At 37.8% G+C, this 57,671-nt stretch carries 57 protein-coding genes, 1 other RNA gene and 1 pseudogene (2 of these 59 only partly in view); 31 read left to right on the forward strand and 28 right to left on the reverse strand.

Annotated elements, in window-relative coordinates:
* Positions 1-2,474, reverse strand: partial view of a translocation/assembly module TamB domain-containing protein gene (locus JK629_RS13145; protein WP_202336069.1) — the start only. Its footprint begins 2,629 nt before the window's first position; the window shows 2,474 of its 5,103 coding nt (coding positions 1-2,474); its start codon is at positions 2,472-2,474; its stop codon lies off the left edge, out of view.
* 221 nt (positions 2,475-2,695) lie between these two features.
* Between JK629_RS13145 and JK629_RS13150 the strand changes: the two genes are divergently transcribed.
* The 3 genes from JK629_RS13150 (at position 2,696) to JK629_RS13160 (ending at position 5,228) form a co-directional block, all read left to right on the forward strand.
* Complete coding sequence (locus JK629_RS13150) at positions 2,696-3,220, forward strand: YceI family protein (RefSeq protein WP_202336070.1); 525 nt, start codon at positions 2,696-2,698, stop codon at positions 3,218-3,220.
* A gap of 174 nt (positions 3,221-3,394) precedes the next feature.
* Entirely contained in the window at positions 3,395-4,270 is an 876-nt protein-coding gene (locus tag JK629_RS13155) for a pirin family protein (RefSeq protein WP_202336071.1), read from the forward strand.
* 88 nt (positions 4,271-4,358) lie between these two features.
* On the forward strand, positions 4,359-5,228 hold the full coding sequence (locus JK629_RS13160; RefSeq protein ID WP_202336072.1) for a pirin family protein: 870 nt from the start codon (positions 4,359-4,361) through the stop codon (positions 5,226-5,228).
* Here the strand turns inward: JK629_RS13160 and JK629_RS13165 are convergent.
* Positions 5,225-5,842, reverse strand: a complete 618-nt coding sequence (locus tag JK629_RS13165) for a Crp/Fnr family transcriptional regulator (protein ID WP_202336073.1) — start codon at positions 5,840-5,842, stop codon at positions 5,225-5,227. The two genes, JK629_RS13160 and JK629_RS13165, sit on opposite strands and share 4 nt — an antisense overlap.
* A 102-nt stretch (positions 5,843-5,944) precedes the next feature.
* On the opposite strand from JK629_RS13165, the gene JK629_RS13170 reads away from it, so the two are divergent.
* Both JK629_RS13170 and JK629_RS13175 read left to right on the forward strand, forming a co-directional pair.
* Positions 5,945-6,496, forward strand: coding sequence for an ExbD/TolR family protein (locus JK629_RS13170; RefSeq protein ID WP_202336074.1), 552 nt, complete (start codon positions 5,945-5,947; stop codon positions 6,494-6,496).
* 73 nt (positions 6,497-6,569) lie between these two features.
* On the forward strand, positions 6,570-6,746 hold the full coding sequence (locus JK629_RS13175) for a hypothetical protein (protein WP_202336075.1): 177 nt from the start codon (positions 6,570-6,572) through the stop codon (positions 6,744-6,746).
* 42 nt (positions 6,747-6,788) lie between these two features.
* Here the strand turns inward: JK629_RS13175 and JK629_RS13180 are convergent, their stop codons facing one another.
* The 3 genes from JK629_RS13180 to JK629_RS13190 form a co-directional block, all read right to left on the reverse strand.
* The gene (locus JK629_RS13180; RefSeq protein WP_202336076.1) at positions 6,789-8,057 is read right to left on the reverse strand and encodes an MFS transporter; all 1,269 of its coding nucleotides are present in this window, start codon (positions 8,055-8,057) and stop codon (positions 6,789-6,791) included.
* Between the two features lie 68 nt (positions 8,058-8,125).
* Positions 8,126-8,740, reverse strand: a complete 615-nt coding sequence (locus JK629_RS13185; protein WP_202336077.1) for a YqaA family protein — start codon at positions 8,738-8,740, stop codon at positions 8,126-8,128.
* Positions 8,741-9,434: 694 nt separating this feature from the next.
* On the reverse strand, positions 9,435-9,719 hold the full coding sequence (locus JK629_RS13190) for a DUF1456 family protein (RefSeq protein WP_202336078.1): 285 nt from the start codon (positions 9,717-9,719) through the stop codon (positions 9,435-9,437).
* Between the two features lie 135 nt (positions 9,720-9,854).
* On the opposite strand from JK629_RS13190, the gene JK629_RS13195 reads away from it, so the two are divergent.
* Positions 9,855-10,154 (forward strand): hypothetical protein, encoded by a 300-nt coding sequence (locus JK629_RS13195; RefSeq protein WP_202336079.1) that lies wholly within the window; start codon positions 9,855-9,857, stop codon positions 10,152-10,154.
* A gap of 18 nt (positions 10,155-10,172) precedes the next feature.
* Here JK629_RS13195 and JK629_RS13200 read toward each other — a convergent pair whose 3' ends face one another.
* The gene (locus JK629_RS13200) at positions 10,173-10,628 is read right to left on the reverse strand and encodes a universal stress protein (protein WP_202336080.1); all 456 of its coding nucleotides are present in this window, start codon (positions 10,626-10,628) and stop codon (positions 10,173-10,175) included.
* A 138-nt stretch (positions 10,629-10,766) separates the two neighbouring features.
* Positions 10,767-11,420, reverse strand: a complete 654-nt coding sequence (locus JK629_RS13205) for a hypothetical protein (protein ID WP_202336081.1) — start codon at positions 11,418-11,420, stop codon at positions 10,767-10,769.
* Between the two features lie 416 nt (positions 11,421-11,836).
* Between JK629_RS13205 and JK629_RS13210 the strand changes: the two genes are divergently transcribed.
* The 5 genes from JK629_RS13210 (at position 11,837) to JK629_RS13230 (ending at position 16,637) form a co-directional block, all read left to right on the forward strand.
* Entirely contained in the window at positions 11,837-12,703 is an 867-nt protein-coding gene (locus JK629_RS13210; RefSeq protein ID WP_068760299.1) for a sigma-70 family RNA polymerase sigma factor, read from the forward strand.
* A gap of 101 nt (positions 12,704-12,804) precedes the next feature.
* The gene (locus JK629_RS13215; RefSeq protein WP_202336082.1) at positions 12,805-14,622 is read left to right on the forward strand and encodes an SLC13 family permease; all 1,818 of its coding nucleotides are present in this window, start codon (positions 12,805-12,807) and stop codon (positions 14,620-14,622) included.
* Between the two features lie 11 nt (positions 14,623-14,633).
* Positions 14,634-15,527 carry a mechanosensitive ion channel family protein gene (locus JK629_RS13220; RefSeq protein ID WP_202336083.1) on the forward strand — a complete coding sequence of 298 codons (894 nt, stop codon included), beginning with the start codon at positions 14,634-14,636 and terminating at the stop codon, positions 15,525-15,527.
* A 33-nt stretch (positions 15,528-15,560) separates the two neighbouring features.
* Positions 15,561-15,698 carry a hypothetical protein gene (locus tag JK629_RS13225; protein WP_045080956.1) on the forward strand — a complete coding sequence of 46 codons (138 nt, stop codon included), beginning with the start codon at positions 15,561-15,563 and terminating at the stop codon, positions 15,696-15,698.
* A 96-nt stretch (positions 15,699-15,794) separates the two neighbouring features.
* Complete coding sequence (locus JK629_RS13230; RefSeq protein WP_202336084.1) at positions 15,795-16,637, forward strand: OmpA/MotB family protein; 843 nt, start codon at positions 15,795-15,797, stop codon at positions 16,635-16,637.
* An 85-nt stretch (positions 16,638-16,722) separates the two neighbouring features.
* On the opposite strand, the gene JK629_RS13235 is transcribed toward JK629_RS13230, so the two are convergent.
* The gene (locus tag JK629_RS13235) at positions 16,723-17,445 is read right to left on the reverse strand and encodes an SDR family oxidoreductase (protein WP_202336085.1); all 723 of its coding nucleotides are present in this window, start codon (positions 17,443-17,445) and stop codon (positions 16,723-16,725) included.
* 70 nt (positions 17,446-17,515) lie between these two features.
* Between JK629_RS13235 and JK629_RS13240 the strand changes: the two genes are divergently transcribed.
* Positions 17,516-18,130 carry a M15 family metallopeptidase gene (locus tag JK629_RS13240; protein WP_202336086.1) on the forward strand — a complete coding sequence of 205 codons (615 nt, stop codon included), beginning with the start codon at positions 17,516-17,518 and terminating at the stop codon, positions 18,128-18,130.
* Between the two features lie 6 nt (positions 18,131-18,136).
* Here the strand turns inward: JK629_RS13240 and JK629_RS13245 are convergent, their stop codons facing one another.
* Entirely contained in the window at positions 18,137-19,057 is a 921-nt protein-coding gene (locus JK629_RS13245; RefSeq protein WP_202336087.1) for a mechanosensitive ion channel family protein, read from the reverse strand.
* A gap of 85 nt (positions 19,058-19,142) precedes the next feature.
* On the opposite strand from JK629_RS13245, the gene JK629_RS13250 reads away from it, so the two are divergent.
* From JK629_RS13250 to JK629_RS13260, 3 genes are read left to right on the forward strand one after another with little or no spacing between them, the layout of a single operon-like run.
* Positions 19,143-19,448, forward strand: a complete 306-nt coding sequence (locus JK629_RS13250) for a DUF3817 domain-containing protein (RefSeq protein WP_202338063.1) — start codon at positions 19,143-19,145, stop codon at positions 19,446-19,448.
* A complete protein-coding gene (locus JK629_RS13255; RefSeq protein WP_202336088.1) occupies positions 19,449-20,717 on the forward strand; it encodes a mechanosensitive ion channel family protein in 1,269 nt (422 codons plus the stop codon). It abuts the gene before it with no gap.
* A 50-nt stretch (positions 20,718-20,767) separates the two neighbouring features.
* Positions 20,768-21,829 carry an endonuclease/exonuclease/phosphatase family protein gene (locus tag JK629_RS13260; RefSeq protein ID WP_202336089.1) on the forward strand — a complete coding sequence of 354 codons (1,062 nt, stop codon included), beginning with the start codon at positions 20,768-20,770 and terminating at the stop codon, positions 21,827-21,829.
* Positions 21,830-21,851: 22 nt separating this feature from the next.
* Here JK629_RS13260 and JK629_RS13265 read toward each other — a convergent pair whose 3' ends face one another.
* A complete protein-coding gene (locus JK629_RS13265; protein WP_202336090.1) occupies positions 21,852-22,739 on the reverse strand; it encodes a DUF72 domain-containing protein in 888 nt (295 codons plus the stop codon).
* Positions 22,740-22,854: 115 nt separating this feature from the next.
* Here JK629_RS13265 and JK629_RS13270 point away from each other — a divergent pair, with 115 nt between their 5' ends.
* Positions 22,855-23,613 carry a LolA-like protein gene (locus JK629_RS13270; protein WP_202336091.1) on the forward strand — a complete coding sequence of 253 codons (759 nt, stop codon included), beginning with the start codon at positions 22,855-22,857 and terminating at the stop codon, positions 23,611-23,613.
* 88 nt (positions 23,614-23,701) lie between these two features.
* Positions 23,702-26,794 (forward strand): WD40/YVTN/BNR-like repeat-containing protein, encoded by a 3,093-nt coding sequence (locus JK629_RS13275; protein ID WP_202336092.1) that lies wholly within the window; start codon positions 23,702-23,704, stop codon positions 26,792-26,794.
* Positions 26,795-26,855: 61 nt separating this feature from the next.
* Here JK629_RS13275 and JK629_RS13280 read toward each other — a convergent pair whose 3' ends face one another.
* Positions 26,856-28,217 carry an NAD-dependent succinate-semialdehyde dehydrogenase gene (locus JK629_RS13280; protein ID WP_202336093.1) on the reverse strand — a complete coding sequence of 454 codons (1,362 nt, stop codon included), beginning with the start codon at positions 28,215-28,217 and terminating at the stop codon, positions 26,856-26,858.
* Between the two features lie 182 nt (positions 28,218-28,399).
* Between JK629_RS13280 and gcvT the strand changes: the two genes are divergently transcribed.
* The 5 genes from gcvT (at position 28,400) to JK629_RS13305 (ending at position 32,347) form a co-directional block, all read left to right on the forward strand.
* Positions 28,400-29,482 carry a glycine cleavage system aminomethyltransferase GcvT gene (gene gcvT, locus JK629_RS13285; protein WP_202336094.1) on the forward strand — a complete coding sequence of 361 codons (1,083 nt, stop codon included), beginning with the start codon at positions 28,400-28,402 and terminating at the stop codon, positions 29,480-29,482.
* Complete coding sequence (locus tag JK629_RS13290) at positions 29,482-30,396, forward strand: glutaminase (RefSeq protein ID WP_202336095.1); 915 nt, start codon at positions 29,482-29,484, stop codon at positions 30,394-30,396. The genes gcvT and JK629_RS13290 overlap by 1 nt, the downstream gene beginning before the upstream one ends.
* An 18-nt stretch (positions 30,397-30,414) precedes the next feature.
* On the forward strand, positions 30,415-31,272 hold the full coding sequence (locus JK629_RS13295) for a sugar nucleotide-binding protein (protein WP_202336096.1): 858 nt from the start codon (positions 30,415-30,417) through the stop codon (positions 31,270-31,272).
* Positions 31,273-31,279: 7 nt separating this feature from the next.
* Positions 31,280-31,561 carry a 4a-hydroxytetrahydrobiopterin dehydratase gene (locus tag JK629_RS13300; RefSeq protein WP_202336097.1) on the forward strand — a complete coding sequence of 94 codons (282 nt, stop codon included), beginning with the start codon at positions 31,280-31,282 and terminating at the stop codon, positions 31,559-31,561.
* A gap of 63 nt (positions 31,562-31,624) precedes the next feature.
* Positions 31,625-32,347 carry a YebC/PmpR family DNA-binding transcriptional regulator gene (locus tag JK629_RS13305; protein ID WP_202336098.1) on the forward strand — a complete coding sequence of 241 codons (723 nt, stop codon included), beginning with the start codon at positions 31,625-31,627 and terminating at the stop codon, positions 32,345-32,347.
* 57 nt (positions 32,348-32,404) lie between these two features.
* Here JK629_RS13305 and JK629_RS13310 read toward each other — a convergent pair whose 3' ends face one another.
* The 6 genes and pseudogenes from JK629_RS13310 to JK629_RS13330 form a co-directional block, all read right to left on the reverse strand.
* Positions 32,405-33,436, reverse strand: a complete 1,032-nt coding sequence (locus JK629_RS13310) for a hypothetical protein (RefSeq protein ID WP_202336099.1) — start codon at positions 33,434-33,436, stop codon at positions 32,405-32,407.
* A 175-nt stretch (positions 33,437-33,611) separates the two neighbouring features.
* Positions 33,612-34,148 (reverse strand): 1-acyl-sn-glycerol-3-phosphate acyltransferase, encoded by a 537-nt coding sequence (locus JK629_RS13315; protein ID WP_202336100.1) that lies wholly within the window; start codon positions 34,146-34,148, stop codon positions 33,612-33,614.
* A gap of 16 nt (positions 34,149-34,164) precedes the next feature.
* Positions 34,165-35,223 (reverse strand): iron-containing alcohol dehydrogenase family protein, encoded by a 1,059-nt coding sequence (locus JK629_RS15550; RefSeq protein ID WP_225626203.1) that lies wholly within the window; start codon positions 35,221-35,223, stop codon positions 34,165-34,167.
* A gap of 45 nt (positions 35,224-35,268) precedes the next feature.
* Positions 35,269-35,979, reverse strand: a pseudogene (kdsB, locus tag JK629_RS15555) (3-deoxy-manno-octulosonate cytidylyltransferase); the annotation flags it as partial.
* 52 nt (positions 35,980-36,031) lie between these two features.
* Positions 36,032-36,610, reverse strand: a complete 579-nt coding sequence (locus JK629_RS13325; protein ID WP_202336101.1) for a DUF4126 domain-containing protein — start codon at positions 36,608-36,610, stop codon at positions 36,032-36,034.
* Between the two features lie 6 nt (positions 36,611-36,616).
* Positions 36,617-38,038 (reverse strand): ATP-dependent DNA helicase, encoded by a 1,422-nt coding sequence (locus tag JK629_RS13330; protein ID WP_202338065.1) that lies wholly within the window; start codon positions 38,036-38,038, stop codon positions 36,617-36,619.
* A gap of 128 nt (positions 38,039-38,166) precedes the next feature.
* Here JK629_RS13330 and JK629_RS13335 point away from each other — a divergent pair, with 128 nt between their 5' ends.
* From JK629_RS13335 to JK629_RS13350, 4 genes are read left to right on the forward strand one after another with little or no spacing between them, the layout of a single operon-like run.
* On the forward strand, positions 38,167-38,829 hold the full coding sequence (locus JK629_RS13335; RefSeq protein WP_202336102.1) for a hypothetical protein: 663 nt from the start codon (positions 38,167-38,169) through the stop codon (positions 38,827-38,829).
* On the forward strand, positions 38,810-39,628 hold the full coding sequence (locus JK629_RS13340; protein WP_202336103.1) for a DUF3822 family protein: 819 nt from the start codon (positions 38,810-38,812) through the stop codon (positions 39,626-39,628). The genes JK629_RS13335 and JK629_RS13340 overlap by 20 nt, the downstream gene beginning before the upstream one ends.
* On the forward strand, positions 39,628-40,161 hold the full coding sequence (locus tag JK629_RS13345) for an RsmD family RNA methyltransferase (RefSeq protein WP_202336104.1): 534 nt from the start codon (positions 39,628-39,630) through the stop codon (positions 40,159-40,161). Before JK629_RS13340 ends, JK629_RS13345 begins: the two co-directional genes overlap by 1 nt.
* A gap of 8 nt (positions 40,162-40,169) precedes the next feature.
* Entirely contained in the window at positions 40,170-40,556 is a 387-nt protein-coding gene (locus JK629_RS13350; protein ID WP_202336105.1) for a hypothetical protein, read from the forward strand.
* Here JK629_RS13350 and rnpB read toward each other — a convergent pair.
* Positions 40,556-40,877: RNase P RNA component class A (rnpB, locus tag JK629_RS13355), an RNA gene on the reverse strand. The genes JK629_RS13350 and rnpB overlap by 1 nt on opposite strands.
* Positions 40,878-40,968: 91 nt before the next feature.
* Here rnpB and JK629_RS13360 point away from each other — a divergent pair.
* The 5 genes from JK629_RS13360 (at position 40,969) to JK629_RS13380 (ending at position 46,072) form a co-directional block, all read left to right on the forward strand.
* Complete coding sequence (locus JK629_RS13360) at positions 40,969-42,774, forward strand: DNA polymerase III subunit gamma/tau (RefSeq protein ID WP_202336106.1); 1,806 nt, start codon at positions 40,969-40,971, stop codon at positions 42,772-42,774.
* Positions 42,775-42,825: 51 nt separating this feature from the next.
* A complete protein-coding gene (miaE, locus tag JK629_RS13365) occupies positions 42,826-43,407 on the forward strand; it encodes a tRNA-(ms[2]io[6]A)-hydroxylase (RefSeq protein ID WP_202336107.1) in 582 nt (193 codons plus the stop codon).
* A gap of 237 nt (positions 43,408-43,644) precedes the next feature.
* Entirely contained in the window at positions 43,645-44,427 is a 783-nt protein-coding gene (locus tag JK629_RS13370; protein ID WP_202336108.1) for a CPBP family intramembrane glutamic endopeptidase, read from the forward strand.
* A 117-nt stretch (positions 44,428-44,544) separates the two neighbouring features.
* Complete coding sequence (locus tag JK629_RS13375) at positions 44,545-45,315, forward strand: DUF6090 family protein (RefSeq protein WP_202336109.1); 771 nt, start codon at positions 44,545-44,547, stop codon at positions 45,313-45,315.
* Between the two features lie 175 nt (positions 45,316-45,490).
* The gene (locus JK629_RS13380) at positions 45,491-46,072 is read left to right on the forward strand and encodes a hypothetical protein (RefSeq protein ID WP_202336110.1); all 582 of its coding nucleotides are present in this window, start codon (positions 45,491-45,493) and stop codon (positions 46,070-46,072) included.
* Between the two features lie 136 nt (positions 46,073-46,208).
* On the opposite strand, the gene JK629_RS13385 is transcribed toward JK629_RS13380, so the two are convergent.
* The 10 genes from JK629_RS13385 to JK629_RS13430 form a co-directional block, all read right to left on the reverse strand.
* Positions 46,209-47,123, reverse strand: coding sequence for a Ppx/GppA phosphatase family protein (locus tag JK629_RS13385; RefSeq protein ID WP_202336111.1), 915 nt, complete (start codon positions 47,121-47,123; stop codon positions 46,209-46,211).
* A gap of 1 nt (position 47,124) precedes the next feature.
* A complete protein-coding gene (ppk1, locus tag JK629_RS13390) occupies positions 47,125-49,221 on the reverse strand; it encodes a polyphosphate kinase 1 (protein ID WP_202336112.1) in 2,097 nt (698 codons plus the stop codon).
* Positions 49,221-49,706, reverse strand: a complete 486-nt coding sequence (locus JK629_RS13395; RefSeq protein ID WP_202336113.1) for a SixA phosphatase family protein — start codon at positions 49,704-49,706, stop codon at positions 49,221-49,223. Before JK629_RS13395 ends, ppk1 begins: the two co-directional genes overlap by 1 nt.
* A gap of 33 nt (positions 49,707-49,739) precedes the next feature.
* Positions 49,740-50,384: a pyridoxamine 5'-phosphate oxidase gene (gene pdxH, locus JK629_RS13400; protein WP_202336114.1), complete on the reverse strand. Its 645-nt coding sequence runs from the start codon at positions 50,382-50,384 to the stop codon at positions 49,740-49,742.
* A gap of 123 nt (positions 50,385-50,507) precedes the next feature.
* A complete protein-coding gene (locus tag JK629_RS13405; protein ID WP_202336115.1) occupies positions 50,508-51,413 on the reverse strand; it encodes a ribonuclease Z in 906 nt (301 codons plus the stop codon).
* A 94-nt stretch (positions 51,414-51,507) separates the two neighbouring features.
* Positions 51,508-51,843, reverse strand: a complete 336-nt coding sequence (locus JK629_RS13410; protein WP_202336116.1) for a ribonuclease Z — start codon at positions 51,841-51,843, stop codon at positions 51,508-51,510.
* A complete protein-coding gene (locus tag JK629_RS13415) occupies positions 51,833-52,771 on the reverse strand; it encodes an aspartate carbamoyltransferase catalytic subunit (protein ID WP_202336117.1) in 939 nt (312 codons plus the stop codon). Before JK629_RS13415 ends, JK629_RS13410 begins: the two co-directional genes overlap by 11 nt.
* Positions 52,772-52,835: 64 nt before the next feature.
* Positions 52,836-53,375: a bifunctional pyr operon transcriptional regulator/uracil phosphoribosyltransferase PyrR gene (pyrR, locus tag JK629_RS13420; protein WP_202336118.1), complete on the reverse strand. Its 540-nt coding sequence runs from the start codon at positions 53,373-53,375 to the stop codon at positions 52,836-52,838.
* A 142-nt stretch (positions 53,376-53,517) separates the two neighbouring features.
* Positions 53,518-55,368, reverse strand: a complete 1,851-nt coding sequence (rpsA, locus tag JK629_RS13425) for a 30S ribosomal protein S1 (protein WP_202336119.1) — start codon at positions 55,366-55,368, stop codon at positions 53,518-53,520.
* Positions 55,369-56,041: 673 nt separating this feature from the next.
* Positions 56,042-57,671: the 3' portion of a DNA gyrase/topoisomerase IV subunit A gene (locus tag JK629_RS13430; protein WP_225626031.1), read on the reverse strand. It continues 1,040 nt past the right edge of the window; 1,630 of the gene's 2,670 nt are visible here — the last part of the coding sequence; the start codon falls outside the window, past its right edge — the gene reads right to left on this strand; the stop codon is at positions 56,042-56,044.

The following is a 57,671-nucleotide window of genomic DNA, read 5'->3' on the forward strand; positions in this document are numbered from 1 at the left end:
ATCTTTCCCTTTATATCAAGTTTTACGGGACTGTGTAGGGTATCAGCAAATTTTACCTGCTTAGAAAAATAGCTGGAAATATGCCGTTGAACCGAACGGCTAAAAGTTTCGGGGTCTGTATTGCTTTCCAGACTTAATTCTATCATTTTGTTATCGAGCCAAATGGAAGTAGTGTCACTGCGCACATGAGCCGTAGCCAAAATTTCACCCACCAAATAACTTCTGTTGTCGTACACCACTACCCCATCACCCACCGTTGAAATTACATCAAAACCATCTTCATTTCCTTCAAAATCGGCATCCAGTTTAAAAGCCGTTCTTACATCGCGAGTCATCAAACCAAGCGCCTGTAGATTAGCACCAATAACGTTTAAATGTGCACTTGCCTTTGGAGAGACCGGATCCAGTACAACATCTGCCTTTAAATCTAAATTCAGATTTTCATCTTTGTAATTTGATATTATTTCCCCTTCTCCATTTTTAATTTTCCCATTTAACTTTAAGTCTGTTATTGCATAATTATTGAAACTAAAATTACTAACAGTGGCACCCAAAGTGGCATCCAAAGTATTTAGTGTACTACCCGAACCCTCTGTTTTTAAATTGAGGCTTATTGCTCCCAACTGATCATTTTGAAGTAATTCGTTAAGCTGGTATTCCTCAATTTGCACATCTGCATCAAAAACAATTTGCCCATCATTTTTGAAATGTCCATCAATAATTACAATTCCTTGAGAAGTTTTTAATTGTGCTTTTGCATATATATCCTCTAGATTTCCCTCTGCGCTTCCACTCAGCGAAATATTCTGCGGAAGATTTACCCCAAGCTCTTTTTCATTAATAAATTTAATAAGATCGGCACGCTTGGTTAGGGCGGAAAATCTAGGAATATCAAATTTCAGATTGTCGGGTTTCGTCATATTTTGAATAAAACCGTTGGCAGAAATTCTGGTACTATTTCCCCAGCGGAGATTCATATTTGGAATCTGCATTGAAGAAAGATAACCCGAGGCTACAACCTCTCCCGAAAGATACTTTTTGCTGAGTGTAGCTAAATATTCATTCTTTTTAAGATCGGGTTGAAATTTGAAGATATCTTTTAAGTTTATCTGAAATGATGGAATGTTCAACGCCATTTTAGATTGCTCCGGCGCTTCCATTAAAGCTTGAAGTGAAGGATAATCAAAGTGCAAGTTTCCCTTCACTTTATTGTCGTTCAGGGCAAGATTTAAATTATTTATTTCAATAAAGTTGTCTGTTGCCTCAAATTGCAGTGAAAGCTCTTTTAGGTAATAACCTGAGCCTTCTTCAAAAGCAAGTTCCTCCAGCTGCATTCCAGCTTTTTTCTCTTTAAGGAAAACCTCTTTTGCCTGCAGATTCAGGTTTTTCAATTCTATAGCATTTGGATTGAAAGCATCCTGTTTTACTTGATTGTTGCCAACAAAATAACTGATGTTGTTACCTTCAAAATCAATTGCTGCGATATCGACTTTGAAATCTGGCCATTCAAATTCTTGAGTGTTTTCCGAAACATCGTCCGCTTCCGCTTCTGCATTTTTAGCAATGCCGTTTGTATCTGTACGTACGGTAATTATCGAATTTTTTAAATTGAAAGCTCCAATCGCGATAGCGTTATGGGGCAAATCGGCTTTTTCCAATTCAAGATACATGGTAGAGATTTCCAGATTTGCGGCTATTCTATCGCCATACGATTGATAATCTATAAATACATTCTTAAGCTTCAATTCATCAATGGCTAAATACGGCAAAGGAGGATCTTCACCGGTGGAAGGTATTGGGGACTGAATGTAATTTATCCGGGTATTGGAAAGCGATCCTTCCGAAGCACGAAAATCCATCTTTTCAAAATCGTTTTTTTCTATTTGCAACGCTAGTGCACCAACCTTAAACTTGCTGTCTATTCCAAGTACTGCATCGGTAAAAGTTACGTCAAAATCTGTCAGAAGAATTTCCGCTAAAACAATATCCATTGCCGCCGATGTGGTATCACTGGCCACTGTGGTGGTATCGGCGGGAGCAAATGCATCAATAAGAAACTGGAAGTTATATCCACTCACGGAATCTTTTCTAACAATATGGGCGCGCACCCCATCCCAATCCAGATAATTCACTCCAATACCATTCCCACGGATAATGGGCAGCAAGGGCACATCTGCTTCCAATGATTTTGAATAAATTAAAGTGTCCCCTTTTTTGTCTTCAAGATAAAGCCCCTCCAGTACAATATTTCCGCCAAAAGTGATGAAGAGTCTGTCAATTTCAACGTTTGTATTTGTTTTGCCAGAAACATATTCAACGGCTTCCTGAACAATTATGTTTTGTCCCCACGGACTTCGAATAAAAAGGATAAGAAGTATAAAAAGGATAATTAAAACTGCAAAAATTCTACCGAGGATTCTTAAAAACCGGTAATCTATCTTTGATTTTTTCTTTTTTTTCTTTTTCTCTTCCAAATGCAATTATTGGTGGTATTCAAAAATATAAAAAATACCCGCCAATACTACGTCCGTTCCCCTATAGAATCAGCGTTTCTATATAAAATTTTGTTAAATCTCAAGAAAGCTGGACTGAAAAATCACTCCATCGTTAATTTCTTATCATACATCAATGTGGAAATATATAATGCCAAATACCTTTGTTGTATAAAATAATTAATAACCAAAAGATATTAGCTATGAGTGATAACAAAAAAACAACTTGGAAGATTGACACCGCACATTCAGAAATCAATTTTAAGGTAAAGCATATGATGATTTCGACCGTGACCGGAAGTTTTGAAAAATTTGACGGAAAAATTGAAACGAGTGAAGATGATTTCAAAGATGCCCACTTTACCTTTTATGCTGAAATTGATTCAATAAACACAAATAATAAGGATAGGGATACACATTTAAAAAGTGATGATTTTTTCGGAGCGGAAAATAATCCAGAACTTACATTTAAATCCAAATCTTTTGATGGAGAGAAAATAGTGGGGACAATTACGATAAAAGGCGTTTCACAAGAAATAACGATGGATGCCAATTACAATGGAACTGCGGTGGATCCTTACGGCCAGACCAAAGCCGGCTTTGAATTTGAAGGCAGCCTAAACCGAAAAGACTTTGGGTTAACCTGGAGCGCCGTGACCGAAGCGGGAAATGTAGTAGTTAGCGATAAAGTAAAATTGATTGCTTCGCTACAATATATAAAACAATAAATTTTTAAAAATTACTTTTTCCTTTTTAATCGGGAGTTTTGTTTCCTATAAATAAAGCTCCCGATTTTACATGATAGTTTATGGATTTTATCCCAACCAACTCTTAACATACATCAATGGAATACAGTTATTTGCGATGTAATTTTACAGTAAAACATAAAAATATATACACAAATGAAAACACGAAAATTAGAACGCGTATTAACTCCACCTCCCCCACATATGGTTGGCGATGGGTTTAGGGTTCACCAATATATTCCTGGAGGTCTGGGGGCAGGTTTTGAAAGAATGGATCCGTTTATAATGATGGATTACAACAGCAAGTTTTATTTTTCACCTACTGATAAACCTCGTGGTGTAGATGTGCACCCACATCGCGGATTTGAAACCGTAACCATTGCCTACAAAGGAAGTGTTGCGCACCACGATAGCGCTGGAAATAGCGGGGTAATAGCAGAAGGAGATGTACAATGGATGACGGCTGCCTCGGGGATACTACACAAAGAATATCACGAAAAGAATTTCAGCAAAGCTGGCGGTGATTTTCAAATGGTGCAGTTATGGATAAACCTTCCTGCTAAGTACAAAATGACCGCTCCAAAATACCAAGGACTCACAAATGCAGAAATGAAAAAGGTACAACTTCCCAATAATGCAGGAATTGTAGAAGTAATAGCCGGAGAATTTAATGGTGAAAAAGGGCCAGCCTTTACTTTTACACCCGTGCATATGCTAAATGCAAAGTTGAACAAAAACGGAAATGCAACCTTTAGCTTTCCCGAAACCTTTAACACTGTAATTTTAGTGGTGGAAGGGAATATAAAAGTGAACAATTCAGAAGAAATAAAGACTGACGGCTTGGGCCTTTTTAAAAATGAGGGTGATACTTTTACCATTGAAGCTCTGGATAATGCAGTAGTCTTAGTGCTTAGCGGCCAACCAATAAACGAGCCAATAGCCGCACAAGGCCCATTTGTAATGAATACCCGCGCAGAGCTTATTCAAGCAATCAGTGATTTCAATATGGGAAAATTTGGATATTTGGAATAATAAATTTGAGTAACTTTAAAGGACGCAAATTATTTGGTTGAACGCATTTTAGACCTATTCTTTAGCATCCTTTTCTAATTTTATAACTATGTCTAACCTAAATACAATAATTCCGGAACGCACCGCCAATATTGGTAATTTTATGGTGGGTCGCTTACTCCCATTCCGCGAAAAACGAATGGTTGGTCCTTTTGCATTTATAGATCATATGGGGCCAGTGGAGATGGATGAAAATGAAAATCTGGATGTCCCCCCCCATCCTCATATTGGGCTCTCCACGCTTACCTACCTTTTTGAAGGAAGTATTATGCACCGCGATAGTTTAGGTTCCGCTGTTGAAATTACTCCCGGTGCCGTAAATTGGATGACCGCCGGTAAAGGCGTAGTACACTCCGAAAGAACTCCTGAAAATCTTCGCAAAAGCAAAAAAAGATTACACGGTTTGCAGATATGGGTAGCGCTACCAAAGCATTTGGAAGCTATGGAACCTACATTACACCACACAAATAAACAGGATATTCCGCATTTGGAAATGGACGGAGTTTCAATTAAAGTGATTGCTGGAGAGGTTTTAGGTAAAAAATCACCTGTCCCGGTTCATAGTAAATTGTATTTTATTGAAGTGAAAAGCGGTAAAAAACGTAAAGTGCGTCTTGGCGATTATCTTTTTGGGGAAAGCGGCCTTTACATTTTGGAAGGAAATATTTTTAGTGAAGGAAACTGTTACGATCCCAAACAAATTCTTGTAGCCAATGACAGTAAGCTATGCGAGTTTGAAATTGGCGAGAACACTACAGTTTACATTTTTGGTGGCGAACCTTTTCCCGAAGAACGTCACATTCACTGGAATTTTGTTGCAACAGATAAATCTATTATAGAAAAAGCACGCGAAGACTGGAAGGCACAACTATTTCCAAAAGTATCCGGTGAGACTGAATTTGTGCCGCTACCTGATTAATTTGGTTTAAAATTTTTGTGTGCCAGCTCTTTCCGAACGCGGCTCAAACTTTCAGGGGTGATTCCCAAATAAGAAGCTATCATCCACTGTGGCACTCGCAACAATAAATCGGGATACATTTCAATAAAACTTAAATAGCGAACTTCTGCCGTTGCACCCAGTAACAAATTGATTCTTTTTTGCATATGCCGAATGTGGTTGTGCAATAATTTATCATTGAACCTTCTGAATACCTGGCTGGTTTCATTTGCCTTACAAATAAAATCCTCTCCTATTAAAACAACTTCTGTATCTTCTATGGCTTCAATATAACTTTCCGAGGCATCGTTAAAATACACACTGCTTCTATCTACAATAAACCAATTTTCAGGAGCAAATTGAATTACGTGCTCCTTCCCAGATTCATCAAGCATATAGGAGCGCACCAAACCTTTTTCAACAAAAAAGGAGTGTTTGCAAACCGCACCTTTCTTTAGTAGCAACTCCCCTTTTTGAAATGTTTGCCTTTTCAATTCTGAAGATAAACGCACCACTTCCTCATTCGTCATCCCCGAAATTTTTAATAAATAATTATTGAAGGGCGTCAGTGCTGTATTGTTTTTTTCATTCGTCATGGGAAGGGTTTCTAAACATTTTAAAATTACGGTTTTTTGCTGAATATACTCTTGGCACTTTTTTTGTTTTCTGAAGAAGTGAACACTTAAACCATTTCAATTATGAGAAATTCCACATCACCTTCCGTAAATGCCGGTAGTATGGCCGACATTGCCTTTTTACTTTTAATTTTCTTCTTGGTAACATCAATGATTCCAAACGATAAAGGGATTGCGAGCAATCTTCCGCTAGCATGCCCACCTGGTGCCGAGTGTAATGTGCCAATCAAGAAAAATAACCTTTTCACAATAAATGTAAATGAGAAGGGAGAGATAATGGCCAATGGAGAATTGACAATTGTGGAAGGTTTAAAGGAGAAATTAAAAACCTTTATAGATAATAATGGCGATACCTCTTGTGATCATTGCAAAGGTGAAAAACTTGCCGAAGCATCTGACAATCCTAAAAAAGCTTCTATTTCCTTATCAATCCATCGCGACGTCCCTTACCAAAGTTTTATTTCAATTCAGGATGAAATCGCCAAGGCTTATTTTGAATTGAGAGAATCCTATGTGACTGAAATTTTAAAAAAGGATATAGATAAAATCAGCGATGAAGAATTAAAAAAAGTACAGGAAGCTTACCCTTTCCGGATTATCGAGCTTTCCCAGTAATAGTATTTATATGAATTGCTTTTCATTTCAGTAATTTTTTTTATTTTAAATTTATATTAAAAGATGCATCAAAATGAAATGGACCTTCGAAAACTTTAAACCCAAATTACAAAATCTGGCGCCGGAAGTTCGTGAGAAAGCAATAGAGATAGCTCAAGAATTGATGCAAAAAGGGGGTATTTCAGAAGAAAAAGCAATTTCCAAAGCCATTATAGAAGCAGAAGAATGGTTTTATGATTTAGGAGGTTAAATTATATTAAAACTATTTCCAATTTGCAATATTAAAAATTTATTATTGCTGTTTTTCATGTTCTTCCAAATCCTTCCTCAAATCAAGTTTTCTCAGTTTTGGAAAGAAAAATCCAGTACCTAGTACAGTCAATATTGTCATTCCACCGCCAAAAACCACTGCGGTAACGGTTCCCATCAATTTGGCGGTAAGTCCGCTTTCAAAAGCACCCAATTCATTGGAAGAACCTACAAACATAGAATTTACGGAAGCCACTCGCCCACGCATGGCATCGGGAGTGCGCAATTGAAGGATGGTTTGTCTTATAATCATTGAGATTCCATCAGTCACGCCACTTAAGAAAAGTGCAATTACCGAAACCCAAAACCACGTGGAAAGCCCAAATACAATTATACAGATACCGAAACCGAATATTGCTGCAAGCAATTTCATGCCCGCATTTTTATTTAGGGGAAAATGTGCTGATGTAAACATAATAAGCAATGCGCCCACAGCGGGAGCAGCACGCAAAATACCAAAACCTTCCGGACCCACTTTTAAAATATCCTGAGCATAAATGGGGAGTAGCGCGACGGCACCACCAAACAAAACCGCAAACATGTCTAAAGTTAAGGCACCTAATATCACTCGTGTGTTTCTAACAAATTTAATCCCCTCTTTCAAGCTTTTCATAATAGGCTCACCAATGTTTGGGTTTAAAATCGGTTTCTTCGGAATTTGAAGTAACAGCAATAAAGCCATCAATGAAAATGCAAAAACAAAGCACATAGACCAATGCACACCAATCCAATGTATAAAAAATCCTCCGGCAGCGGGACCTACAACTGCGCCCATCTGCCAAACGGAACTACTCCAAGTAGCGGCATTGGGATATATTTTTTTAGGAACTAATAACGAAAAAAGTGAAAATATAGTAGGCCCAAGAAAGGCACGAACAATACCACCGATAAAAACCAATGCGTACACTAAATAAAGAACCACATTAGTTGAAAGATCGGAAACAATTCGAGGCCATGTCAATAAAAATAAACCAAGACTTACCACAGAAAAACCAAAAATACATTTTATAAGCAACCCTCGTTTTTCACTTTGGTCCACCACATGCCCCGCAAAAAGCGCCATGGAAACAGCGGGAATCACTTCCATTAAACCAATAATACCTAGGGAAAGCGGATTTTTGGTCAAACTGTATACCTCCCATTCAATAACTACAAACTGCATGGTCCAAGCAAACACCATTGCGAAGCGAACCAAAAGAAAAATATTAAATTCCCGAAATCGTAGAGCGGCGTAGGGATCAGTTTTCTTCATTTAAAAGAAATGAATTTTATAAGAATGAAATGCTTTCACGAAGCAACTACTCCGCTATTTCAAAAGTACTACACCAAACTGAATATGGCAATGGCATACAGATAAAAGCGCACAAAACGAAGCAAGCCAAACAAAAGATAGTTTCTGAATTTATAATGAATCATCCCGGCGGCCATACTGGTCATGGAAAAAGGAATGGGTAATAAAGCACCAACCACAATTAAAAAACCACCCCATTTACGAATGTGTTTTAAATGTTTTTTCATCTTTCCCTCCATGTAATCATAAACACGAGGAATGGTAAAAACCCATTTTCCAATAAAGTATGAAATGATACCACCAATATATGACAGTGCTGCCAATAAGGTTAAATACAGCAAAGGCTGTGGCATTTTATCGCTCCACGCTATAAAAATCTCTGGCGGAACAAGGCCTAAAAGTGATTCCGAAGCAAGGAATACAAGCAGAATATTTATGGGTGCATAGGTTTCTGTAATATAGGTAAACAGATTACTGAAATCTATTACATAAAGGTCTACAACAATTAATGCTGCTACCACTAAGAGAATCGGTACTATTGCTTTTTTAAGGCTTTGCCCTACAAAAGAATAAAAGCCAGTGTATTTATAATAAAGATGGGTACGCCTTAATTTATTTGTTTCAGTTTTTTTTACGGTGTTCATTTTCAATTTGGGATAATGCTTTGGAATTTTAATCTAATAAGCATCAATAAAAATTATGCTTACTAAGGTGCAAATATATATTTAAAGCCCCTACCCTGCAAGCATTTGGCAATTGTTTGGCGGTTAATGGAATGTTAAACATCGCGCATTCATTTCCCCAAAAAAATTCGCCTTAAAAGTTAATATTTCGTTAAATCATTACTTTGCATTACATAGTACTGTAACAATACTTTAATAACTGCGTCTTTTAGATATAACCCAATAAAAACTTTTATTATGAGAACTTTAGACAGCAATCAGTTAACAGCAAAGATGAAAACTTCAAGAGCCTATTCTTGGAATTTAAGAAGAAGATTTCACTAAAAATTCAAACAATTAAAAATTTATAATCATGAGAACATTAGACAGTAACGAAAAACAACACAGACCTTTAACTTCCAAATCACATCTTTGGAATTCGAAAAGACGTTTTAAATAACGTATTTCAAAAAAACCAATAAGACAATTAACTATGAAAACCTTACGAAACATTCAAAAGAGGATTAAATGCGGATCACAAAAGCAGCATACGTTGAACTATCTAAACGTCAATAAGCATTTGTTTGAAGATCCTACAATCAGAAAGACATGCAGATATATTTATTGAGACATATAAAATCAAAAACTGACTAAAGCTGGATTAAAGAAATTTGATTCAGCTTTTTTCTTTTCCCCTATTCAAGCTGGGTTTTGGTTTAGAAGGTTTTTTCTTTTTGGGCATTGGGCCTCTTAAGTGAATTACCAACCCATTTAAAAAATTCCGAAGAAACTGATCGCCACATTCCATATATTTAGGATGGTTCTCATTTCTGAAAATGGCGCCCAATTCACTTTTGGTTACAGCAAAATCAACCAACGAGCATATTTTTACAATATCCTCATCTCGCAGTTTGTGGGCTACGCGTAGTTTTTTCATTATATTGTTGTTTGAAAGTGCCATGGTTCTTTAGGTTGAATTATATTGCGAAGTTACCAAACTTAAATGGCAAACCTTAAATAGCTGTTATATTTTATTTAATATGTGTTAAATGGACTGCAGGTTTTCTTCATTTAAAATATCTTTAAAATAAAAAATATGAAAACTTCTGAGAAAAATACAAGTAAGCCCAAAGATGAAAAGCTTCCGTACAATCCAAATGTAACGGAACACGATAAGGATATACTGTCACAAAAAAACATCCATGGGGACGGTGGCGATGACCAGCAGCTAAAAGATCGAAAGGAAAAAGTAGATTTTGCTGGAAATGATCTAGACGTGCCAGGCCGCGAGCAAGCTAAAAAAAATAAAGGCAATGGCCTTCGCGATGAAGAGAACAAGCTATTCAGTCAAGGTAGTGACGATAATGAAAGTTTAGAGCAGGATAAACCGCTATAACACCCTCTTTAAACTTGATTACTTTCCGGTCGGTACCATGTAAACTGGGATTTTTGTATGCTCCAAAACACTGGATGCTACGGTACCGAGGAATATTTTTTCCAATGTTCCATGGCTATGGGTTCCCATAACGATTACATCTACCCTCCATTCTTCGGCATACTCCAAAATTCTTTTTGCAGTATCACCTTCGGCTAGGTGTGTTGTAATATTTTCTTTGCCTATATGTGTTGCTGTTTTATCAAGATAATCCTGTGCCACTTTCACGAATTCTTCCTGAATTCTGAAATCAACCGGAAACGCATAGCCTTCATAGCCCATAAAAGGTTCATATTGCATTCCGTAATAGCGTACATCGGCAAGCACGTGTAAGAGGCAGATTTCAGCATTCATTAATTGTGCAAGTTCTTTTCCTTTATTTACAACTTTTTCAGAATTGGGATTATAGTCCAATGTTATAAGTACTCTCTTCATAACTTTAAATATTTAGTATAAAGTTAAAGCACATTCGTTAAAATCCTTAAGTTTTGAAGAAATATTTATAGATTAAATTTTTATGAAAACCCCTTCATTGTATAACTGGCATTGTGAAGCCTAAAAATTTGATAAAGATTATTGTTTTACAACAATTGCTGTAGCTTTATTGCCGGTTAAAAGATTCCACTCATAAGAAGCTAGCAGATTACCAATTTCATCGTATATATTCAATTGCGCAGTATTGGGCCCAGAGGAACCTTGGTTGAGTGCTTCAAAATCTATTTTGTTAAACCCGTCCTGCAGTGGCAGATCAAAACCACGAAAACTGCCTTCAAGTCTTGCCTGTGGTATGGCGATTTCGCCATTAACATAAATACGGATCATATCACCATCCACAAATTCGTGGTCACGGTACATAAAAGTAGCTTTTTTGGCAGTGGTTTTAAAATCGCCCAAATATTGGTCTTTCCCATATTCAGGCTTTTCCTCTTTATCTTTTGTGAAATATTTTGGAGCTTTATTGGTTCCAGAATATTCCAATAAACCATCACCGTTTTGCATATCAATCTGTTTTTCTTTTTCCTTACCTATTTCAGAATTGTCAGGTGTGTTCGGGTTTTTGGTATTAGAAAGTGACGGCGCTTTGACGGCAGGAATCTCAAAACCTGTTGAGCTGTTCAGATTTGAATCGGTAGCATCAAAACGCACAGAATTATTGGGCAAATCTATTTGGGAGAATGTTACCCAACTGAACAGCACAAAACTGAAGAAAACTATTTGTTTTATCATACTTATAAAGCTTTCTTGATATTAACAACAATTGCACCAAAAATAGTATTCCAATTAAAATATATAATATTAAAACTGAAAATTTATTTTTTTCGATTTTTTCGTTTTCCTCGCCATACGAAAAACAACAACACTACGCATAACGGAAGCACGATATAAATAATAATATCTGCCGGATTTGACAAATCTATCGGTTTTTCACTTGGCTTGGGAACTTCGGTGGGTTTTTGCGCATACAGTATGGCACAAAAAAAATAGAAGGTGGAAAAAAGAATTTTTTTTAATCTCATAGAAATTTTCGTTTAAAGTATGCAAAAAAAATTATATAGTAAAATTTTAACAACTTCTGTTAACTATTTGGAAATTACCATAAAATGTATTACTATGCCGTGTTATTATTAAAAACAAGAGAATATATGAGACAACTTAAGATCACGAAGCAAGTTACCAATCGCGAAACCAAATCTTTAAACAGCTATTTACAGGATGTAAGCAAGATAGATTTAATAACAGCCGAAGAGGAGGTTGAATTGGCACAACGCATTCGTGAAGGAGATCAAGCTGCGCTAAATAAGCTGAGCAGAGCAAACTTAAGATTTGTGATTTCCGTGGCAAAACAATATCAAAATCAGGGATTGAGTCTTCCCGACCTTATAAATGAAGGTAATGTAGGTTTGGTAAAAGCTGCCAAAAGGTTTGATGAAACCCGCGGTTTCAAATTTATATCTTACGCCGTTTGGTGGATCCGTCAAGCCATTTTGCAAGCTATCGCAGAGCAATCTCGTGTTGTACGCTTACCGTTAAACAAAATTGGTGACATAAATAAAATTAAAAAGGCTTCCATACACTTAGAGCAAAAATTTCAGCGTATTCCCACTGCAGCTGAAATAGCCAAAGAACTTGATTTCAGTGAATCAAAAGTGAAAAGTTCACTTAAAAATTCCACGCGAAGTCTCTCAATGGACGCACCTTTCCAGGAAGGTGAAAACGATAATAACTTATACGATGTGCTTAGCTCTGGCGAAAGTCCAAACCCAGATAAAAGTTTACTGCACGAGTCGCTTCGCATTGAGATAAACCGCGCTCTTGATACTTTAGCACCACGAGAGGCTGATGTTGTAAAACTTAATTTTGGTTTGTGTGGGCAGCCGCCAATGACCCTACAGGAAATCGGTGATACTTTTGATTTGAGCCGAGAACGGGTAAGACAAATACGCGAAAAAGCAATCAGAAGACTTCGCCAAACCTCAAAAAGCCATATCTTGAAAAAGTATTTGGGCTAAACCAATATGTTAAAAATATTGGCGGCTTCAATATTTTAAGAAATTCTTAGTAACGGGTTTTATTTCTGCGGTTATCTTTATAAGGCTAACCATCAAAACAAATGACCACAGAAATAATACTCGTTTTTTCTATTCTTTTTGTCACCATTATTCTTTTCGCTTTCGAAATTTTTACGGTTGACAAAATTGCGATGCTAATCATTGCTTCCCTAGCCCTCACAGGGTTAGTGAATCCAGAAGAAGCAATTTCCGGATTTTCAAATACAGCAACAATTACTGTTCTTTCGCTAATGATAATTGCCTTGGCGCTGGAGGACAACGGGGTTATCGCTTCGCTGGCTCGACTTCTTAAAAACCTTCACATTTTACCGCTTTTCTTATTGCTTCCGGTATTAATGTTTATAACGGGTGGTATTTCAGCATTTATTAATACTACTGCAGTAGTAATTGTTTTTATCAAAATTATTTCAGAATTATCAAAACGCTTTAACCTCTCACAGGGCAAGCTGCTCCTGCCTATTTCGTTTGCGGGTATTTTAGGGGGAAGCTGTACCTTGATGGGAACATCCACAAACCTTATCGTAAACTCTGTTGCGAAAGACTTGGGCGCTGAACGGTTCAGTTTTTTTGAATTTACCTTTTTTGGCAGTTTTTTTTTAGTTGTTGGCATTATCGTAATAACAATTGCTTCAAAATGGCTTCCGAAGGATTCCAAAGAAGATTTACAGGACGCATATGATTTGGACAATTATGTAACAACGGTGGTAATTAATGAAGATTCTGACCTCATCGATAAAAAAATTGAGGATACCTTTCTATATACCAACCCAGAAATATCAATTTTAAAATTGAACCGAGGCAAGCAAACCACCAACGCTCCCGGACGGTATATTACCTTAAAGGCAAAAGACAAGTTGGTTTTGATGTGCGATTTGGAAAATCTTGCAAAGCTTAACGAAGCAAAGGATTTAAGCGTCCACAAAACAAAGGAAAATTTTCAAAAAAAGGAAGAAGAGGTCGATGCAGACAGCTCCAAAAAACAGGAAGATATAGGATTGGTAGAGCTTTTGATTCTTCCGGGTTCTATTTTAATAGGAAAAACCTTAAAGCAACTTCGCAAGCAAACTTTGCAAAATGCACTGCCCATTGCAATAAAAAAACGCAGAAACATCCGAAATACTAAAGAAAGGTTGGTCCGTAAAAACATTGAACAGATTACCCTTAAGCCTGGGGACAGATTATTGGTAGAAATTCCAAAAGATGAAATAAACCAACTGAATGAAATGGAAAACGTGGCCATACTACGTGAGCACGAAACCAAGCCTTCGGTAGATAGAAAAAAAAGGAGTATCTCATTTGCCATTCTGATATTGGTAGTTGGATTGGCAGCAAGTGGGGTTTTGAGCATTTTAATAAGCGCCATAACTGGCGTGGGGCTTTTGCTCTTAACACGTTGCTTAGATTTAAATGATGTATACCATCGAATAAATTGGCAGGTCATATTTTTACTTGCAGGGATGATCCCTTTAGGGATTGCAATGAACAATACCGGTGCTGATAAATGGATTTCAGACCACTTGCTTGATATTTTGAGCGGACAATCAAATATTATAATAATTGGGCTTATCTTTTTAATAACGATGCTCATGAGCAGTGTGGTAAGCAATAATGCCACGGCAATTATAATGACGCCTATTGCAATAGCCGTTGCCGTGGGGCTGGATTTAGCGATGAAACCTTTTATTTTGGCAGTACTTTTTGGCGCCAATTTTAGCTTTTTTACCCCAATGGGCTACCAAACAAATACCTTAATCTATGGGATGGGCTTTTATAAGTTCAAACATTTCTTTATAATTGGTGGCATTCTTTCCATAATCCTATGGATTTTGGGTACATTTATGCTTTCAACATTATTTTAAAAAAATGCAAGATGGCCAAAGAAAATTTTTCAATTAACAATTCTATTTCAAATTTGTGGGACAAACTGGATGGCTGGCTAGATGCAATTATCCTAAAGCTTCCCAATTTTGTGGTTGCCATTTTGGTAATGGTGATTTTTTACTTTATAGCCAAAGGCCTCCGAAGGCTATCCAATAGATTGCTTTTTCGTAAAATTTCCGAAGAATCCATAAAACAGATGCTTTCACGCATTGTATATGCTGTAGTACTGCTCATAGGATTTTTTATTGCGCTCGGCGTTATGCAACTTGACAAAGTTCTTACATCCGTACTCGCAGGTGCCGGAGTAGTGGGCTTGGCAATTGGTTTGGCCTTACAAGGTACCTTGAGCAATACCTTCTCTGGGCTAATGCTTTCTTTCTTGCCCAAGGTTCGCATTGGCGATTTTATTGAGACCCAAGGCAAAAATGGTTATGTAGATGAAATAAACCTTCGCAACATAACGATACGGCAAACAGACAATGAATACGTCATAATACCCAATTCCGTTTTTATAGAAAATCCTTTTACCAATTATTCCTTATCAAACCGGTCACGAATAGATGTAAGTTGTGGTGTGGGCTATGAAAGCGATTTACAAAAAGTTGAAGATTTGGTGGTAAAAATAATGTCAGAAAATTTTGAACAAAAGCACAATGAAGGAGTTGAATTCTTTTTTACTGAATTTGGTGACAGTTCCATCAACTTTGTCACCCGCTTTTGGATATCCAGCACAAAACCAAAGCCAAAACTTGAGGCCCGGCACAAAGCAATTAAACTTATCAAGAAAAACTTTGACGAGGCTGGCATAAACATCCCGTTCCCTATCCGCACTTTGGATTTTGGAAAAAACAGGTTGCAAATTGCACCCAATAAGGATGAGTAAAAAATTTATAAAGTTTAAATTAAGATATTGCATATGAAAAAATTGCTTAGAATATTGTTGGCAGGTTGGGGCGCCAAAAAGATTGGCGGCGGCAAATGTGGCTGCATTGGCACAATTGTAGTTTTCCTAATCCTTTATTGGTTGTTGGGTTTCGTATTTGATGTTTTTTGAGAAACTACTTTTAACAAAACAATAGCATCCATTAACTAATTTTTTTGAGAGGTACGCGGTTATATTTGCACTACAAACCTTTAAAAACTTAGTATTATGAAAAAAGCTATTGCACTAACCATGCTGGCGACAGCTATTTTTGCTACCTCATGTGTATCAAAAAAGAAGTATGTAGAATTGGAGAACCAGTACAACGATACCCGTTCTACCCTAGCCAAAACCCAGCTTGAAAAAGAAGAAATTGAAGCCAAATACGCAAAGATTGAAGAACGCGTTGCTAGTTACAATTCAAAAATCCAATCATTGACTGACAGTAACAACAGCCGTCTTCAGCAAATTGAAGGTGTTGTGGTTTCAGAAAATGATAAGGAAAACATGCGAAAAGCCCTTGCCAAGGTAGATCCCCAAGAATTGGCACAGGCAAAAACCCTAAAAGATTCAATGAATCTTATCGTTTCCCACAATCTTAAAAAGAACCTAGATAACAGTTTAGCGGGTGAAGGTGAAGAAGACGATATCAAAATCGATATTGATGAAACGGTAGTAATGATTACTATTTCTGATAAGTTGTTGTTCAATTCAGGAAGTGCACGCGTTAACAAAAAAGCAAATCCACTTTTGGAGCGTCTTGCGAATGTAATCAACAGCGAGCCAGCACTTGAGGTTATGGTTGAAGGACACACAGATAGCCAGACCGTGAAGCCAGGCGCTTATATTAAAGATAACTGGGAATTGAGCGTAGACCGTTCCACTGCCGTGATTCGCATATTGCAGGATGAATATGGTGTTGCTCCAGAAAAATTGATTGCTGCTGGACGTAGTAGTTTTCACCCTCTAACCGAAAATGAAACCAAGGAAGGCCGTGCTACTAACAGAAGAACCCGTATTGTAATTCTCCCAAACCTTGATAAATTCTTGGCGCTTCTTTCTGCCAACTAAATACTTAGACAGTATATATTTAAAAAGGCGGTTCATCGCATGGATGAACCGCCTTTTTAAATATTTATTCTATATAAACTACTCGTTATGATGGAGGCATTGTAGGCCTAACTTCAATCTTGCTTGGCAAGGTGCGCGGATTCATTTTTAGTAAATCTACTACAAGCTTGCCTATATCTTCAATTTGTATCTTCCAAGAATCCTTAGCATCTGGGTTATTTCCATTGAAATGCGTAGAAACCGAACCGGGCATAATGGTACTCACCTTTACCCCGTGATCACGAAGATCCAGCATTGCTGCTTGTGTAAAACCTGTCAATCCAAATTTGCTTGCGTTATAAGCGCTTCCTCCTTTAAAAAAGTTAGTACCCGCCAAACTAGATATACTTATAAAATAACCTTTGTTGTTTTTTAATTGTTCAACGCTTGCTTTCAAGGTGTAAAAGGGTCCTGAAAGATTTGTATCAATTGTCTCCTTCCATTCTTCAATGGAAATATCTTCCACAGAGCCAAAATGTCCAAGTCCTGCATTTGCAATAACAATATCAATACCGCCAAATTTGGCCACGCCGTCACGAACAGCTTTTTGTTGACTCTCGTAGTTTCGAACATCAGCTTCAAGTCCGATGGCCTGTGCCCTATCATTTCCGTTGGAGTTTAATTTTTTTGCGGCTTCTTCTGCAGTTTTCTTTGTTCTTCCTGTTATGGCTACATTGATGCCTTCCTTAAGCAATGCTTCTGCAATTCCGTAACCTATTCCTTTTGTACCGCCAGTAATGAGTGCGGTTTTTTTTTCTAAATCATTCATTGTTTTTCGTTTTCCCCAAAGTTACCAATTGTGAAATGGAATGTTATTAAATTCTGCTTAAATTTGAAAGATGAAGTTTTTGCCTAATGTATTATTTATCTTTCTGTTCTTTGGTTTTTCTTCCAATGGGAAACTCCAGAAACCTTTGGTTAACCTCAAAGACTTTTCAACTGAATTTGTTTACGAAATACGCTATGCTACCCCCCATAATTTTATAGGCGAAGCACTTTACGACTGTGCCGAATGTTTGCTTCGCCCCGAAGTAGTAGAAGCCTTATTACAAGCCAACCAATATTTTTGTGAAAAGGGTTACCGCATAAAAATCTACGATTGCTACCGCCCCTTGGACGTACAGAAAAAGATGTGGGCAAAAGTGCCGCGACCAACCTATGTGGGCAATCCTTATGGCAATGGCTCCATCCACAACCGGGGTGCAGCAGTAGATATTACCCTGGAAACTCTGGAAGGTTGCTATGTTGAAATGGGCAGCGATTACGATTACTTCGGAAAGGAAGCGCACATTGACAATTACAATTTTTCAAAAGAAATACTCGCCAACCGAAAGTTGCTCTTTGAAGGGATGCGAAAATTTGGTTTCAGCACCATCAGAACGGAATGGTGGCATTTCAGTTACAAAAAAAATTGGAGCTACACAACGTTGAACCTTCCCCTACCCTGCGAATAAAATTTATTATTTATGGGGAAGATTTTTTTCTGCATTTCCACTTATTTTAAAGGGGATTTCAGGTGTATTCTTATATAATTTTAACTCGATCACATCAGATGGTAAATTGAAATCGGCATTGGCCAATGCCTCCTTTACCTGTTTTATTATTATACCTCGCAATACACGTGACGCTCTTCTATAGTCGACAGTGTCTACCCAAAAGAATACCTTTAGGTTTACGGTACTTGCGGCAAGTTCATCTTCAATCACAAAATTTTCATGGGTTTCATCACGAATTATTTCTTTGTTATTATCCAAGACCTCCTGAATTACTCTCTTGGCAGCTTCAATATTATCTTCATAACCAATTCCAACCGTAAAATCCACACGGAAAAAACCATCGGCTGTGTAATTTTCAACAGGTTTGGTAAGCACATCGCTATTGGGAATATATATATCGCGGCCATCAAATGTTTTTATATGGGAATACCGAAAGCTTAAGGCCCTCACCTTTCCGAATATATTGTCTATTTTGATAGTATCATTAATATTAAATGGCCTATTAAATGCAAGAATCACCCCCGCCAAAAAATTTTTGCCAATATCCTGAAAGGCAAATCCCAAAATAATGGCGCCCCCGCCCACGGCCGTTAATACTCCAGTGGCTATGCCATCAAGGCCTGCTACGCGCAAGGCAATCATAATGGCAATTATAATTAAAATGATTTTAACCGCTTGGGCCAAAAACTTTGCCATTAGCGGATCTTCAGATTTTTGCTGGAATCGTCTTTTATAGAAATTGGTTAACAATTGGGCAAGTAACACGCCCAATATAATCACCAAAATTGCCAAGGCAATCCGCGGAAGAATCTTTAAGAATTCTTCATAATAGTTCTGTAATGAATTTTGGATTGTTTCGCTTGGCGATTGTAAAAGTGGCAGCATCTATTTTTCTTTTAAAGATAAACATTCTTGATAAATGAAGACATCAAATAAATTATTCTTAAAATTTAGTAGGGCATTGCGCAAGATGTATCTTTGCAAGAAAATAAAAGTTGTGGATCTTTCAGTAAAATCATTTAAATTAATAAGCACATTAGAGGCTATCTCTTTTTTGGTTCTTTTGGGAATTGCAATGCCCCTAAAATACATTTGGCATATGCCTCAAATGGTTCAAGTAGTAGGCATGGCGCACGGAGTGCTATTTGTGCTTTACGTTGGGGGTGCTCTATATATGTATAAAAAGTTGAAATGGTCTATTACAGATTTATTTATTGTGGTAATGTGCTCCGTGTTACCTTTCGGTCCTTTTTATGTGGAACGTAAATATTTATAAATGAATAGGGAAACAATTCAAAATTATAGCTGCGTATTCCAAGATTACCTTGTAAGTGAAGGAATGGTCGTAGAATGGGCTATTTTTTTGAATGTACTGGTAAACTGCGTCATTATATTTACTGCGGTTGTAATTCTTGATGTTGTTTTCAGAAGATTTATTGTGGAAGCATTTAAGGCTTTCAGTGACAAAACCAAAACCACCTTTGATGATTATTTGGTAAAAAGTAATTTTCCCAGATTTATTGCCCATACCTTACCCTTAGGAATCGTTTGGTACCTTATACCCATTATCTTTATTGAATCGCCGTTTATAACAAATTTACTTCAGGTTGCGGCTCAGGTATATTTGGTCATTCTTTGTGTACTTATCTTTAGAAGTATTTTACGCACCACTCGGAATTTTCTTGAGGAAAAGGAACGCTACCGTGACAAACCCATGGAGAGTTACGTGCAGGTAATGATGATCTTTGCTTGGGGTGTTGGCATTTTTTGGATCATACAATTGCTCACGGGCTATTCCGTAATCAGTTTAACAACATTGGGAGCGGCTTCTGCGGTAATCCTTTTGATTTTTAAGGATACAATCCTTGGTTTTGTAGCAAGTATCCAGGTTTCAGTAAATGATATTGTACGCATTGGCGATTGGATTACGTTCAGCAAATTTGGCGCCGACGGTTACGTAACCGAGATAAATCTTGCGACGGTTCGCGTACAGAATTTTGACAATACCTATACTACCATTCCCACCTATAGCCTAATTGCAGATTCCTTCCAAAACTGGCGCGGTATGCAGGAAAGTAAAGGCCGTAGAATAAAACGCTCCATATTCATCAAGCAAACATCCATAAAATTTCTTTCTTCGGAAGATATTGAGAAGCTCAAAAAAATTCAATTGATAAAACCCTATTTGGAACACCGCCAAAGAGATGTGGATAAACACAATAGAATGAACGAAGCTGACAAAAAACTTTTGATAAACGGACGAAACCAGACCAATCTTGGGGTTTTTCGGCATTATGCAGATGCTTTCTTAAATGAAAATTCTGCAATAAACAAAGATCTTTTTATGATGGTTCGTCATTTATCACCCACTGATAAAGGCATTCCCATTGAGATTTTCTGCTTTAGCCGCGACAAGAAGTGGGAAAATTACGAACACATTCAGGCCGATATTTTTGATCATTTATTGGCAGCCATACCCTATTTTGATTTGGAAATATTTGAACTTCCTACCGGTAAGGATTTTTCATCTCTGCACCATGATTAAGTTTTTAAAGAAATAAAAACTATCTTTAAAATATAAACCTGTCCATTTTCATGAAGTTTAAATCGTTTCTTTATATTTTAGGAACAGTTGCGGTTATACTTACAATTTTTCCATTTGTGGCTGTGGATTATTGGTGGATACGTATTTTCGATTTTCCGCATATTCAGCTTACAATATTAACATTTGTAGCGTTTGTGGTATTTTTCATGAGGTTTGAGGTGAAGCGGGTAAACGATTATTTATTTGTAACCATTTTGGCTGCTTGCCTCATTATGCAAGCGTGGAAAATAATACCCTATACACCCCTTGCAGCTAAAGACATTCAAGATAGCCAAGAAAAAAATGCGGGGACTACCATTTCATTGTACGCTGCCAACGTACTTCAATCCAACAAAAAACCTGAACTTTTAATCTCGGATTTCAAAGAGATGAATCCAGATATAATGTTGCTCGTAGAAACCAATGAGAGATGGAGGGATTATGTTGTTAAAAACTTACCCGATGCATACAAATATAGGGTAGAGGTTCCCCAAGACAATACATATGGTATGCTATTGTACTCAAAGTACCAATTAATAAATCCTGAGGTAAAATATTTGGTTGATAAAAAAATTCCTTCCATACACACTAAACTGTTGTTAACAAGCGGTGATACAGTGCAACTATACAGCATTCACCCTACTCCGCCTATGCCACAGCACAATCCCCGTTCTACAGACAGGGATTCAGAAATGATGAAAATTGCCAATTTAAGCAGAACATCTACTTACCCTGTAATTGTTTTGGGAGATTTTAATGATGTAGCCTGGTCAAACACCACATCCTTATTCCAAAATGTAGGTGAATTATTAGACCTCCGAAAAGGCAGGGGAATATATAATACATACAATGCCAATAGCGTTGTTTTTCGATGGCCATTGGACCATATATTCGTGTCAGCGGAGTTTAGACTTATTGCTATAAAACTTGGACAAGATATCAATTCAGATCATTTGCCTACTTATGCAAATCTCAGTTTTGAGCCTGAAAAAGCAGCCGAACAACAACCTGAAAAACCTTCTGAAAAGCAACTCAAAAACGCCAAACAGCAAGCAGAACGTGTGCAATTATAAATCAGCGGCAGCTATTTTTTTCTTAAAAAAGCGTGTCGGGATTATCCATATTTGGAATGTGAAGATTCGTTCCAAATCGCTCATTCGCTTTTTTTATAAAATGTGCCGAAAGCAATGGCGATGCCTTTTCAATATTTTGGTGCACAAAAAAGTAAATGTTTTGCAAACCTTGGTCAATCCATTCTTCCAATCGGTCTATCCAATCATTCAGCCGTGTATAATCACTTGGATGGTTAGCGCCATTATAACGAATAAAAGCAGTGGGCGTGGTAAGCCGCATGTGAAGTAAATCACGCCTTCCGGCTGTATCCACAATAACATTTGTGATACTGTATTTTTCTAAAATATGGTAAAGTTCTTCGGACATTTTTTTATCGTTGAACCAATCGGTATGTCTAAATTCTATCGCGGGTTTTATGTCTTTGGGAAGTATTTTGAAAAACGGTTCCAATCTGTCCATATTCTTCGGCGCGAAATTATCTGGAAGCTGCACAAAGGGCATTTCCAATTTTTCCTGCAGATTTGATGAATTCAAAATGTATTCATTTAAGGTTTCCTCACAATCCTGAAGCCTTTTCCAATGGGAAATTCCTTGAAAAAACTTAGGAAAAAACCTGAAATTTTCAGGTGTTTTTTCATACCAGCCCGAAAAGGTATCTGCAGGAAAAATTCTGTAAAAAGTTGCATTCAGCTCAATGCTATTGAACTGGGTTGCGTAATATGTCAGTTCATCTTTTGTCCCACGCGGATAAAAGCCTTTTAAATCTGCCTTGTTCCATTTTGCACAGCCTACATAGAGCTTTGGTGGAATTGCCTTTTTATACTTCGACAGCAGGACTTTTGTTCCGGGGTGGTCCGGCGGAAGTGAAAAGTCTATATTTCCGGGGTCGTCCACTTTTCCGAATTTCATGATTTTTAGTTTTAAGTAAAGATACTTTTTAAAACATATTCCAGAAAAATATTAACCTGTAACTTTTTATAAAACTGATAGTCTTATATTTACTGAAATTTAAAAAAAACATTTTATGAAAACCATTAAAACACTTGTCATCCTTTTTTTATTTGCTGCTATTATTCCTATGTCTGCGCAAACTGCAGATGAAATCATTAACAACTATTTTGAAAACACAGGCGGAAAAGCTTCGTGGGAAAAATTACAGGCTGTAAAAATGACTGCAACGGCAAATACCCAAGGCATGGAAATACCTGTAGAAGTATTCCAAACTAAAGACGGAAACCAACTGGTAAAGATTAATTTTCAAGGTCAAGAAATTGTACAGCAAGCCTTTGATGGGGAAACAATGTGGAGCACCAATTTTATGACAATGCTGCCAGAAAAAAGCGATGCAGAAGCTACTGAAAATATGAAAAAGCAGATTAATGACTTTCCCTCCCCGTTTTTAAACTATAAAGACAAAGGTTTCACTGTAGAGCTGATGGGTAAAGAAACAAAAGATGGTACTGAAACATACAAAATAAAACTTACCCAGTCCCCTATTACGGTTGATGGTGTAGAGCAGCCTAATGTTTCTTATCATTATTTTGATACAGAAACATTTGTGCCAATTGTTTCAGAACATCCCATTACTCAAGGTCCTATGAAAGGCCAGATGAATGTTAGCACCATGAGCGATTATCAAGAAGTTGAAGGATTATATTTCCCTTTCGCACTTTCTATGGCAGGGCAAGGAATTCAGTTAAAAGAGGTAATTGTTAATCCCGAAATTGACAAAGCTATCTTTGCATTTCCTGTGACTTCCGAAAATTCAGAAAAAAAGGAATAACAATATATTTTGAAAATAAGATCCCTGTATGAACGGGGATTTTTTTTCAATTAATATTCAAAGCGCCCAACCTTAAAAACCAACCGTAATGAAAAAATTGATTCTTATACTTTTTGCAGCCTTTGGCTCACTTCCGCATTTTTACGCTCAAGAAACAGTGCTCAAGGGAAAGGAACTTTTTGGCAATATGGAAGCCCGGCATATTGGACCTGCCCTCATGAGTGGTCGTATAAACGATCTTGAAAACCATCCTACCAACGCACGTATTCTTTACGCTGGTGCCGCAGGTGGCGGGGTTTGGAAATCTAGTGATGGCGGCGCAACGTTTGCCCCAATTTTTGATGAACATGCGCAATCTATAGGGGTTATAACATTAGATCCCAAAAACCCAGACGAAGTTATTTGGGTAGGAACAGGTGAAACTTGGACCCGAAACTCAGTTTCGGTGGGAAATGGTTTATTTAAAAGTACGGACGGCGGAAACAACTGGAAAGAAATTCCAGGTTTTGAAAATTCAGAACGCATTGCTTCCATTGTCATAAATCCAAACAAAACAGATGAAATATATGTGGGCGTTTTGGGTGCACTTTGGAGTGACAGTGAAGACCGTGGTGTGTATAAAACCACCGATGGGGGAAAAACGTGGAAAAAAATTCTATATGTAGGATCCTCCACTGGTGCTTCAGATGTTTTAATGGATCCCAAAAATCCCAACGTCCTCTTTGCTTCTATGTGGCAGTTCCGAAGGACGGGCTGGGGTTTCAATTCTGGTGGCGAAAACAGTGCAATTTATAAATCCATCGATGGAGGGAAAACTTGGAATAAATTAACAAATGATCTTCCATCGGGAAAACTGGGGCGCATTGGGATTGCAATGGCACCAAGCGACAGTAAAATAATTTATGCGGTAATTGAAACTGGTGAAAAAGAAACCAACGGGCTTTGGAGATCAAACGACAGCGGTAATTCTTGGGAACATTTAAATAATGATTTTGGGCTTACCGTGCGCCCTTTTTATTTTTCACGAATAACTATCGATCCTAAAAATCCTGATATCATAGTGAAAGGTGGCTTAACAGGTTCTATAAGTCGCGATGGAGGTAAAACTTTCAAAAATCTAGGGAATATGCATAGCGACATTCACGATGTTGTTTTCGATATAAATAATAGTGATATTATCTATTCGGGAACAGATGGCGGGGTTTACCGATCCTGGAATGGGGGCTCTACTTTTGAAATTGTGGAGAATCTTCCGCTTTCTCAATTTTATCACATAAGTGTTGACGATGCCCAACCTTACAATGTGTACGGAGGATTACAGGACAACGGTTCCTGGTATGGACCCTCATCTGCCCCTGGCGGTGTTTCTGCACGGCACTGGAACAGTGTAGGCTATGGTGATGGTTTTAGAGTCTTAAAGCACCCTACCAAGAACATTATTTATTCAGAAATGCAGGGCGCAGCAAACGTTTGGCGTTATGACGTGGACCTAAACAGAACAACCACTGTGCAACCCCAGCCCAAAAAAGGTGATGCGGAGCTTCGTTTTAATTGGAATGCGCCAATGGCCGTAAGCAATTTCGCTCCGGATAGATTTTATATGGGAAGTCAATTTTTGCACCGTTCCGACGATATGGGCGATAGCTGGACCATAATTTCACCAGATTTAACAACAAATGATAAAGCTAAACAGGATCAAGCCATTTCTGGTGGACTTTCGGTTGATAACAGCGGAGCGGAAAAGCACACCACCATCTTCACAATTGCTGAATCGCCAATGGACGAAAATATTATTTGGGTGGGAACCGATGATGGAAATGTGCAGCTTACTACCGATGGCGGAAAAACTTGGACCAACCTTACCGAAAATCTTGTGGGAATCCCTAAAAATACTTGGGTTTACCACATTGAGGCCAGTGTTCACGGCAAAGGGACTGCATATGCAGTTTTTGAAGGCCATACTACCGGCGATATGAAGCCATACACATTGAAAACCACTGATTATGGCAAAACTTGGAAGTCTATAATTTCAGATGATATAGATTCAAAAGCATTTGTCAGAAATATTCAAGAAGATTACGTAAATGAAGATTTACTGTTCCTGGGCACTGAATTTGGACTTTATGTTACAGTAGATGGTGGAAAAAACTGGTCTCAGTTTACAAACAAGTTGCCTCCTGTGGCTGTTCATTTTATTGATTTACAAAAACGAACAAATGATTTGGTGATGGGTACCCACGGACGCGGTGTTATTATTATTGACGATATAAGTCCCCTGCGTGAATTAAATTCTGAAATATTAAATAAGGACGTTCATTTTTTTAAGACTGAACCATTCACAATGACCGAAGATAGCGGTTTTAGTGGAAGTTTTGGAACTGAAACACAATTTGTAGGTGAAAATAAAACCAACGCTGCACAAATTGCATATTACTTGAAAAAACGCCATACGTTTGGAAAAATGGAGATGGAAGTGCAAGATATGGAAGGCAATAAAATAACGACACTCAATCCTGGAAAATCAAAAGGGATTAATATTGTGAACTGGGATTTTAGTACTGTGGCTCCAAAAATGGCACAAGCCAAAACCCTCGCTTTTAGCGGTTTTACTGCTCCAAGAGTTCCTGCAGGAAAATATAAAATAGTACTGACAAAAGGGAAGGAAACCTATACTCATAACATTGAAGTTAAATATGATGACAAATCGGTCACCACTTTAGAACAGCGAAAAGAACAGGAAACTCTCACCGATGAATTATTCAATATGGTAGAGGATTTGGCGTATATGGTATATCAAATCACCGAAACACAAGCAAAAGCTACTGAAGTAATTGAGAAAAATCCAAAAGGGAAAAAAGAAGCCCAAAAGCTATTTGATGCTTTGGAGAACCTTCGGAAAGACTTGGTAATTACCACTGGCGATAATTATGTTGCCTCTGCAGAACCTGAATTACGTGAAAAAATGGGCGATCTTTACAGCAATGTAGCATCAAATTTCAACAAGGTTTCTGGAGCTTCAAAAGCAAATTACGAACTGATTTCCGATGAGTTTTCAAAAGCAAAGAAACGCTATGAAACTATAATGGAAAAAGAAGGAAAAAAATTCTATTCATTTTTGGAAAAAAACAACATCCCAAAACCAGAAATTCAAAGAAAAGAAGAATTTTTGAAAAAGGGATAATCCCTCTTAGGTCACAAATACACTAATAATAATATGCTATTTGTGCATTCGTGGCTTTTTTTTATTTATTGATAAACACTGTTTTTCGATTCACAAACTCCCGAATACCGTGTTCGCTGAGCTCGCGTCCATAACCACTTTTTTTGATTCCACCAAAGGGCAATCGTGGGTCGCTTTTCACCAATTCATTTATAAAAACCGCGCCTTCATCAAAACGAAAAGCGAGCTTTTCGGCTTCCTCAATATTCTTGGTGAAAATGGAAACGCCCAATCCAAATTTTGAAGAATTTGAAAGCGAAATAGCTTCTTGCGCAGTTTTAAATGTTGTCACGGAAAGTGCCGGCCCAAAGGTTTCTTCATTAAATACGGCCATCTTATTAGCAACGTTTGTTAAAATAGTAGGTTCAAAATAAGCACCCTGCCGCTTTCCTCCTATCCTTATTTTAGCTCCCGCTTTTACGGATGCATTAACCTGTTTTTCCAGATCCTTTGCCAAATCCTCACGTGCTAATGTTCCAATATAAGTTTCCTCGTCCATAGGGTCACCACTTTTCAATTCCCGAACTTTCACAAGCATTTTTTCAACAAATTCTTCCGAAATAGATTCGTCAATCAGCAAGCGTTTTCCTGCTATACAGCTCTGCCCAGTATTTTGGAAACGGGCCTGCACACAAGTGTCTATCGTTTTGTCCATGTCGCAATCTTTCATCACGATCAGCGCATTGCTTCCGCCAAGCTCCAATACCGTTTTTTTAATATTTTTACCCGCAACCGATGCCACGGAAGAACCCGCAGGACCGCTTCCGGTAAGCGTTACTGCTTTTATTTTTTCATTTTCAATAATTCCTTCAACAGCATCACTTCCAACTAATAAAGTGGTAAAACAGTTTTTTGGAAACCCTGCCCTGTTAAATACTTTTTCAATATTTAAAGCACTTCCAAAAACATTTGAAGCGTGTTTCAAAACACCAATATTGCCTGCCATTAAAGCTGGTGCAGCAAATCTAAAAACTTGCCAAAACGGGTAATTCCATGGCATAATTGCGAGCACGACACCAAGTGGTTCGTAGCTTACGTAGCTTTTGTGGGCATCGGTCTTTATTACTTCGTTTTGAAGTTGCTTTTCGGCATTTTCGGCATAATATTCACACACCCATGAACACTTTTCAATCTCCGCAATGGCCTGATAAATAGGCTTTCCCATTTCCAAAGTCATTGTTTCGGCATATTCCCTTTTGTTTTTTTTCAATTCAGAAGCGGCGGCCAACATCAGTTTTTTTCTTTCGGAAAAAGGTGTTTCACGCCAATTGTAAAAACGTTTGTCGGCTTTATCGATAATTTCGGAAATTTCCTTTTTTGTGTGGTTTTTATACGATTTCAATTCCTTTCCGTTATAAGGATTGATGGAAGTGGTTGTGGCCATGGTTTTTCTTTTAAAAGTATTGAAAACATTGAGAACCCTGCATCCGATTAAGATGATTTTAACGCGTCGGTTGTTAAAAATAAACCCGTGAAACCCTCGTTACCTTTTAAGGATTGTGATACATTTGCGTAAATTGAAATTTTAATTAATTACCAAAACCAACCCGCTTTGCGGACAAGATTATGAAAAACACAGCACTTTCACACATACACGAACAATTGGGCGCTAAAATGGTGCCGTTTGCGGGTTATAACATGCCCGTTTCATACGAAGGCGTAAATGCAGAACACGAAACCGTGCGCAAAAGCGTAGGCGTTTTTGACGTTTCGCATATGGGTGAATTTTTAATTACCGGCCCCAATGCGTTACATTTAATCCAAAAAATATGTAGCAACGACATTTCAAAAATTGTGGATGGCCAGGCCCAATACAATTGTATGCCCAACGAAACGGGCGGAATTGTTGACGATTTGATTGTTTACAAATTTGAGGACGGAAAATATTTATTGGTGGTGAACGCATCAAACATTGACAAGGATTGGGATTGGATTACAAAACAAAACACCATGGGCGCCGAAATGCGTAACCTTTCCGATGATTATTCGCTGTTGGCCATCCAAGGGCCAAAAGCTGTTGAAGCTATGCAGTCATTGACATCTGAAGATTTGAGTGCCATAAAATTTTATCATTTTAAGGTAGCCGATTTTGCCGGAATAGCCCACGTAATCATCAGTGCAACGGGCTATACGGGCAGTGGCGGTTTTGAAATTTATTGCAAGAATTCTGAAGTGGAACAAGTTTGGAATAAAGTGATGGAAGCAGGAAAGGATTTCGGAATAAAGCCCATTGGACTGGCCGCACGCGATACGCTTAGACTTGAAATGGGTTTCTGCCTTTACGGAAATGATATAAACGATACCACTTCGCCATTGGAAGCTGGTTTGGACTGGATTACAAAATTTACAAAAGACTTTATCAATTCTGAAAACCTAAAAAAGCAGAAAGAAGAAGGTGTCAAAAGAAAACTAATTGGTTTTGAACTGAACGAACGCGGTATCCCGCGCCACGATTACGAGATTGTTGATAAAGACGGAAAAAAAATCGGCACAGTTACCAGCGGCACGATGGCACCTTCATTAAACAAAGGCATCGGGATGGGTTATGTAACTACTGAAAATAGCGCGCCCGGTACCGAAATTTTTATTCAAATCAGAAATAAGCCAGTTGCAGCAACAATTGTGAAAACACCATTTTATAAAGGTTAATGTTGGATTATCAAGCAATTTTAGAAGAAATACACACATCACTCAAAAAAATTGAAAATACGGGTGAAGTTGCAAGTTATATTCCTGAATTGGCAAATATTTCAAAGAACAAACTGGGAATTCACCTACAATTGATAACGGGTGAAAATTATTCGGTGGGCGATTCCTCGGAAAAATTTTCAATCCAAAGTATTTCAAAAGTGCTTTCACTTGCCAAAGCTTTTCAACTGGTAGGAAATGATTTGTGGGAACGGGTGGATGTAGAGTCTTCCGGTAACCCATTCAACCATCTTTCGCTTTTGGAGCTTGAGGATGGCATCCCTAGAAATCCGTTGATCAATTCGGGAGCTATCGTAATTGCTGACGTGCTGCTTTCACATTTAAAAAACCCAAAGGAAGATTTCCTCAATTTTGTTCGGGAATTGACACACGATGATACCATCATGTATAACGAAAAAGTTGCCGAATCTGAACGCAAAACTGGCTTCAATAACTATGCGGCTGCAAATCTTTTAAAGTCGTACGGAAATTTAAACAACAAGGTTGAGGACGTTTTGGATTTTTATTTCCACCAATGTTCCATAATGATGGATTGCAGGCAACTTACCAATGCTTTTTTCGTTTTCGCTAACAAAGGAAAGTGTTTAAAACACATACAGCACTTAACTTCCAGCCAAGTAAAAAGAATCAATGCCATTATGCTAACCTGCGGATTTTACGATGAAGCGGGAGAGTTTGCCTTTGAGGTGGGCTTGCCAGGTAAAAGTGGCGTGGGCGGTGGAATTGTTGCACTTTTACCGCATTGTTTCACCATTGCAACCTGGGCGCCTGCGCTAAATCCAAAAGGAAATTCATATTTGGGGATGCAGGCTTTGGAACAATTCACCACAAAAACTAAATTGTCCATTTTTTAAAGTGATGAAAAAAATTAAATGAAGAAGAAAGAAGAAAGGCAACGGATTTTAATTTTGGGAGGCAGTGGCTTTATTGGCAATGCGCTGTACAAAGAACTACTCTCCTATTTTGACGTACACTGCACCTACTGTCAGCAACAGGGTACTTTTTCTGAAAATCAAGTTTTCCATAATTTTTGTGTGGAAGAAGATTCTATGCTGGTGCTATTGAATAAAATTCAGCCAACGATTATTATTTCTGCTTTGAGCGGCGATTTTAACAATCTATACGAAGCTCATAAAGAAATTGTGAATTATGCGCTATTGAATAGGAGCTGTTCCGTTTTGTATATTTCTTCCGTGGAAGTTTTTGAAGGTAAATCCACACACCCATCTTATGAAAATGACCCCCCGCTCCCTACCTCTAGCTTAGGAAAGCATACTATTTCGACAGAAAAATTATTATTGGAAAATATTCCTTCACAAACTGCAATATTGAGATTGCCGATGGTACTGGGAATTAATTCTCCAGAAATTCTTCATCTGCGTCAGTGCATTCGCCACCACGCTCCGTTTGAAGTATATCCAAACCTTGTAATATCTACTACTACTGTAAACAAAGTTTGCCAGCAAATACATTATATAATTAACCAGTCGCTTCACGGAATTTTTCATCTAGCCAGCAATGATATGGTGCACCATGAGGATCTTTTTAGGGAAATCGCTTCAAAAATAGGAGATAAAATGCCTATATTTAAAAGTGTTTTTAGCAGTAATGAAGATTTGTACAAAGCACTACTTCCAAAACACAACAAATTGCCAGATTCTCACCAAATCACTGTTTCACAAGTAATCGAAGAGTGCAGTTTAAATGAAGAAATTATATCAATTAAATAAAAAAATTATGAAAGCTTTATCTGAAAAGGAAATTAAAGAAAAATTGAAGGAATTTGAAGGGTGGGATTACCACGAGGGTGCCCTGCACACTATCTTTGAATTTGAGGACTTTAAAGAGGCATTTTCGGCTATGACACGCATTGCCTTTGAAGCTGAAAAATTGCAGCATCATCCCGAATGGAGCAATGTTTACAACTCCTTGGAGATCTACCTTTCTACGCACGATGCAGACGGTGTTACAGAAAAGGACTTTGAGCTTGCAAAGATTATTGACGAACTTATTGGGTAGGTAGAAATAAAATTTGTAATGCCGTTCAAATTTTTAAATTTGCAATCAAAATAGTTTAAAATTATGGGAAGAGCTTTTGAATTCAGAAAAGCAAGAAAAATGAAGCGTTGGTCTGCAATGTCCAAGGCTTTCACACGTATTGGGAAAGATATTGTAATGGCAGTAAAAGAAGGAGGCCCCGATCCGGACGCAAATTCCAGACTTCGCGCTGTTATTCAAAATGCAAAGGCAGTAAACATGCCAAAGGATAACGTGGAACGTGCCATAAAGCGTGCAAGCGACAAAAGTTTGGGAGATTACAAAGAAGTTCTTTTTGAAGGTTACGCTCCCCACGGTATTGCAATTTTAATAGAAACTGCTACCGATAACAATACACGAACCGTTGCCAATATTCGCAGTTATTTTAATAAATGTGATGGCAGTTTGGGCACTTCGGGCTCTGTATCTTTTATGTTTGACCACACCTGTAACTTCCGTATAAACCCAGAAGGGTTGGATATTGAAGAGTTGGAGCTTGAACTAATAGATCACGGCGTGGAGGAAATTTTTGAAGATGAGGACGGTATTATGATTTATGCGCCATTTGAAAGTTTTGGAGCCATTCAATCCTATCTTGAAGAAAATAATATTGAAATACTTTCTTCTGGTTTTGAGCGTATTCCGCAGGTTACCAAAAAATTATCCGAAGCACAGGCTGCAGATGTTGAAAAACTTCTCGAAAAAATAGAAGAAGACGATGATGTACAAAATGTGTATCATACCATGGAAGTGTCTTCTGAGGAATAAAAACTAATAAAAAAGCCACCTAAACGGTGGCTTTTTTATTATTCTAAAACTATAAGTTTATCTATCAATATAGAATAACGAGGATGCTCCGGCAAATGGAGAACTTAAGGTAGGAACTAAATTTCCACCTGCTCCTATTTCATTAAAGAATAGAATTTTTCCGCCATCATTAGCACGTTCTGCAATGAAAACTGTCTGACTTGGACTGTCATATTCTACCGAAACTGGATTACCTAATTCGGTCAACGCGCCAGAAACTCTTACTTGATTTCCTGTTACGGTAAGGGTACCTCCATTTGGAATTGCATCAAATTTAGCTACAAAACCACTTATAAAGTGAAATCCTCCATCGCTTTCATTAGCTGCATCACCAATATCTGTTAGTATTACAAAACCTCCATCTTCGGTAATTCCGTGTGTACGCGTTATACCTTCAATAGTAATCCGCTTATCAGGAGTAGCTGTAACGTCAGTAGTATAGGTTGAAATGAAATTTTTAAGAACCGCTACATCAGCAGTTTTGTCAACTACAGTATATAGATCATTTCCAATAAGCTCAATTCCCCAAACAGCATAATTTACAGTTACCGTATTCCGAAGGGTGTAAACGGAATTATCACGTGTAAAAATAAAAAATCTGCCGTCTGGTGTATCAGGATTTCCATCCACATCTGCGTTATCGGATACAATATAAACATTATCTTTTACAGCAATATCACGCGGACTCTCTAAAACTGAATCGCTTGAAAGAAAAAGGTTTAAGTTACCTCCATCTTCCGTGTTTTCAATATTTGAATAGGAATTTATTACAGACTGGCTTCTGGAATTTACAATTAGTTCATCTTCTTCCTCATCATAATAAATGCCTTCATTATCACTGGAACCAGTTACGAAGGAATTAAGCAATATCCCATTAGGAGTAAAATTATATGCTACAATAGAGCTGTTGGTATTACTAGTAGTAAAAACAGTTGCCAAAATTGGGTTCGGAGTTTCTTCACCTCCTCCGCCACCATCGTCATCATTACTACAAGATATTACAGTAAGTGCCAATGCCATAATTGGAATTAAATATTTCATTTTTTTCATATTTTTTTTTTAAAGTTTAAGATTGAATTGAATAAGATACTGTATCAGTGCATAAATAATACTTAGAATTTATATATGGAAATCTTTTTAGACTGCTTAACTATTTTTTAACAACAATTTACTGATTATCAACATTTTAAAATGATGGAAACTTTATGTTTTTTAACAATTTTTATTAAGAAAAAGCTTTGTTTTTTCCCACAATACCTTTGTAAAAGGCCCGCAATTTTAATGTGTCTTCATCTATATTACCGCTAGGATAGAAAGGTTCTCCAATGATTACTTTCTTTGTAAGATAATCAAAAGCCACCGTAATAATGGGTACATTTGCTGCCAAAGCTATATAATAGTACCCTGTTTTCCATACTGCTACTTTTTTCCGGGTTCCTTCAGGAGATAACGCCAGGCGAAACTCATTCTTTTTTCTGAAAATTTCTGCAATAGCCTCTACTTGGTTTTGTCCCGGGTTCCTATCTAAAGGCGCACCTCCCATCCAACGGAAATACCATCCAAAGGGCCATTTGAACAATTCTTTTTTAGCGATGTAATTTATTTCAATTTTTAAAATTCTTCTGGTAAAAGCCCCAATATAGAAGTCGTGCCAACTAGTGTGCGGCACTACAATCACTACAGATTTTTTAACTGAACGATCAAAAGAACCCTCAATTTTCCATCCCATTAATTTTTCAAAAATGAATTTTGTCAGACCCATTCTAATGTCGGTATTATTACATTTTTAGGTATAATTCTCTAAGTTTTTCAGGGGTGATTATAGTTTCCCAATTTCTTCCCAGAGCGTTCTCCCATAACGGAACCATTCCTAGAGCAACAGTAATCATGGTATCCATCTGTTTTTTAGAAAGATCTTTACAAATTTCTTGTGGTATTTCAACATTATGTTTTTTCACCATTTCTTTAAATAGTGCAACATCTTTTGGGTAAAACTCTTCCAGATGCTGAAAAACAACGCAGTTGCCCACGCCATGTTTTGTACCCAAAACATAGCCAAGCCCATAGCTCATCGCATGGGCAACCCCAACCTGAGAATAGGCAATACTCATGCCGCCATGCCAAGATGCCATCATAAGTTTTGCCCTTGCTTCCTCATCAGAAAGGGAATCTCCCAAGAAAATTTCCAAACAAAGATCGTAGGCCTTTTCGCCATAACTTTGGCTGAAGGCGTTTAAAAAAGTACCATTCAGGGATTCCACACAATGGATAAAGCAATCCATACCGGTATAGAACCATTGGTTTTTAGAAACCCCCTTTGTGAGTTCAGGATCAAGGATTACTTGGTCAAATGGCGTAAAATCACTGTTAATACCCAATTTACGCACAGGGCCCGTGAGTACTGTTGTTCGTGAAACTTCGGCACCAGTTCCTGAAATCGTGGGAACGCCTACATGGTAAATTGCTTTCTGCTTTACCAAATCCCAACCTTGATAATCCGCAGCACTGCCATTATTGGTAAGCATAATGGAAACGGCTTTTGCAAGGTCCATTACTGTTCCACCGCCAATGCCAATTATTCCTGAAGGTGCATGGGTAAATTCGGTTTGTATTTTTTTTACCAGTTCATCTACCTGTGATGTTTTGGGCTCTTCTTCTGCTGAAATGAAAATCAATTTGTCATTAAAACGAAGGTTGATTCTATCCAAAAATTCGGTATTTTTTTCAAAAACATCGTCAACTAAAAATATAAACGGTGCCTTTTCTTTTTTATGGGAAGATAAAATTGACGTAAGTTGATCAAAACAGCCTTCCCCAAAAACGACTTTTGGTACCATTGGAAAATTCCGGAACTTATTGTTAACTGCATCGGGTTTACTTTCCTTCAGTAGTTTATTTGCCCTAATTAGGTCTTCGGGAGTGTCAATTTCAACCCCTGTAGTATTTGAAACGGTCATTTTTATATTTTTTCCGTATTCCAAATAACGTATACATTCTATTTTTTCTACCGCTTCGAGGGAACGCATTGGCAAGCGATAAAAGTCCATAATGGCTTGTTTTCTGAACGCATAAATTCCTTTATGCTTATAATATTGGATTGCCACATTTTTATCGCGGGGGTATGGAATGGGTGAACGTGAAAAATAAAGTGCGAAATTGTCTTTATCTACAATTACTTTTACGGTGTTTGGGTCATTGATTTCTTTCCAATCATGTATTTCGGACATTAATGAAGCCAAATCAATTTTGTCTGCATCGGGTTCATTGAACACTGCCAAAACTTTTTCCAAACCTTCACGGCTAGTAAAAGGTTCATCCCCTTGAACGTTTACCACAATATCCACATCCATATGTTCTACGGCTTCGGCAATACGGTCACTTCCGCAGTCGTGCTCCTTTTGGCTCATGATTGCCCTGCCACCGTTGGCTTCGATTTCTTGAAAGATCACATCGCTATCGGTAACTACATATACATCATCAAAGAGATTGGTTGCTTTTGCAGCTTCATATGTTCTAACGATTACGGGTTTACCCGCCAAATCTTGCATTAATTTTCCAGGAAATCGAGACGCACCATATCGTGCGGGAATCATTGCTATTATTTTCAAGTCGAAGTTTTTAAAAATGATTTCAAAAATAAGAAGTTTAAGTGGGTGGCAATCTTTTTTTGCGAAGCTTTTTATAGAATCGGAATATCACAAAAAACAAAAATACCACAAGTACAAAAGCCAAAATAGGTATAAATATCGAAGCAAAAGCCATAACTACAGCAATTGCTGTTTCCACTGTTGCTAATATAGGGTTAGCCGTACCAGCTGTTGTGGCGGTTGAAGTTAACCGTGCTGCGGAAGCATTTCCTTTAATTAATGCAGCCGTGCCACCTCCGGCTATAATAGCCAAAGACCACGTGACTACTGGGCTCAGATCTGCAATTGTAGCAACCATAACTGCCGTTCCGGCCAAGGTTGCCAAGGGCAATGCTATCGTATCCAGCAAATTGTCGAGCCAAGGAATATAATATCCAAATATTTCTACGACAGTTGCAACACCCATAGTTATCATAGCTGTCAAGCTTCCCATCCATTGCCAGCTTTCATTCAAAGGGATTACTTCGCAATAGCCAGCTAAACTCAAAACCAACAATGGTAAAAAAACACGGAAACCTACGGCAGCGGCCAAACCGATGCCCAGAAAAATACTGATGATGATATCCAAGTTTTCCATGGACTACTAATCTACAAAAAATTCGTCCTTAAAACCTATTAAGTACAGTTTTTCACGAGCTCTGGTAATTGCAGTGTAAAGCCAACGAAGGTATTCTTTATCTATACCATTGGGAAGATACGGTTGCTCTACAAATACAGTATTCCATTGTCCTCCCTGCGATTTGTGACAGGTAATGGCATAACTGAATTTCACTTGTAGTGCATTAAAATATTTATTATTCTTTACAGCTAAAAATTTCTTGTATTTAGATTTTTCAGTTGCGTAATCCTTCATAACTTCCTGATAAAGTTTGTTGGATTCATCATAAGTGAGCGATGGACTTTCAGAAGTAAGCGTATCTAAAAGAAGTACCGTTTCCAAAGGTTTCATATTAGGATAATCCACCATTCTCATTTTTACTTCAGCAAAACGGAAACCATATAACTCTTTGAAAGCGAATATTTCCAAAACTTCTACAATATCACCATTGGCAACAAATCCAGCTTCACTTGCATTGTCCACCCAAAAATAATTGTTCTTTACGACCATTAAATAATCGCCTGCCGAAAGTTCTGATTCCTGAAAAAGGATACGCTCGCGAATGCTTTGATTGTAAAGATTTGCCCGTTTGTTAGAACGTACTATAATAACGGTGTCTTCATTTCCCAAGGTGGTATAACTATCATTAATGGCATCCATTATTTCTTGGCCATCAACGGGACGGATAATATCTGGAAAATTTGTTCCAGAAAACTTAAATGCTTCAAATAATTCATCATCAAGGCGTTCTCTGATTTTTGTGGCATTTTCCAAAATACCACTGTCTTTTTGCTGCCGAACCACTTCGTCCAACTCTAAAATTATTACTTCTCGGTTATATTGGTTTTCAAGCAGTTGTGCATCCAGCGCGGGACTTATGTCCAAGTGGACTGGTGGAAGCTGTGCGGAATCGCCAATCAAAAGCAACTTGCAATTATTGCCACTATATACGTACTGCATTAAATCGTCGAGAAGCGAACCGTTTTCAAATAATTTTGAATCTTGATTGATATCAGGAATCATTGAAGCTTCATCCACAATAAAAATAGTATCGCGATGCTTGTTTTGCTGTAAGGTGAAGGAAACCGAGCCTTTTTCGCTCTTCGGGAAATAAATTTTTTTATGGATGGTAAAAGCCTGTTGGTTAGAATAGTTGCTTATCACTTTTGCCGCTCTTCCCGTTGGCGCCAGTAATACGGAACGCTTTTTAACTTTTGATAAATTTTTTACCAATGAACCTACGATTGTTGTCTTTCCGGTTCCAGCGTATCCTTTCAATAAAAATGTTTCATTCTTATTCGTGCCCAGAACAAATTTTGCCAATAATTGAAGTGCAATATCCTGTTTTGTGGTGGTAGTATGTGGAAAATCATTTTTTAAAAAACTGTAAAATTCTGATACATTCATCATTTGCTGCTATCAATGAGGGTTTAAAGATAGGTATGATTTTTTCGGAATATACTTTTGTGAACAAAAAAAAATTGTAGATTTGCGATAGACCTTTTAGTAAAATCAACACTTAAATAATATCAATAATGAAATTAGTAATTCAGATTGTTCTTTGGATTGTCATCATCTTCTTAGGCTGGAAACTTTACAACTCTGTAATGGGCCCTGTTGAATTCAATAAAGTTAAGGAAGCTCGCTATGCCAAAGTAATTAAGAATTTAAAAGATATTCAGGCCGCAGAGCTTGCACACAAAGAAATAACTGGAAGCTTTACAGGTGATTGGGACAGTTTGATTAGTTTCATTGATACTGCAAAATTTGCAATTACGCAAAGACGCGACACAAGTTATGCCGATGTTGCAAAAAACAAAGCTTTTGGTATAGATGAGGGTTATTTCATTGAAGAATCCTTGATTGATACATTGGGCTTTACTCCTGTTAAAGATTCCCTTTACGGAAATACAGACAGGTATAAAACGATGATGAACGTTCCCGTGGAAGGAGTTGATGCTAAATTTGAACTTAAAGCAGGAAAAATAGTTAAGAATGATGCTACTTACTCAGTATTTGAAGCAAAAGTGGCAAAGAAGGTTATATTGGCAGATTTAAATAAAGACCTTTTAGCGCAGGAAGTTCAAGTACAATCCGTAGATGGTGTTAACGGTCCAGACATTAAAGTAGGCTCTTTGGAAGAGGTAAATACTACCGGAAATTGGCCTAAAATTTACGATGCAGCAAAAGACAACTAAAATACAAAATACTATAAACAATAGACTGTCCGTTCAAGTTTCTTTGAACGGGCTTTCTTTTTTGGTAACAAATCCAGAAAACGAAGAGGCTATTTTTTTCCTGGAGAAAAAACTTGACTATAGTACTACTCCAGAAGAGTTGCTCATGGAGATAGAATCCATTATGTTCACAAATAACATATTGAATAGTACTTTCAGCGAAGTTTCCTTGGTATACTCCACACCCGTCTATAGCCTAGTGCCCGCTACCCTTTTTGATGAAACCAAAGCCAGCGAATATTTAAAGTTCAACTCCAGAATATTGGCCAATGACTACATGGCCCATGATATTCTGGAAAATTTGGAGATTGTTGTGGTGTATGTCCCTTTTATGAATATCAACAATTTTTTCTTTGAAAAGTACGGTTCCTTTAGCTACTACCATTCCGTTACCGTAATGCTGAAAACAATTCTTGAAAAAGAAAAATACTCGCTGCCCAAAATGTATTTGCACTTTCAGAAAAACAGTTTCGATTGTATTGTATTTAAGAATAGCGGATTGCAGCTTTGCAATAGCTACACTTACAAAACTCCCGAAGATTTTATCTATTATACTCTTTTCTGTATGGAACAATTAAGCCTAAGCCCAGAAAATCTTCCAGTAGTACTGTTGGGTGAAATTGAAAAAGAAGACGAAAATTTCAAAATTGCTTATTCCTACATCCGAAATTTAGAATTTTTGGATTCTGATTTTTCGAACAAAATTAATCTCAACCCCGCAAAATCGCACCAACATTTCATATTAAAAAATGTACTTTAATGCGTATCATTTCAGGAACATATAAAGGAAGAAGATTAACGGCGCCCAAAAACCTCCCCGTTCGCCCTACTACCGATTTTGCCAAAGAGGCCCTTTTCAACATATTAAGGGTTCGCTATTATTTTGATGAAATAAAGGTTCTGGATCTTTTTGCCGGAACCGGAAACATTAGCTTTGAATTTGCCTCGCGCGGTGTTCAAAATATTACAGCTGTGGATGCGCATGTAGGATGCGTTCAATATATAAACAAAGTTTCAGAAGAATTTGAATTCCCCATTACTACCATAAAGTCTGATGTAAACAAGTATTTGGAAAAAGCTTCAGGAAAATATGATGTTGTTTTTGCAGACCCTCCGTATGATTTCTCAACGGAAATTTTAAAAGAATTATTAGAAGAAATAATTAGCAAATCTTTGCTGAATACCGAAGGAATTCTTATTATTGAACACGCTAAACAAAATGATCTTTCCAATTTTCCACATTTTATTGAGGCCCGGAAATACGGAAGTTCCATATTTAGTTTTTTTGCTTAGTTATCCTTATGTTTATACTGCCCTTAAAACTCATTGAACTCGAATTTGTAAAAATTGAGTTTTATGAGCACTACATGATTTCCACCTTTATTGAAGGAATGACATTGAATAATGAAGATGTAGGTAAAATTCAGGAACTTTCCGCACAATTTTACCAAAACAAGCCCTTTGGTTACATTTCGAACAGGATAAATGATTACTCCCGAAACCTATCTCCAAACTCATATAACATTCAATTGCCCAACCTGTTTGCATTTGCAATAGTTTATAAATCGGAAACATCCCGTAAAGTTGCAAATTTTGAAAAGTTCTTTATAAAAGCCCCTTTTAAAACTTTCCAATCCCTATCTCAAGCTAAGCAATGGATGGGCGAAATGGCAGAGAACCTTCAATAGAAAAAAGCAGGCCTGTAAGCCGGGTTCTGTTACCGAAACTAGTTCGGCACCTTATCATTTATCTAGGCGTTCCGTTACCGAAACGCTCCATCTGCCTACCCTCCTGCATCGGGCGGGTACCCTCAAGCACAGGTTTACGTGGCATTTCACCGCATAGAGTTTACCTGATTTCACTACAGCATTACCTGTACATCCTTTCTGTTGCACTAGTCCTATCCCGAAACTGGTTCGGGACGACGGCCGTTAGCCGCTATGCTTCCCTATGGTGTCCGGACTTTCCTCTTCCGAAGTAACTTCGGCAGCGATAAGGCGGCCTGCTTTGCAAAAGTACTCCAATGTTAATAAATATAGGAAAATACAAACACCTATTTTTTAAAAACCCGCTCTACATCTTTATATTTGTTACCGAACTATGGAACACTTCATTGTATCAGCCCGAAAGTACCGGCCTGCCGTTTTTAAAGACGTTGTTGGGCAACAAGCTATTACCAATACGCTCGAAAATGCCATAGAAAATAACCATCTTGCTCAGGCATTGCTTTTTACAGGGCCACGTGGTGTGGGGAAAACAACCTGCGCTCGAATTCTCGCCAAAAAAATAAACCAGGACGGCACCGAAAAGGAAGGTGAGGATTTTGCATTCAATATTTTTGAATTGGATGCCGCTTCAAACAACTCTGTAGATGATATTCGCAACTTAATAGATCAAGTTCGAATCCCACCGCAGGTTGGAAAATACAAGGTTTATATAATTGATGAGGTGCATATGCTCTCTTCAGCTGCTTTTAACGCTTTTTTGAAAACGTTGGAAGAACCGCCGAAACACGCCATTTTCATTTTGGCGACTACCGAAAAGCACAAAATAATACCCACCATACTTTCACGCTGCCAGATTTTTGATTTCAGAAGAATTGGGGTTCGTGATATTAAGGATCACTTGGCAGAAGTAGCAAAAGCGGAAAACATTGAAGCCGAAGACGACGCGCTTCACATCATAGCCCAAAAAGCCGATGGTGCTTTGCGTGACGCACTTTCCATTTTTGATCGCGTAGTAAGTTTCGCTGGGAAAAACCTTACTCGCGAAGCAGTTACCGAAAACCTGAACGTACTTGATTACACTTGGTATTTCCAGATTACCGATTTGCTTTTGGAAAACAACATCCCGCAGGTTTTGGTTACTTACAACGAAATACTTTCAAAAGGCTTTGAGGGGCACCATTTTATTATGGGCCTTGCCTCCCACTTCCGCGATTTGCTTGTTTGCAAAAATCAGGAAACCATAAATCTTCTGGAAGTTGGCGAACAGGTAAAAACCATGTATTTTGAGCAATCGCAAAAAACAAGCACACAGTTTTTGATTGATGGAATTGATATTGCAAACACTTGCGACCTAAAATATAAAAACAGCCAAAACCAACGGCTCCTTGTTGAACTTTGCTTGATGCAGCTTGCTTCCCTGACTTTTCAGGGCGAAAAAAAAAACTCCAATAACGGCCGACGTTTCGTAATACCTCCCTCCTATTTTAAGAGCGAAATATATACTTCAGAAAAAATAACTTCTGCAGGAAATGTGTTACCAAAGCCTTTTAAGAAAGTTGGAGCAGAAATAGAGGAAAAAAATAGTGCGGTTCAAGAACCTTCAGAAGAAATTTCTTCTGAAAATGACACGTCTAAAAATACCATTTCCAAAGAAAATCCTGAGAGTGGAGAACCTAAAAAAGTAATTGAACGCCCACAAATCTTAGCAGAAAGAAATGCAAAAAAAGTTTCTGCACTTTCACTAAAAAGCATTCAAAAAAAGCAAGAAATAAAACAGGAACTGGTTGCAAACCAGCCCGATGCTGAAAATCTTCCCACAAACGAATTTTCTGAAGAAGAAATGCAGGCTGCCTGGACCGAATATACTACAAATGTTGAAAGCGATGGGAAATACAATCTGCTTTCACATTTAACGATGGGCGTTCCAAAACTGGACGGTTCCATCATTCACCTTGAATTCCCCAATCAAACCATAAAGACCGAAGTGGAGCGGGCAAAATATGAGCTGTTAGGTTTTTTGCGAGAGAAACTTCAGAATTACGACGTGGATTTAGACATTACCGTAAACGAAACCTCCGAAAAGCGATATGCATACACCACGCGCGAAAAATTTGAAAAAATGAAGGAAAAAAATCCATTAATTGAAAAGTTGCGCAAGGAATTTGATTTGGATATTTAAATAAGCTATAAGCCGAAAGCTTTAAGCTTTTAACCTTAAACTTTAATTAAAATGCTTGGTTTAAAACTTCCCACAGACCCGCGTTGGGTAAACATAGTTGAGAAAAACATAGAAGATATTCTTACCGACCACGCGTGGTGTGAACAGAAGGCAGCCTCCACGGCGGTTTCTTTGATTGTGAGTTTTCCTGAATATACTGAGCTCATTCAGGAAATGATTGCTTTGGTAAAGGAAGAAATAAGCCATTTCAAAATGGTTCACGACAAAATTCTGGAGCGTGGTTGGGTTTTGGGGCGTGACCGAAAGGATGAATATGTATTACAGATTGTACAATTTTTCCCTAAAGGCGGTAGCCGCACCACACAACTAGTCCACAGGTTACTATATGCAGCCTTGATTGAGGCGCGCAGCTGCGAGCGCTTTCGATTGCTCAGCGAAGAGCTGGAAGACAAGGAACTTGCAGAATTCTATAGGAAACTGATGGTAAGTGAAGCAAATCACTATACAATGTTTCTAGGCTTTGCACGCCAATACGGTGATAGAAAAGAGGTAGACCAAAAGTGGAACGAACTACTTTCCTTCGAAGCCGATGTAATGAAAGATTTGGGAAAACACCAATCCATCCACGGGTAATTTTTTTTGTAATTGTTCGAAATGGAACTGAAAAGAAAAAGCCTTGATCCCCACCATCTTTTAGCAACTTTAACGGGGTTTACATATTTTATACCTATACTTTTTGCTAGTTTAACAGGCTATTTTCTTGTACATACAATTCCGTTTATTGGAGCGTAAATAGAGGAAAAGGAACTCAAAAAAGCAAAAGCTTGGGGAAGAGTAAAGATAAAAATCACCTATAATTCAGGAAGAGTTATGGCTAATCTATCAAACAGTGCCAATCAAACTTTAAAAATAGCTTTGGCATTTATCACATTATTTATTTTATACCATCTTGCTGAATACATGATAATGTTCCAAAACAATGTCTTGGGCTTTTTCATTTTTCAAGTTTTATTTATCACAGCTGCGTGGCTGTTCGGAAAATGGTACAATAAACAAGGTTTAAAATGTTGGGGACTTCCCTTTTCAAAAACTATTTTGAGAAATATAGGCTTCGGAATATTACTGGGTGTGCTATTATATTCTATACCCTTTACAATTTCACTTGCCTTAGGTATTGAAATTGTAGTAAGCATTCCAGATGCCACTACGCTTATAAAGAGCAGTTTGCCCTTTGCCTTTGGAGTTATATTTTCTTCTTTTTCTGAAGATATATTGACCCGGGGACTGATTTATAGATATTTTAGAAATAAAGTCTCCACACTTCTACTTATAATTATCTCTGCAACCATCTATTTACTAAACCATATTTATAGGCTTACTGACGCTCCCGATACACTTCTTTATCTGTTTTTATTGGGGATAATTTTCATAATCCCGCTAGTAAATACAAAAAATTTATGGCTTACCGGAAGCATGCATTGGGCCGGAAATACTTTCTTCTTTGTTTCACACAACGTTGTGGAAACAAAAACGGGAAATGATCTTATCTCCTCGAACTATCTATTTTCCCTATGTTTAATCCTTTTTATACCAATAATATGGTATTTAAGTAAATTTACTTATTTAAAAGATTCAAAAAACACCATGGAATAGCGGAAGATTCAGATATAGCAGTTGTTAAACCTTACTATCGTGCTCACTTTCAATAAAAATAAATTGAATTATATTTGATTGATACTCCTAGGGTAAAAAGGTAATTATTTAATAAAAATGGCGAAAATCTTTAGACGCATTCGGATAGATATGCTCACAAACAATAGACTGGGCAAATACCTTCTATATGCTGTGGGAGAAATAATACTGGTGGTTATAGGTATATTGCTAGCCCTAAGCATAAACAATGCAAACCAAGAAAAAGCTACCCAGGCAAAGGAACTGGCTTATCTGAACGGTCTTAAAAATGAATTTCATGCCAATCAGCAAAAGTTGCAGAACCTTATTGATGTAAACAAAAAAAATTACGAAAGTGCCAAAAGCATTTTAGCTTTTGTTGATGATACAATAAAGACAAATGAAAAACGCCTATCGCAATTGCTTTTTGACGCTTTTGCATTTGAAATTGCCTTCAGCCCTAACAATTCCCTTTTAAATGAAATGATAAACTCCGGCAGCTTGAAAGATATATCAAACAACGAACTGCGCATACATCTTGCCTCCTGGGAATCGGTAATGGAAAATATAAAGTTTCAGGAGCAGGATTTGCGTACCCAACGTGAAAACGTGCGCGATTTACTCCGCAGCGAACAAGGAAGCATACGAACGGTTTTTGACCAAACGAAGGTTTCGCAACAAGTGCTCGACATCCCACCAAAGGAACACCGTTTCAGCAATAATGCGCTCGTACAAACAAGAACTTTTGAAAACAATCTGCTCACCTTCATCCTTACCAGTACGAGTGCAGAAACAGCCCATTATATACCCCTACTGCAGGAAATTGATAAAATCCTAAACCTTCTTGATACAGAGCTTAAAAGAGAATAAATAAAAATCCATGAGCACATTTTCCATCATTGTAATAAGCGTTATACTTCTACATTTAATAGTAGGTTTTGGGTGGCTTATTTATAAACTATCGCCACGAAAAAAAAATAAAAATACCAACGATAAATAAAAAAAATAACTGTCCGAAGCTATTCTGACCATAAAATTTTAGGTTATGAAAAACCTCATATCATTTTTAATACTACTAAGCACCACTTTTGGTTACTGCCAAACCATTACGGTTGACAACATTTTTCAACTGGAAATTAAAAAGGTGGACCAGCGCTCTAGACTTTTTCAAATGCACTTTAAAGGATATTATATACGAATACCAAAAGACAGTAAAAAAATACAGTTTAAAATAAAAGCCACTTCGCTTACCAACCAAAAAGAAACTTTTAACCCCAACAATATATACGTAGTGCTTCGTGATAAAAAACTGAGGCTGCGCCCTTTTGATGGCGATTTTATTCAATTGGTAGACGCAAAGCCGGACGACAAAACCCCCTACTATGGCTACCAGTACCGGCCAGAAGTTCCAGATACGTTTAAAAATTATGAAATGAAAGGTTTTAAAGATATTGAAACCTGCATTAATTATGGCACGGAAAGAAAACCCCACGAAAAACCTATCTATTTTAATACTCGGCAATTTAAAAAAGAAATCTTTAGCCTCTATTTTGCATTGCCGAAAGACCAAACTTCCGGAGAAATTTATTACGGCAATGTCAAATTGATGGATTTTGAATTGGACTAATCACTTCATATATAATGTTAGCTTTAATGCTATCTATTTTTCTCATAAACCTATAATGAACTACAAGTAACTATTCGAAATGGCAATGGCTGTAGTGGTTAGGGTTTTAATGTATAGTTGAAGTTACAGAGCTGCCTCAAGAATTCACCTCCAACTCTGCGGCAATCTTTTCATTATAAAGGCTTTTTACAATCCCGTCACTAAGTCCTATTTTGGGAACATATACATTTTTTGCCTTGCTCCATTTCATTGCAGAGAGATAGATACGCGTGGCCGGGATTACCACATCGGCACGGTCTGGGTTCATATCCAGTTCGGTAATGCGCTCTTCGTAGCTAAGCGATTTCATCAATTCGTAATAAGAAGAAAGATACAAATAGCTTAAAGGCTTTCCGAGTTTCTTGCCGCTCTTTTTAAAGATAGAGTTGATGTTTCCGCCACTACCAATCATAGAAACGTGTTTATAGTCTTTGAGTTCCTTTTTTATCCATAGTTCCATCTCACCCCAAATACTTTCATCCACACGATCTTCCAAAAGGCGAACCGTTCCCAGTTTAAAACTTTTAGAGGCCACATTTTTACCATTGGCAAAAACTGTAAGTTCCGTGCTACCGCCACCTACGTCTACATAAAGGAAAACCTTGTCATCCTGTATCAAATTCTTTAAATCTGTGGAAGCTATAATGGCCGCCTCGTCATTGCCATCAATAATATTTATGGATAGTCCACTTTTCTTTTCAATTGCTTCCGCAACTTGGCGCCCGTTGCTAGCTTCACGCATCGCAGAAGTGGCACAAGCTCTAAAACGGGTTATATTGTGGGTTTTCATGAGTAGTTTAAAAGCCGTCATGGCATCAACCATGCGGTTGGCGCTGTTTTCTGAAATCTTTCCATCCAGAAAAACTTCTGCTCCCAAACGTATGGGCACACGCACCAAGGAGGTTTTTTTAAAAAGCGTGTCTTTTCCTTCTTGCTCAATTACTGACATAACCAATAGCCGAATGGCATTACTGCCTATATCTACCGCACCATATTTTTCAATTTTCAACAAATTAGCTTACTTCTAGTTTATTTAAATAATAATCATACATTTTGAATTGGGAGCGCACCGGTGGCTTGTTGTTCTTTAGATAGGCATTGTCATTATGAATGCTTATTACCCGGGCCTTCACGTTATCGCTCCACCCAATTTCAAAATTTTCAAGAATCTCTTGTTTAATGTCCTCATCATATATTGGACAGGTGATTTCAACCCTATTGTCAAGGTTTCTTCCCATAAAATCCGCAGAAGAAATATATATTTTGGTATCGCCAGCATTTTCAAAAATAAATAAACGTGGGTGCTCCAAATACTTTCCAACAATACTTATGGCTTCAATATTCTCGCTCATCCCTTTAACTCCAGGTATCAAACAGCAAATGCCGCGAACAATCATCTTTATTTTTACTCCAGCCCTACTTGCTTCATACAGCTTATCAATCATTTTATAATCAGAAAGGCTATTCAGTTTTAATTTTATACCACTAGGCAGTCCTGCTTTTTTATTCTTAATTTCCGTATCTATTAAGTGGTAAAGCGCCTTGCGGGTATAATGCGGCGATACAATGAGATGACGATATTTTCGTACTTGGTAGTTTACCTCAAAAAACTCAAAAACTTTATTTATTTCTTTACAAATACGCTGATCTGCGGTAAAAAGGGTATAGTCAGTATATAAACGGGCTGTAGATTCATTAAAATTTCCAGTACTTAAAATTCCGTAGCGTACACTTTTATTATTTTCCACTCTTTCCACAAGACACGCCTTGCAGTGAACTTTCAATCCTTTTACGCCAAAAATCAAACGAATATCCTCACTCTGGAGTAGCTCTGCATATTCTATGTTTGCTTCCTCGTCAAAGCGCGCCTGAAGCTCTATCTGTACCGTAACGTCTTTTCCGTTCTTTTTTGCGTTGATAAGCGAACTTGCTATGTGCGATACTTCTGCCAAACGATAGATTGTGATTTTGATTGATTTTACTTTGGGATCCAGTGCAGCTTCGCGTAAAAACTTCACCACGTACATAAAGCTTTGATAGGGAGCATGCAGTAAATAATCTTTCTCTGCTATTCTGTCAAAAAGACTTCCCTGTAAGCTCAATCCTGGAATTGGCAATGGTTCCTGTGGCTCGTACTGCAAATCTGGTCTTCCCAATCTAGGAAAATTCATATAATCACGACGGTTGTGATAACGCCCACCGGGTATTATACTATCCGTTTTGTCAATTCCCATCTTGTTCAATAAAAACTGAAGTGTTTTCTTATCGATACTCTTGTCATATACAAAACGTACGGGGTCGCCCACACTTCTATTTTTAACACTTTTTGAAATCTTTTCAATAAAACTTCTGCTTAAGTCACTGTCAATGTCTAGTTCGGCATCACGTGTAATCTTAATCATATGTGCCGAAATGGTTTCATATTTAAAAATGCTGAAAATATTGTGAAGGCAATGTCTAATAAGATCATCGAGAATAATAACATATTGCTTTTCTCCCTGCGGCGGAAGCACCACAAAACGGTCTATCGTTCGGGGAATTTCGATAAGTGCATAATTATGCTTGGCCTCAAAAGTATCGTCCTCTTTGCTCATTACCATAGTAACGGCAAGATATGCTGCGCTATCGCGCAAGCTAGGAAATTCATCTAGTTCGCCTATCATAATTGTCATCATTGCAGGACTCACATGACGAATAAAATATTCAGAAATAAACTTGCTTTGGTCTGGGGTAATCTCAGTTTCATCAATAATGAAGATATTCTCTTTCCGAAGTTCTTTTTGAATATTGCTGAGAATATTTAAACTATGGGCTTGCTGATCTATTACTGTAAGGGTGATTTCCTCCAAAAGATCTTTTGCCGAAATGCCTCCCAAAAAACTACGCCCTGTTTTCCCGGCCTCTACTATCCTCCTAATGGTAGCATAACGCACTTTAAAAAACTCATCCAGATTATTCGAAAATATACCCAAAAACCGAAGCCTTTCCAGTAAAGGCAGTTTTTTATCGTTCGCTTCCTGCAAAACACGGGCATTAAACTGTAGCCAGCTTAATTCCCGATTATTGTATTGATTGCGAACTTGTATATGTGTATCAATTTTTTCGGTCATTATTTGAGGTCCCGTGGGAAAATGGTTTTAACGGTTTCACCCGTGGTTATATCGCTCCACTTTTCTTCATCAAAACGCAACATCACAAAACCACAAGTGGGAACATTGTCAATATACCTGTTTCCAAGCATATTTGCAACGGAAGTAAAAGCATGGTTATGCCCCACGATCATTACTTTATCGAGACTATCTGGCAATGATTTTATGATTCGCATTACGTTTTGACCGCTAAAATCATAAAGCTCATGATTGATTTCAAAGTTTGAGTCATCAATTTTTAGCGCATTTTTAAAAAAATATGCTGTGGAAAGTGCGCGGGTAGCATCACTGCTGATTATTCGCTGGGGGGGATCAATATCATTCCCCACTTTTTTTGACACCAGTTTTCCATCACGTTCCCCTCTTCCTTTTAAAGGGCGTTTATGATCATCCACATCGTGTTTCCAGGATGACTTGGCGTGTCTTACTAAGTATAGTGTTTTCATAAAAATTGTTTCAGTTTTTTGGAATTTTTAAAACTATGGCGCCAAACGTTCAATAACCCAATCGTCGCCCTCCAAAGTATAACGAATTCTATCGTGAAGCCTATTGGGCCTGCCCTGCCAAAATTCAATGGAAACTGGCTTTACTAAAAACCCGCCCCAATCCTTTGGTTTTGGAACTTCTTTATTTTCGTATTTTGCCTCCAGATCTTTTAATTTTTTTTCAAGAACTTCGCGAGATTCCACAACTTCGCTTTGGTTCGAAACCACAGCGCCAAGCTGGCTTCCCTTTGGTCTAGAGTGAAAATAATTGGTTGAATCTACTTCTGAAGTTTTCTCAACAGTTCCTTTTATTATTATTTGGCGTTCCATATTCGGCCAAAAAAAGGAGAGTGAAACCCTGTTATTATGAGCTATGGATTTGCCTTTTTCACTGCTGTAATTGGTGTAAAAATAAAAACCGTATTCATCATATTTCTTAAGAAGAACCACTCTACCCTTTGGAAAACCATCAGTGCCGATAGTAGTGAGCGTCATTGCATTTACTTCGTCAACACCCCCACTCTCTTTCACTTCAAAAAACCAGGTACGGAATTGTTGCATCGGGTTTTCAGCAACCGATGTTTTGGAAAGTTCACCCTTTTCATATGATTTTCGATAATCGTGAAGCTTTTCGGCCATAGTTCAAGTTTTAACGCAAGTTAAGAGTTTTAAAAATTCTTTGAAACAGTGGCTTATTAAATATGTATTAAAATATGCTGTGCAAGGTGTTGATTTTTTTTGTTTCTATTTTAATTGCAGGTTTCAAAAGGAAAAAGTCTTCCCATCCTCTGCTAATTCCACATTATCAAAGACTTCCTTCGCTTCTTTTCGGAAAAGTTCCAAATTCCCATATCGCCCGGAATAGTGCCCAAGGATTAAAGTGCCCACCTTTGCCTTTCGCGCAATTACGCCCGCTTCCTTAGCGGTGCTGTGCTTGGTCTTTTCACAAAGATGGTGATGTTCTTCCAAAAAGGTTGATTCGTGATACAGCACGGTTGTGTTTTTAATCTGCGGAACTATGTCAGGGTAATAAGCCGTATCACTGCAATAGGCATAGCTTTTGGGTGCGGGAGGATCAAAAGTTATACTTTTATTTGGAATGAGCTTTCCTTCTCTGTTCACTACATCAAAACCCTGCTTTATTTTGTTGTAATAGCTTAAATCTATATTAAGTTTTCGAGCTTTTTCAACATCCAATTTTCTGTCATCAGGTTTTTCCCTAAATAGAAATCCGTTGGTATAAACTCTGTGGTCTAGCGGAATTGTTTCCACAATAACTTTTTCATCCTCAAAAATAATTTGAGATGTAGTTTCTTCCAATTCATGAAAATACAAGGGATAATTGGTATAAGCTTTCCCCAGTTTTAAAAGAAGCAGAATGGCCTGCTTTATTCCCTTTGGCCCATAAATGTGAAGTTCGGCTTCCCTTCCCAATAGAAGAAAAGTAGAAATAAGCCCCACCAACCCATAAAAATGGTCGCCGTGCAGATGCGAAATAAAAATATGTCGAATTCGCGAAAACTTTACTCTATATTTTCGAAGTTGCATTTGCGTCCCCTCGCCGCAATCAATCAAAAACAAATGCCCTTTTATTTCCAAAACCTGAGCCGTTGGATGTGCTGCGGCTGTGGGTGTTGCAGAATGGCATCCGAGGATTGTAATTTTCATTTTAAATTGTAAGTTTTCAGTCGCAGTCGCAGTTTACAGTAGTGTTCAATTTTAAAATATAAACTGTGACTGTTTACTGCGACTGCAAACCTTTTTAAAATCCCAAGTCTCTTTCAATCTCCTCCATTTCCACTATATCACCAGCTTCCTGCAGGGTTGGCACAACAATCATTTCAAAAGGAACGTCATCAAAATCGATAGCATTGTTCACAATTACAAAGGATTGCTTGGTTTTACGGTGAAGATTGGAAGTTTTAAGGAATTGCAATAAATGCGGCAATTCCAGTTTATCGTATTTTAAAAGGTTCAATACTACATTTTGCCCTTTATATTTTGAAGGAACCTGATTTTCAATAAACGATGCAAAGTCAATAATGTCTTCCTTTTCATCTTCAAGGACCACATAGTTTGGGTGATTCTCAATCTTCATGATGTTTTATTTTTGAAGCCAATAAATAAATTACTGCCATACGTATGGCAACGCCATTCTGTACCTGTTCCAAAATAATGGATTGTTTGCTATCTGCCACATCGCTTGTTATTTCAACACCTCTATTTATTGGGCCGGGATGCATAACAATAATTTCTTTATTTAAGGAATCGAGTATTTTTTTATTGAGGCCAAATTGCTGTGTATATTCACGAGTTGTTGGAAAATAACTGATGTCCATTCGTTCGTTCTGCACGCGTAGCATATTTGCTACATCACACCATTCCAACGCATTGCGTAAGTTTGTCTCAATACTTACATTAAGTTTTTCTATATATTTAGGTATAAGCGTTTTAGGACCACAAACCTTAACCTTTGCTCCAAGTTTTTGAAGTGCAAAAACATTTGACAATGCAACTCTGGAATGTAGTATGTCACCAACAATCACAACCTTTTTTCCAGCAACATCACCCAACTTTTCCCGAATGGAATAAGCATCGAGCAAAGCTTGTGTGGGATGTTCGTGGGCACCATCTCCAGCGTTAATGATACTTGCATTTACGTGTTTTGAAAGAAATACGCCTGCGCCAGGATTTGGGTGTCGCATCACCACCATATCAACTTTCATTGAAAGGATATTGTTTACCGTATCAATTAGTGTTTCGCCTTTGGTTACCGAAGAACTTGATGACGCAAAATTTATAACATCTGCCGAAAGCCTTTTTTCAGCTAATTCGAAGGATAGTTTGGTTCGAGTACTGTTTTCAAAAAAGAGATTGGCAATGGTAATATCACGAAGCGATGGGACTTTTTTGATTGGCCGATTGATTACTTCTTTAAAATGATCTGCCGTTTCGAAGATGAGTTGGATATCGGCTTCGGTGATGTATTTTATTCCCAGTAAGTGGTTTACACTTAGTTCGCTCATTTTTCGGTTTTCTGTTATCGGTTATCGGTTTTCAGTTGTCGGTCTTTCGATTTCAGTTTCGGTTTCAATTTTTAACGAGGTACACTGCGTCTTCTCCATCGTTTTCTTTCCAGCAAACTTTCACTTTTTCGCCATTAATTGCATCTACCTGTCTTCCTCTATAATCTGGTTGGATCGGTAAATGGCGGCTAAAACGGCGGTCTATCAACGTCAGCAATTCAATTTCCAAAGGTCTTCCGAAAGATTGCATCGCTGTCAATGCAGAGCGGATGCTTCTTCCGGTGAAAAGCACATCGTCAATAAAAACAACATTTTTATCTTCCACGATAAAATCAATTCGGGTTTTGTTGGCCTCAAGCGGTTTTTCACTTCTTCGGAAATCGTCCCGATAGAAAGTAATATCCAAATAACCAAGTTTGATATTCTTGATTTTATATTCGTTCTCCAACAGCGTTTTCAACCTTTCTGCTAAAAAAACGCCACGAGGCTGGATTCCGATAAGTACTGTTTTTGAAAAATCGTCGTGTTTTTCGATCAATTGGCAAGCCAAACGGTTAAGCGCAATGTTTATCTCGGTTGCGTTCAGTAACACTTTTTGGCTCATAGGAAGTTCTGAATTATATTCAGAGAGCAAAAATACATTTTTTTTGGCTTTTAAAGACGATGTATTTAGAATTGATTGAATTCTATAAAACAAAAAAGCCTTTCGGAAACGAAAGGCTTTTCATTATTTATAAATGAAACGATTATTTTTTACCGTCCATTTTGTCTTTAAGCTCTTGCAATTTTGCATTGGCATCACCTAATGTTGGTTTTGCCTCCTCAGCATCCTGAGCTTGCTTTTTCGCGGCAGCTTTTACAATCTTCGCTTCTTCTTCTTTGTGAATAGTCATATGCGAAGCAACCACTTTCTTAAATTCTTTGTTGAATTCAATAATTTGGAATTCTGCTTCATCACCTTTCTTCAACATAGAACCATCTTCTTTTTCAAGGTGACGGCTTGGTACGAAAGCTACGATATCATCGTTGAATTTTACGGTTGCCCCTTTGTCAACTACCTCATCGATAGTTGCAGTGTGCTTGGTTCCAACAGCAAATTCGTCTTCGTATTTATCCCAAGGGTTTTCTTCGGTTTGTTTGTGACCTAAACTAAGTTTACGACCTTCAACGTCCAATTCCAACACAACCACTTCCAATTCGTCACCGATGTTGGTAAATTCACTTGGGTGCTTGATTTTCTTGGTCCAAGAAAGGTCGCTAATGTAGATAAGACCATCGATACCTTCTTCAAGTTCAACAAAAACACCAAAATTGGTGAAGTTGCGAACAATACCTTTATGGCGTGAACCAACTGGGTATTTATTAGTGATGTCAGTCCACGGGTCTGGAGTCATTTGTTTGATGCCAAGGCTCATTTTGCGCTCTTCCTTATCCATTGTAAGGATTACCGCTTCCACCTCATCACCAACGTTTACGAAATCCTGTGCGCTGCGTAAGTGTGTAGACCAAGACATTTCGCTAACGTGGATAAGACCTTCAACACCTTCAGCAACTTCAATAAATGCACCGTAGTCTGCAATAACAACTACTTTACCTTTTACTTTATCACCAACTTTCAACTCTTCACCGAGAGCTTCCCATGGGTGAGGATTTAATTGCTTAAGACCTAATTGGATACGCGTTTTATCTTCATCGAAATCAAGGATAACAACGTTCAATTTCTGATCAAGCTCAACAATCTCGTTCGGGTGGTTGATACGTGACCAAGAAAGGTCAGTAATGTGAACAAGTCCATCAACACCACCAAGATCAACAAATACTCCGTATGAAGTAATGTTTTTAACAACACCTTCAAGTACCTGTCCTTTTTCAAGTTGGCCGATGATTTCTTTTTTCTGCTCTTCAATATCCGCTTCAATAAGCGCTTTGTGCGAAACAACAACGTTTTTGAATTCGTGGTTAATTTTAACCACTTTGAACTCCATTGTTTTACCAACGTAAACGTCGTAATCACGGATTGGTTTAACATCTATTTGCGAACCTGGCAAGAAAGCCTCGATACCGAAAACATCTACGATCATACCACCTTTTGTGCGGCATTTTACGTAACCGTTTACAATTGTACCTTCGTCGTGGGCAGCGTTTACGCGGTCCCAAGCCTTAATGGTTCTAGCTTTACGGTGGCTAAGAATTAATTGACCAGTACTGTCCTCACGAACGTCGATCAATACTTCTACTTTGTCACCAACTTTTAAATCTGGATTGTAACGGAATTCGTTCAACGAAACCACCCCTTCACTCTTCGCGTTGATGTCTATGATTGCGTCACGGTCTGTGATGTAAACCACTTTTCCTTCCACAACCTCATCGTCAAGGGTGTCAACAAAATTCTCAGCTACCAATTTTTCGAATTCTTCAAGCTTACCGTCGTCGATTGGGTCAATCCCTTCTTCGTAGTTGTGCCAGTTGAATTCCTTTAGAAATTTTTCAGGATTGCTTTCCTTTAGGGAAACTTCCTTTTGGGGTTTTGTAGTTTCCCCGTTTTGAGTAGCGGTATCTTCTACCTGCACTTCTTCTTTGTTTGCTTTATCAGCCATTTGTTTGTAAAATTGATTTTTGAGATTTTCGCCTTCGCGGAAATGAAAAACCAATGCTTTGTATTCTGCGCTGTTACAAGACTTTAATGCGACTATCCCACAGAAGGGTTTGTTTAAGTTTAGTTTTTAATTCCTCTTATTCTTGACTCGTCGCTAAGAGGGGCGCAAAAATAAGGTTTTTCTTTTGAAAATCAAAAGGTTTTGGGGAAGAAACTGCAGAAATATATTTTTACATAAAATGCGTTGTACACCTTGGTTTAACCCAAGCTATAAATTTTACAAAGATCCTGCAATTTGGTTTCCATAATAATTCAAGAACTACAGCTTTAAGATTTATTACAGAAGCATTGCTAGGCATGGAGACATTTCAGGTTTTTATCCTATCAAATATAGTAACCGAAATTTCTCAGAAGTTGGCGCATTGTAGATATTCAAAGAATCACTAAATAAAGTGTTATTTAGAACCTACACTATTCTTATAACCCTCAGTATGTTCATTCCGTAGGTTTCATACTGTATTCATACTTTATTTATGGCTTATCTATGACTTATCTATGACTAATATACGGGTGATCCTAGAGTTTGACCCCTCCTTGACCAGTCCTAAAAATAACTATTTAGCAGTCTTGAAATAAAATGGAAAATGGGTTTTTTATATAATTATTTCGAAACATCAAAATAATCGTCCCTGCCCATCATTATCGGTAATGGATTCATCAGGCTCATTTTCATCATGGGGAGTATTTGTTTCCTCATTCAAATCCTCTTCATCCACCACGTCCATTTCCTCGGGCTCCGTAGTCGTGGGAGGCGTATATGTAAGCGGCTCCATCATGTTAATCTCCAAAACCTTTTCTTTGGTCAATTGATTGCCCATTGCCGTTATGCCTTTGACCGCAATAAACTCTTCTAAATTAACCTCTAAATTTTCCTCACGCTCCTGCCCTCTTTTTTTGGCGAAAACCACTTCGGCCATAGGTCGGTAATCTGTGAAAATCTTTTCCAGATAAGAATTGGGATGCTCTGTAATAATGGTTTCTTCCTTGTCGGGATTTTCAATCAAAAAGCGCTTCACATAAAAAAGCTCTTTTTCGCCTTCCCAATATATGGCGCTCAACGGCTTTTTAGGATCCCACTTTTCAATAATTATCATATCGTCATCAAAACGAAGCTGAATATCGGGGATTACCGTTTTAACAACCCCGCTCTGTTTAACAATCAGCAACCTATCCTCCTTTCTGAACTCGCCCAAAAGTTCGCCGCGTTCATCCACATTCAATCGCTGCACAGAATCGTCAAACCATATTTTACGGGGTTTTAGCGTTGAAAGGCCTTTTTCTTTCAACTCAATTTTTTTGATAGAATATTTGGTTACAATATTTCCTTTTGAGTTTCTTCCCTTCACTAATTGATCTGCAAAATCGAGATCGAATTTCAGCTTTTTGATACTTCCACTTTGGCGCAGATAAATGGTTACAACTTCTGCCTCGCCATTCGGATTGGCCGTAAAATAAAGCACTTTGGAGCCTTTAGTTCCATTGGTCATATCGTATTCCTTGTCGCGCGTGATGGAGGTTACCGCAAAACGTTTTACGTAATTTGCGCCGCGGGCACCATCGCGATAAATCATATTATAAATGGTGCGTTTGTCCTTCTTTTTGAATACCGCAACGTGAATAATACCCTTGCCCACAAAGGTTTTTTGATCTACTTTGGTGACCATCATTGTACCGTCTTCAGTAAAGACGATGATGTCGTCTATATCACTGCAGTCGGTAACGTATTCGTCACGTTTTAAACTCGTTCCCACAAAACCTTCAGCGCGATTAACGTATAATTTTGTATTGCGGATTACAACTTTGGTAGCCTCAATATCATCGAAAGTTCTAATTTCAGTTTTGCGCTCCTTCCCTGCACCATAATCTTTTTTTAGTCTTTTGAAATAATCAATAGCATATTCCACCAGATGCGCTAAGTGATGCTTTATTTGGGCAATGCTATCTTCCAGTGCATCAATCTTCTGCTGTGCTTTATCAATATCAAATTTTGAAATTCTCTTGATACGGATTTCAGTCAAACGAACAATATCCTCTTCAGTTACGGCACGCTTCAAATGCTGGATGTGGGGCTGCAAACCTTTATCTATTGCAGCAATTACGCCTTCCCAAGTTTCCTCTTCCTCGATGTCACGATAGATTCGGTTTTCAATAAAAATTCTTTCGAGGGAAGCGAAGTGCCATTGCTCCTCCAGCTCATCCAATTGGATTTCAAGTTCGCTTTTCAGCAGATCCACCGTGCGGTCG

The sequence above is a fragment of the Aequorivita iocasae genome, assembly GCF_016757735.1.
GTDB lineage: Bacteria > Bacteroidota > Bacteroidia > Flavobacteriales > Flavobacteriaceae > Aequorivita > Aequorivita iocasae.

What these genes read in the sequence shown, in the direction of transcription:
- JK629_RS13310 (WP_202336099.1), bottom strand. Translation starts at nt 33,436, where the DNA reads ATGAAAAAAATGAAATATTTAATTCCAATTATGGCATTGGCACTTACT.
- JK629_RS13215 (WP_202336082.1), top strand. Translation starts at nt 12,805, where the DNA reads ATGACCACAGAAATAATACTCGTTTTTTCTATTCTTTTTGTCACCATT.
- gcvT (WP_202336094.1), top strand. Translation starts at nt 28,400, where the DNA reads ATGAAAAACACAGCACTTTCACACATACACGAACAATTGGGCGCTAAA.
- JK629_RS13270 (WP_202336091.1), top strand. Translation starts at nt 22,855, where the DNA reads ATGAAAACCATTAAAACACTTGTCATCCTTTTTTTATTTGCTGCTATT.
- ppk1 (WP_202336112.1), bottom strand. Translation starts at nt 49,221, where the DNA reads ATGACCGAAAAAATTGATACACATATACAAGTTCGCAATCAATACAAT.
- JK629_RS13305 (WP_202336098.1), top strand. Translation starts at nt 31,625, where the DNA reads ATGGGAAGAGCTTTTGAATTCAGAAAAGCAAGAAAAATGAAGCGTTGG.
- JK629_RS13190 (WP_202336078.1), bottom strand. Translation starts at nt 9,719, where the DNA reads ATGGCACTTTCAAACAACAATATAATGAAAAAACTACGCGTAGCCCAC.
- JK629_RS13415 (WP_202336117.1), bottom strand. Translation starts at nt 52,771, where the DNA reads ATGAGCGAACTAAGTGTAAACCACTTACTGGGAATAAAATACATCACC.
- JK629_RS13265 (WP_202336090.1), bottom strand. Translation starts at nt 22,739, where the DNA reads ATGAAATTCGGAAAAGTGGACGACCCCGGAAATATAGACTTTTCACTT.
- JK629_RS13165 (WP_202336073.1), bottom strand. Translation starts at nt 5,842, where the DNA reads ATGACGAATGAAAAAAACAATACAGCACTGACGCCCTTCAATAATTAT.
- JK629_RS13375 (WP_202336109.1), top strand. Translation starts at nt 44,545, where the DNA reads ATGGCGAAAATCTTTAGACGCATTCGGATAGATATGCTCACAAACAAT.
- JK629_RS13240 (WP_202336086.1), top strand. Translation starts at nt 17,516, where the DNA reads ATGAAGTTTTTGCCTAATGTATTATTTATCTTTCTGTTCTTTGGTTTT.
- JK629_RS13185 (WP_202336077.1), bottom strand. Translation starts at nt 8,740, where the DNA reads ATGAACACCGTAAAAAAAACTGAAACAAATAAATTAAGGCGTACCCAT.
- JK629_RS13195 (WP_202336079.1), top strand. Translation starts at nt 9,855, where the DNA reads ATGAAAACTTCTGAGAAAAATACAAGTAAGCCCAAAGATGAAAAGCTT.
- JK629_RS13395 (WP_202336113.1), bottom strand. Translation starts at nt 49,706, where the DNA reads ATGAAAACACTATACTTAGTAAGACACGCCAAGTCATCCTGGAAACAC.
- JK629_RS13405 (WP_202336115.1), bottom strand. Translation starts at nt 51,413, where the DNA reads ATGAAAATTACAATCCTCGGATGCCATTCTGCAACACCCACAGCCGCA.
- JK629_RS13275 (WP_202336092.1), top strand. Translation starts at nt 23,702, where the DNA reads ATGAAAAAATTGATTCTTATACTTTTTGCAGCCTTTGGCTCACTTCCG.
- JK629_RS13180 (WP_202336076.1), bottom strand. Translation starts at nt 8,057, where the DNA reads ATGAAGAAAACTGATCCCTACGCCGCTCTACGATTTCGGGAATTTAAT.
- pyrR (WP_202336118.1), bottom strand. Translation starts at nt 53,375, where the DNA reads ATGAGCCAAAAAGTGTTACTGAACGCAACCGAGATAAACATTGCGCTT.
- JK629_RS13255 (WP_202336088.1), top strand. Translation starts at nt 19,449, where the DNA reads ATGAATAGGGAAACAATTCAAAATTATAGCTGCGTATTCCAAGATTAC.
- JK629_RS13360 (WP_202336106.1), top strand. Translation starts at nt 40,969, where the DNA reads ATGGAACACTTCATTGTATCAGCCCGAAAGTACCGGCCTGCCGTTTTT.
- pdxH (WP_202336114.1), bottom strand. Translation starts at nt 50,384, where the DNA reads ATGGCCGAAAAGCTTCACGATTATCGAAAATCATATGAAAAGGGTGAA.
- JK629_RS13325 (WP_202336101.1), bottom strand. Translation starts at nt 36,610, where the DNA reads ATGGAAAACTTGGATATCATCATCAGTATTTTTCTGGGCATCGGTTTG.
- JK629_RS13170 (WP_202336074.1), top strand. Translation starts at nt 5,945, where the DNA reads ATGAGAAATTCCACATCACCTTCCGTAAATGCCGGTAGTATGGCCGAC.
- JK629_RS13155 (WP_202336071.1), top strand. Translation starts at nt 3,395, where the DNA reads ATGAAAACACGAAAATTAGAACGCGTATTAACTCCACCTCCCCCACAT.
- JK629_RS13410 (WP_202336116.1), bottom strand. Translation starts at nt 51,843, where the DNA reads ATGAAGATTGAGAATCACCCAAACTATGTGGTCCTTGAAGATGAAAAG.
- JK629_RS13335 (WP_202336102.1), top strand. Translation starts at nt 38,167, where the DNA reads ATGAAATTAGTAATTCAGATTGTTCTTTGGATTGTCATCATCTTCTTA.
- JK629_RS13225 (WP_045080956.1), top strand. Translation starts at nt 15,561, where the DNA reads ATGAAAAAATTGCTTAGAATATTGTTGGCAGGTTGGGGCGCCAAAAAG.
- JK629_RS13210 (WP_068760299.1), top strand. Translation starts at nt 11,837, where the DNA reads ATGAGACAACTTAAGATCACGAAGCAAGTTACCAATCGCGAAACCAAA.
- rpsA (WP_202336119.1), bottom strand. Translation starts at nt 55,368, where the DNA reads ATGGCTGATAAAGCAAACAAAGAAGAAGTGCAGGTAGAAGATACCGCT.
- JK629_RS13280 (WP_202336093.1), bottom strand. Translation starts at nt 28,217, where the DNA reads ATGGCCACAACCACTTCCATCAATCCTTATAACGGAAAGGAATTGAAA.
- JK629_RS13260 (WP_202336089.1), top strand. Translation starts at nt 20,768, where the DNA reads ATGAAGTTTAAATCGTTTCTTTATATTTTAGGAACAGTTGCGGTTATA.
- JK629_RS13150 (WP_202336070.1), top strand. Translation starts at nt 2,696, where the DNA reads ATGAGTGATAACAAAAAAACAACTTGGAAGATTGACACCGCACATTCA.
- JK629_RS15550 (WP_225626203.1), bottom strand. Translation starts at nt 35,223, where the DNA reads ATGGTACCAAAAGTCGTTTTTGGGGAAGGCTGTTTTGATCAACTTACG.
- JK629_RS13370 (WP_202336108.1), top strand. Translation starts at nt 43,645, where the DNA reads ATGGCTAATCTATCAAACAGTGCCAATCAAACTTTAAAAATAGCTTTG.
- JK629_RS13300 (WP_202336097.1), top strand. Translation starts at nt 31,280, where the DNA reads ATGAAAGCTTTATCTGAAAAGGAAATTAAAGAAAAATTGAAGGAATTT.
- JK629_RS13235 (WP_202336085.1), bottom strand. Translation starts at nt 17,445, where the DNA reads ATGAATGATTTAGAAAAAAAAACCGCACTCATTACTGGCGGTACAAAA.
- JK629_RS13205 (WP_202336081.1), bottom strand. Translation starts at nt 11,420, where the DNA reads ATGATAAAACAAATAGTTTTCTTCAGTTTTGTGCTGTTCAGTTGGGTA.
- JK629_RS13250 (WP_202338063.1), top strand. Translation starts at nt 19,143, where the DNA reads ATGTATCTTTGCAAGAAAATAAAAGTTGTGGATCTTTCAGTAAAATCA.
- JK629_RS13345 (WP_202336104.1), top strand. Translation starts at nt 39,628, where the DNA reads ATGCGTATCATTTCAGGAACATATAAAGGAAGAAGATTAACGGCGCCC.
- JK629_RS13380 (WP_202336110.1), top strand. Translation starts at nt 45,491, where the DNA reads ATGAAAAACCTCATATCATTTTTAATACTACTAAGCACCACTTTTGGT.
- JK629_RS13220 (WP_202336083.1), top strand. Translation starts at nt 14,634, where the DNA reads ATGGCCAAAGAAAATTTTTCAATTAACAATTCTATTTCAAATTTGTGG.
- JK629_RS13330 (WP_202338065.1), bottom strand. Translation starts at nt 38,038, where the DNA reads ATGAATGTATCAGAATTTTACAGTTTTTTAAAAAATGATTTTCCACAT.
- JK629_RS13160 (WP_202336072.1), top strand. Translation starts at nt 4,359, where the DNA reads ATGTCTAACCTAAATACAATAATTCCGGAACGCACCGCCAATATTGGT.
- JK629_RS13175 (WP_202336075.1), top strand. Translation starts at nt 6,570, where the DNA reads ATGAAATGGACCTTCGAAAACTTTAAACCCAAATTACAAAATCTGGCG.
- JK629_RS13315 (WP_202336100.1), bottom strand. Translation starts at nt 34,148, where the DNA reads ATGGGTCTGACAAAATTCATTTTTGAAAAATTAATGGGATGGAAAATT.
- JK629_RS13230 (WP_202336084.1), top strand. Translation starts at nt 15,795, where the DNA reads ATGAAAAAAGCTATTGCACTAACCATGCTGGCGACAGCTATTTTTGCT.
- JK629_RS13340 (WP_202336103.1), top strand. Translation starts at nt 38,810, where the DNA reads ATGCAGCAAAAGACAACTAAAATACAAAATACTATAAACAATAGACTG.
- JK629_RS13200 (WP_202336080.1), bottom strand. Translation starts at nt 10,628, where the DNA reads ATGAAGAGAGTACTTATAACATTGGACTATAATCCCAATTCTGAAAAA.
- JK629_RS13245 (WP_202336087.1), bottom strand. Translation starts at nt 19,057, where the DNA reads ATGCTGCCACTTTTACAATCGCCAAGCGAAACAATCCAAAATTCATTA.
- JK629_RS13295 (WP_202336096.1), top strand. Translation starts at nt 30,415, where the DNA reads ATGAAGAAGAAAGAAGAAAGGCAACGGATTTTAATTTTGGGAGGCAGT.
- miaE (WP_202336107.1), top strand. Translation starts at nt 42,826, where the DNA reads ATGCTTGGTTTAAAACTTCCCACAGACCCGCGTTGGGTAAACATAGTT.
- JK629_RS13290 (WP_202336095.1), top strand. Translation starts at nt 29,482, where the DNA reads ATGTTGGATTATCAAGCAATTTTAGAAGAAATACACACATCACTCAAA.
- JK629_RS13350 (WP_202336105.1), top strand. Translation starts at nt 40,170, where the DNA reads ATGTTTATACTGCCCTTAAAACTCATTGAACTCGAATTTGTAAAAATT.